Origin of the sequence: Aeromonas sp. DNRA1, from assembly GCF_963888745.1 — a bacterium.
GTDB lineage: Bacteria > Pseudomonadota > Gammaproteobacteria > Enterobacterales > Aeromonadaceae > Aeromonas > Aeromonas hydrophila.
In genome coordinates, this window is record NZ_CAWPKQ010000005.1 from 1 (window position 1) to 56,169 (window position 56,169).

At 62.2% G+C, this 56,169-nt stretch carries 53 protein-coding genes, 1 tRNA gene and 1 rRNA gene (1 of these 55 only partly in view); 37 read left to right on the forward strand and 18 right to left on the reverse strand.

Annotated elements, in window-relative coordinates; genetic code table 11:
- The 3 genes from rrf to AACQ43_RS15950 all read left to right on the forward strand — a co-directional run.
- A 5S ribosomal RNA gene (rrf, locus tag AACQ43_RS15940) occupies nt 1-93 on the forward strand; the annotation flags it as partial.
- A gap of 97 nt (nt 94-190) precedes the next feature.
- Nucleotides 191-267: transfer RNA gene (locus AACQ43_RS15945), tRNA-Asp, on the forward strand.
- A gap of 212 nt (nt 268-479) precedes the next feature.
- Nucleotides 480-1,642, forward strand: a protein-coding gene (locus tag AACQ43_RS15950; RefSeq protein ID WP_168967859.1) for an IS3 family transposase whose coding sequence is annotated in 2 segments (ribosomal slippage) — nt 480-735 and nt 735-1,642 — 1,164 coding nt in all. Because the reading frame shifts where the segments join, the coding sequence is not laid out codon by codon here.
- Between the two features lie 1,147 nt (nt 1,643-2,789).
- Here the strand turns inward: AACQ43_RS15950 and AACQ43_RS15955 are convergent.
- The 5 genes from AACQ43_RS15955 to AACQ43_RS15975 all read right to left on the reverse strand — a co-directional run bounded on the left by AACQ43_RS15955 (nt 2,790) and on the right by AACQ43_RS15975 (nt 7,915).
- Complete coding sequence (locus AACQ43_RS15955; RefSeq protein ID WP_005308002.1) at nt 2,790-3,776, reverse strand: helix-turn-helix transcriptional regulator; 987 nt, start codon at nt 3,774-3,776, stop codon at nt 2,790-2,792.
- Between the two features lie 303 nt (nt 3,777-4,079).
- Nucleotides 4,080-4,466: a SirB2 family protein gene (locus tag AACQ43_RS15960; protein WP_041217004.1), complete on the reverse strand. Its 387-nt coding sequence runs from the start codon at nt 4,464-4,466 to the stop codon at nt 4,080-4,082.
- Nucleotides 4,463-6,325 (reverse strand): monovalent cation:proton antiporter-2 (CPA2) family protein, encoded by a 1,863-nt coding sequence (locus AACQ43_RS15965; RefSeq protein ID WP_168967860.1) that lies wholly within the window; start codon nt 6,323-6,325, stop codon nt 4,463-4,465. Before AACQ43_RS15965 ends, AACQ43_RS15960 begins: the two co-directional genes overlap by 4 nt.
- Before the next feature lie 70 nt (nt 6,326-6,395).
- Entirely contained in the window at nt 6,396-6,995 is a 600-nt protein-coding gene (gene kefF / locus AACQ43_RS15970; RefSeq protein WP_168967861.1) for a glutathione-regulated potassium-efflux system oxidoreductase KefF, read from the reverse strand.
- Between the two features lie 77 nt (nt 6,996-7,072).
- Entirely contained in the window at nt 7,073-7,915 is an 843-nt protein-coding gene (locus tag AACQ43_RS15975; RefSeq protein WP_016349119.1) for a LysR family transcriptional regulator, read from the reverse strand.
- A gap of 143 nt (nt 7,916-8,058) precedes the next feature.
- Between AACQ43_RS15975 and AACQ43_RS15980 the strand changes: the two genes are divergently transcribed.
- From AACQ43_RS15980 to AACQ43_RS16005, 6 genes are all read left to right on the forward strand, one after another.
- Complete coding sequence (locus tag AACQ43_RS15980) at nt 8,059-8,781, forward strand: SDR family oxidoreductase (RefSeq protein ID WP_168967862.1); 723 nt, start codon at nt 8,059-8,061, stop codon at nt 8,779-8,781.
- An 87-nt stretch (nt 8,782-8,868) separates the two neighbouring features.
- A complete protein-coding gene (locus AACQ43_RS15985; protein ID WP_073348676.1) occupies nt 8,869-9,192 on the forward strand; it encodes a hypothetical protein in 324 nt (107 codons plus the stop codon).
- 49 nt (nt 9,193-9,241) lie between these two features.
- Entirely contained in the window at nt 9,242-9,673 is a 432-nt protein-coding gene (locus tag AACQ43_RS15990; RefSeq protein WP_011704327.1) for a DUF411 domain-containing protein, read from the forward strand.
- Between the two features lie 224 nt (nt 9,674-9,897).
- Entirely contained in the window at nt 9,898-12,051 is a 2,154-nt protein-coding gene (locus AACQ43_RS15995; protein ID WP_168967863.1) for a S9 family peptidase, read from the forward strand.
- Nucleotides 12,052-12,467: 416 nt separating this feature from the next.
- A complete protein-coding gene (locus AACQ43_RS16000) occupies nt 12,468-13,439 on the forward strand; it encodes a TAXI family TRAP transporter solute-binding subunit (protein ID WP_029301753.1) in 972 nt (323 codons plus the stop codon).
- 102 nt (nt 13,440-13,541) lie between these two features.
- Nucleotides 13,542-16,094, forward strand: a complete 2,553-nt coding sequence (locus tag AACQ43_RS16005; RefSeq protein WP_168967864.1) for a TRAP transporter permease — start codon at nt 13,542-13,544, stop codon at nt 16,092-16,094.
- A gap of 63 nt (nt 16,095-16,157) precedes the next feature.
- On the opposite strand, the gene AACQ43_RS16010 is transcribed toward AACQ43_RS16005, so the two are convergent.
- Together AACQ43_RS16010 and AACQ43_RS16015 are read right to left on the reverse strand one after the other, a co-directional pair.
- The gene (locus tag AACQ43_RS16010; protein WP_257620107.1) at nt 16,158-16,280 is read right to left on the reverse strand and encodes a hypothetical protein; all 123 of its coding nucleotides are present in this window, start codon (nt 16,278-16,280) and stop codon (nt 16,158-16,160) included.
- Nucleotides 16,281-16,289: 9 nt separating this feature from the next.
- Nucleotides 16,290-16,430, reverse strand: a complete 141-nt coding sequence (locus tag AACQ43_RS16015) for a hypothetical protein (RefSeq protein WP_016349126.1) — start codon at nt 16,428-16,430, stop codon at nt 16,290-16,292.
- A 186-nt stretch (nt 16,431-16,616) separates the two neighbouring features.
- Between AACQ43_RS16015 and AACQ43_RS16020 the strand changes: the two genes are divergently transcribed.
- A complete protein-coding gene (locus AACQ43_RS16020; RefSeq protein WP_011704333.1) occupies nt 16,617-17,243 on the forward strand; it encodes a lysoplasmalogenase in 627 nt (208 codons plus the stop codon).
- A 90-nt stretch (nt 17,244-17,333) separates the two neighbouring features.
- Here the strand turns inward: AACQ43_RS16020 and AACQ43_RS16025 are convergent, their stop codons facing one another.
- Together AACQ43_RS16025 and AACQ43_RS16030 are read right to left on the reverse strand one after the other, a co-directional pair.
- Nucleotides 17,334-18,887: a DHA2 family efflux MFS transporter permease subunit gene (locus tag AACQ43_RS16025; RefSeq protein ID WP_168967865.1), complete on the reverse strand. Its 1,554-nt coding sequence runs from the start codon at nt 18,885-18,887 to the stop codon at nt 17,334-17,336.
- Entirely contained in the window at nt 18,887-19,939 is a 1,053-nt protein-coding gene (locus AACQ43_RS16030) for an HlyD family secretion protein (protein ID WP_168967866.1), read from the reverse strand. Before AACQ43_RS16030 ends, AACQ43_RS16025 begins: the two co-directional genes overlap by 1 nt.
- A 96-nt stretch (nt 19,940-20,035) precedes the next feature.
- Between AACQ43_RS16030 and AACQ43_RS16035 the strand changes: the two genes are divergently transcribed.
- Together AACQ43_RS16035 and AACQ43_RS16040 are read left to right on the forward strand one after the other, a co-directional pair.
- Nucleotides 20,036-20,938: a LysR family transcriptional regulator gene (locus tag AACQ43_RS16035; RefSeq protein ID WP_024946229.1), complete on the forward strand. Its 903-nt coding sequence runs from the start codon at nt 20,036-20,038 to the stop codon at nt 20,936-20,938.
- Between the two features lie 57 nt (nt 20,939-20,995).
- Nucleotides 20,996-21,310, forward strand: a complete 315-nt coding sequence (locus AACQ43_RS16040) for a putative signal transducing protein (protein WP_011704337.1) — start codon at nt 20,996-20,998, stop codon at nt 21,308-21,310.
- A 14-nt stretch (nt 21,311-21,324) separates the two neighbouring features.
- Here AACQ43_RS16040 and AACQ43_RS16045 read toward each other — a convergent pair whose 3' ends face one another.
- Entirely contained in the window at nt 21,325-22,608 is a 1,284-nt protein-coding gene (locus AACQ43_RS16045; RefSeq protein ID WP_168967867.1) for a dicarboxylate/amino acid:cation symporter, read from the reverse strand.
- Between the two features lie 208 nt (nt 22,609-22,816).
- Between AACQ43_RS16045 and AACQ43_RS16050 the strand changes: the two genes are divergently transcribed.
- Complete coding sequence (locus AACQ43_RS16050) at nt 22,817-23,062, forward strand: YecH family metal-binding protein (RefSeq protein WP_168967868.1); 246 nt, start codon at nt 22,817-22,819, stop codon at nt 23,060-23,062.
- 103 nt (nt 23,063-23,165) lie between these two features.
- The gene (locus tag AACQ43_RS16055) at nt 23,166-23,765 is read left to right on the forward strand and encodes a YhgN family NAAT transporter (RefSeq protein WP_010635400.1); all 600 of its coding nucleotides are present in this window, start codon (nt 23,166-23,168) and stop codon (nt 23,763-23,765) included.
- Between the two features lie 104 nt (nt 23,766-23,869).
- Here the strand turns inward: AACQ43_RS16055 and AACQ43_RS16060 are convergent, their stop codons facing one another.
- Nucleotides 23,870-24,838, reverse strand: a complete 969-nt coding sequence (locus tag AACQ43_RS16060; RefSeq protein WP_168967869.1) for a LysR family transcriptional regulator — start codon at nt 24,836-24,838, stop codon at nt 23,870-23,872.
- 272 nt (nt 24,839-25,110) lie between these two features.
- Here AACQ43_RS16060 and tatA point away from each other — a divergent pair, with 272 nt between their 5' ends.
- The 3 genes from tatA to AACQ43_RS16075 all read left to right on the forward strand — a co-directional run bounded on the left by tatA (nt 25,111) and on the right by AACQ43_RS16075 (nt 27,239).
- Nucleotides 25,111-25,272, forward strand: a complete 162-nt coding sequence (tatA, locus tag AACQ43_RS16065; RefSeq protein WP_005308036.1) for a twin-arginine translocase TatA/TatE family subunit — start codon at nt 25,111-25,113, stop codon at nt 25,270-25,272.
- A gap of 14 nt (nt 25,273-25,286) precedes the next feature.
- Nucleotides 25,287-25,589: a DUF406 family protein gene (locus AACQ43_RS16070; RefSeq protein WP_076361706.1), complete on the forward strand. Its 303-nt coding sequence runs from the start codon at nt 25,287-25,289 to the stop codon at nt 25,587-25,589.
- A gap of 225 nt (nt 25,590-25,814) precedes the next feature.
- Nucleotides 25,815-27,239, forward strand: a complete 1,425-nt coding sequence (locus AACQ43_RS16075; protein ID WP_168967870.1) for a lytic transglycosylase F — start codon at nt 25,815-25,817, stop codon at nt 27,237-27,239.
- Between the two features lie 7 nt (nt 27,240-27,246).
- Here AACQ43_RS16075 and AACQ43_RS16080 read toward each other — a convergent pair whose 3' ends face one another.
- Nucleotides 27,247-27,393, reverse strand: a complete 147-nt coding sequence (locus tag AACQ43_RS16080; protein ID WP_168967871.1) for a hypothetical protein — start codon at nt 27,391-27,393, stop codon at nt 27,247-27,249.
- Between the two features lie 77 nt (nt 27,394-27,470).
- Here AACQ43_RS16080 and AACQ43_RS16085 point away from each other — a divergent pair, with 77 nt between their 5' ends.
- Nucleotides 27,471-28,724: a phospholipase D family protein gene (locus AACQ43_RS16085; RefSeq protein WP_168967872.1), complete on the forward strand. Its 1,254-nt coding sequence runs from the start codon at nt 27,471-27,473 to the stop codon at nt 28,722-28,724.
- A 479-nt stretch (nt 28,725-29,203) separates the two neighbouring features.
- Here AACQ43_RS16085 and AACQ43_RS16090 read toward each other — a convergent pair whose 3' ends face one another.
- Nucleotides 29,204-30,322 (reverse strand): fatty acid desaturase, encoded by a 1,119-nt coding sequence (locus tag AACQ43_RS16090; RefSeq protein WP_039212848.1) that lies wholly within the window; start codon nt 30,320-30,322, stop codon nt 29,204-29,206.
- A 149-nt stretch (nt 30,323-30,471) separates the two neighbouring features.
- On the opposite strand from AACQ43_RS16090, the gene fabR reads away from it, so the two are divergent.
- The gene (gene fabR, locus AACQ43_RS16095) at nt 30,472-31,092 is read left to right on the forward strand and encodes an HTH-type transcriptional repressor FabR (RefSeq protein ID WP_005308043.1); all 621 of its coding nucleotides are present in this window, start codon (nt 30,472-30,474) and stop codon (nt 31,090-31,092) included.
- 20 nt (nt 31,093-31,112) lie between these two features.
- Nucleotides 31,113-31,478 carry a YijD family membrane protein gene (locus AACQ43_RS16100; protein WP_118882083.1) on the forward strand — a complete coding sequence of 122 codons (366 nt, stop codon included), beginning with the start codon at nt 31,113-31,115 and terminating at the stop codon, nt 31,476-31,478.
- Between the two features lie 38 nt (nt 31,479-31,516).
- Here AACQ43_RS16100 and AACQ43_RS16105 read toward each other — a convergent pair whose 3' ends face one another.
- Together AACQ43_RS16105 and rsmD are read right to left on the reverse strand one after the other, a co-directional pair.
- On the reverse strand, nt 31,517-31,828 hold the full coding sequence (locus AACQ43_RS16105; RefSeq protein WP_016349137.1) for a DUF1145 domain-containing protein: 312 nt from the start codon (nt 31,826-31,828) through the stop codon (nt 31,517-31,519).
- Between the two features lie 109 nt (nt 31,829-31,937).
- Nucleotides 31,938-32,567, reverse strand: a complete 630-nt coding sequence (gene rsmD, locus AACQ43_RS16110; RefSeq protein ID WP_029301762.1) for a 16S rRNA (guanine(966)-N(2))-methyltransferase RsmD — start codon at nt 32,565-32,567, stop codon at nt 31,938-31,940.
- 110 nt (nt 32,568-32,677) lie between these two features.
- On the opposite strand from rsmD, the gene ftsY reads away from it, so the two are divergent.
- The 10 genes from ftsY (at nt 32,678) to hutH (ending at nt 44,806) form a co-directional block, all read left to right on the forward strand.
- Nucleotides 32,678-34,582: a signal recognition particle-docking protein FtsY gene (gene ftsY, locus AACQ43_RS16115; protein WP_168967873.1), complete on the forward strand. Its 1,905-nt coding sequence runs from the start codon at nt 32,678-32,680 to the stop codon at nt 34,580-34,582.
- A gap of 90 nt (nt 34,583-34,672) precedes the next feature.
- The gene (ftsE, locus tag AACQ43_RS16120; protein ID WP_011704349.1) at nt 34,673-35,341 is read left to right on the forward strand and encodes a cell division ATP-binding protein FtsE; all 669 of its coding nucleotides are present in this window, start codon (nt 34,673-34,675) and stop codon (nt 35,339-35,341) included.
- The gene (gene ftsX, locus AACQ43_RS16125) at nt 35,341-36,294 is read left to right on the forward strand and encodes a permease-like cell division protein FtsX (protein WP_011704350.1); all 954 of its coding nucleotides are present in this window, start codon (nt 35,341-35,343) and stop codon (nt 36,292-36,294) included. The genes ftsE and ftsX overlap by 1 nt, the downstream gene beginning before the upstream one ends.
- A 452-nt stretch (nt 36,295-36,746) precedes the next feature.
- Complete coding sequence (rpoH, locus tag AACQ43_RS16130) at nt 36,747-37,601, forward strand: RNA polymerase sigma factor RpoH (protein ID WP_168967874.1); 855 nt, start codon at nt 36,747-36,749, stop codon at nt 37,599-37,601.
- 200 nt (nt 37,602-37,801) lie between these two features.
- The gene (gene can, locus AACQ43_RS16135; RefSeq protein WP_168967875.1) at nt 37,802-38,461 is read left to right on the forward strand and encodes a carbonate dehydratase; all 660 of its coding nucleotides are present in this window, start codon (nt 37,802-37,804) and stop codon (nt 38,459-38,461) included.
- Nucleotides 38,462-38,472: 11 nt separating this feature from the next.
- Nucleotides 38,473-39,177, forward strand: a complete 705-nt coding sequence (gene hutC / locus AACQ43_RS16140) for a histidine utilization repressor (RefSeq protein ID WP_011704352.1) — start codon at nt 38,473-38,475, stop codon at nt 39,175-39,177.
- Between the two features lie 155 nt (nt 39,178-39,332).
- Entirely contained in the window at nt 39,333-40,568 is a 1,236-nt protein-coding gene (gene hutI / locus AACQ43_RS16145; protein ID WP_168967876.1) for an imidazolonepropionase, read from the forward strand.
- Nucleotides 40,561-41,505, forward strand: coding sequence for a formimidoylglutamase (gene hutG, locus AACQ43_RS16150; protein ID WP_168967877.1), 945 nt, complete (start codon nt 40,561-40,563; stop codon nt 41,503-41,505). Before hutI ends, hutG begins: the two co-directional genes overlap by 8 nt.
- A 54-nt stretch (nt 41,506-41,559) precedes the next feature.
- Nucleotides 41,560-43,269, forward strand: coding sequence for a urocanate hydratase (gene hutU, locus AACQ43_RS16155; RefSeq protein WP_076361698.1), 1,710 nt, complete (start codon nt 41,560-41,562; stop codon nt 43,267-43,269).
- A 4-nt stretch (nt 43,270-43,273) separates the two neighbouring features.
- Nucleotides 43,274-44,806 (forward strand): histidine ammonia-lyase, encoded by a 1,533-nt coding sequence (gene hutH / locus AACQ43_RS16160; RefSeq protein ID WP_168967878.1) that lies wholly within the window; start codon nt 43,274-43,276, stop codon nt 44,804-44,806.
- 70 nt (nt 44,807-44,876) lie between these two features.
- Here the strand turns inward: hutH and AACQ43_RS16165 are convergent, their stop codons facing one another.
- Together AACQ43_RS16165 and AACQ43_RS16170 are read right to left on the reverse strand one after the other, a co-directional pair.
- Entirely contained in the window at nt 44,877-45,974 is a 1,098-nt protein-coding gene (locus AACQ43_RS16165; RefSeq protein WP_017408799.1) for a calcium:proton antiporter, read from the reverse strand.
- A 178-nt stretch (nt 45,975-46,152) separates the two neighbouring features.
- Entirely contained in the window at nt 46,153-47,682 is a 1,530-nt protein-coding gene (locus AACQ43_RS16170; protein ID WP_168967879.1) for an EAL domain-containing protein, read from the reverse strand.
- A gap of 546 nt (nt 47,683-48,228) precedes the next feature.
- On the opposite strand from AACQ43_RS16170, the gene AACQ43_RS16175 reads away from it, so the two are divergent.
- The gene (locus AACQ43_RS16175) at nt 48,229-50,157 is read left to right on the forward strand and encodes an RNase E specificity factor CsrD (RefSeq protein WP_168967880.1); all 1,929 of its coding nucleotides are present in this window, start codon (nt 48,229-48,231) and stop codon (nt 50,155-50,157) included.
- A gap of 74 nt (nt 50,158-50,231) precedes the next feature.
- Here the strand turns inward: AACQ43_RS16175 and AACQ43_RS16180 are convergent, their stop codons facing one another.
- Entirely contained in the window at nt 50,232-51,179 is a 948-nt protein-coding gene (locus AACQ43_RS16180; RefSeq protein WP_168967881.1) for a 1-aminocyclopropane-1-carboxylate deaminase/D-cysteine desulfhydrase, read from the reverse strand.
- 69 nt (nt 51,180-51,248) lie between these two features.
- Between AACQ43_RS16180 and mshI the strand changes: the two genes are divergently transcribed.
- The 6 genes from mshI to mshM form a co-directional block, all read left to right on the forward strand.
- Nucleotides 51,249-52,112 carry an MSHA fimbrial biogenesis protein MshI gene (gene mshI / locus AACQ43_RS16185; RefSeq protein ID WP_017408803.1) on the forward strand — a complete coding sequence of 288 codons (864 nt, stop codon included), beginning with the start codon at nt 51,249-51,251 and terminating at the stop codon, nt 52,110-52,112.
- 100 nt (nt 52,113-52,212) lie between these two features.
- A complete protein-coding gene (mshI1, locus tag AACQ43_RS16190) occupies nt 52,213-52,806 on the forward strand; it encodes an MSHA fimbrial biogenesis protein MshI1 (RefSeq protein ID WP_168967882.1) in 594 nt (197 codons plus the stop codon).
- Nucleotides 52,806-53,453 carry an MSHA fimbrial biogenesis protein MshJ gene (mshJ, locus tag AACQ43_RS16195; RefSeq protein ID WP_168967883.1) on the forward strand — a complete coding sequence of 216 codons (648 nt, stop codon included), beginning with the start codon at nt 52,806-52,808 and terminating at the stop codon, nt 53,451-53,453. The genes mshI1 and mshJ overlap by 1 nt, the downstream gene beginning before the upstream one ends.
- Nucleotides 53,446-53,772, forward strand: a complete 327-nt coding sequence (gene mshK, locus AACQ43_RS16200; protein ID WP_016349155.1) for an MSHA fimbrial biogenesis protein MshK — start codon at nt 53,446-53,448, stop codon at nt 53,770-53,772. Before mshJ ends, mshK begins: the two co-directional genes overlap by 8 nt.
- A 70-nt stretch (nt 53,773-53,842) precedes the next feature.
- Nucleotides 53,843-55,516 (forward strand): pilus (MSHA type) biogenesis protein MshL, encoded by a 1,674-nt coding sequence (gene mshL / locus AACQ43_RS16205; protein WP_146062004.1) that lies wholly within the window; start codon nt 53,843-53,845, stop codon nt 55,514-55,516.
- Between the two features lie 77 nt (nt 55,517-55,593).
- Nucleotides 55,594-56,169, forward strand: the 5' portion of a protein-coding gene (gene mshM, locus AACQ43_RS16210) for an MSHA fimbrial biogenesis protein MshM (RefSeq protein ID WP_168967884.1). The gene runs 315 nt beyond the window's last position; the window shows 576 of its 891 coding nt (coding positions 1-576); its start codon is at nt 55,594-55,596; its stop codon lies beyond the right edge, outside the window.

The following is a 56,169-nucleotide window of genomic DNA, read 5'->3' on the forward strand; positions in this document are numbered from 1 at the left end:
AACCACCTGATCCCATGCCGAACTCAGAAGTGAAACGCGGTAGCGCCGATGGTAGTGTGGCATTCGCCATGCGAGAGTAGGACACTGCCAGGCACCCAATTAAACAGTTATGCACACATTGCATAATTGGCCGAGAGGATGACACCTCGTTGAAACGGCAGACAATTTAGCAAAAAGCTAACCAGACAGCGGAGCGGTAGTTCAGTCGGTTAGAATACCGGCCTGTCACGCCGGGGGTCGCGGGTTCGAGTCCCGTCCGCTCCGCCACTACTCAAGAAGCCCAGTCTAACGACTGGGCTTTTTTTCGTTTCCGGCACAGTACTCATGTCCCCGAATTTCCTCTTTTTTTCCTCACGTGACTCAGTAAAACACGCAAAGCCAGACGGTAGTCATGTCGGGGTGGGTCCATTCTGTAGTGGTCTAATCATCCCGGACACCGTTTTAGGTGGTACAGTCACCACCATTACCAGAGGTGTTCAATGACAAGATTACGCCGCTCATTCACTGCCGAGTTCAAACTGGAAGCCGTATCCCTGGTGCTCGACCAAGGCTATTCAGTCCCCGAAGCCAGCCGTTCACTGGATCTCGGCGAAACCGTGCTGCGTCGATGGGTTCAGCAACTGCAATCCGAACGCGGTGGTACTACCCCAATCAGCAAAGCGCTGACTCCGGAGCAGCAGAAAATCCAGGAGCTGGAAGCCCGTATCAACCGGCTCGAACGTGAAAAGGACATTCTAAAAAAGGCTACTGCTCTCTTGATGGCGGACGAACTCGAACGTACGCGCTGATAGACCGATTAAGGGAGCAAGCCCCCACCCCCCTGGTCTGTTGCGCTTTCGGTATACCAACCGCCTGTTTTTACGACTATCTGGCTCGCAGGCACACAATTAACCGTGAACGGGTGCAGCAGAGAAGTGAGTTACGGTGTTTGTTCAAAGAGAGTAGAGGCTCAGCTGGCAGCCGGGCCTTGATGTCAATGATGCGGGCACTGGGGCATCAGATTGGTCGGTTCAAGGTGCGTCGCCTGATGAAGGAGGCCGGGCTGGTCTCCAAACAACCGGGAGCTCATCGTTATCAGGTCGCGCGGTCTGAACGACCGGATATTCCCAATCATCTGGCGCGTGAATTTGCTGCCCCGCAACCCAATCAGGTGTGGTGCGGCGACATCACTTACGTATGGGCAGGTGGCCGCTGGCATTACCTGGCGGCGGTGCTCGACCTCCACACCCGACGGGTCGTGGGCTGGGCGATGTCCGGCAGGCCTGATGCTGACTTGGCCGTGAAAGCGCTCGACATGGCGTATCAGCAACGGGGCTGCCCGTCTGGCGTGCTGTTTCACTCCGACCAGGGCAGCCAATACGGCAGCCGGGTATTTCGGCAACGGCTGTGGCGCTATCGCATGACCCAGAGCATGAGTCGGCGTGGCAACTGCTGGGATAACGCGCCGATGGAGCGGCTGTTCAGGAGCCTCAAGACGGAATGGCTTCCGACCACGGGGTACATGAGCCTGCGGGAAGCCAAGCGGGATATCAGCTATTACCTGATGGATTACTACAACTGGCGGCGCCCGCATCAACACAATGATGGGATACCGCCAGCAGAGGCCGAAAATCGGCTTAACTGTGTGTCCGGATTTAGTTGACCACTACATTCCACCCGGTGTTTCTGGTGGGCAGGAATGTTGCTGTGCGCACCATGAGCCAGCTGTAAACATGATTTGCGCTGGGAGCCTTCCTTGATTGAAGTACCATTTAAGAGGGGCTGAGCGAATGGAGGGGAGCTTTGTGGGTGATTACTTGCTGGCTGCACTACTAACTCAAAGCCGCGTTCGCGAAGCGGGGTTGAGAGGCGTTGGTATCTTGGCTGACATGAATATGGGAGCCGAGATCGAGGGGCATACTCTAGCGAGTAGAGTCCCTGGTGATTGAACTCTCTGATACAAAAAACACATAAAGAAAAGGGGACGGCAGCTGCCGTCCCCTCAAGTCATCTAGTCCAGTCCATGAACTGCAACGCTCCCTGCAATCCCTGACTTTATCCTGATCCTTCGGAATATCCCCTTCCCAATCCGTTGAGGTGTCCTGTGGCCATCCTAGCCTGGCAATCGCTCCTGATTGCTGCACTCTCTCCATCCTGGAGGTGTCCGTTACCACATCCCGTGGTGTTCCTTGCATCATCCTGACAGACAACCATCCGGGTTATCTCACTTCATCCTGAAGCTGTCCTGCTCGCCTCCGCGAGGTCCATATTCTTCCTGAAGAGCAATCATCCTGTTTGCTCTGCCTCATCCCGAGGTGTCCACAACCACGTCCAGTGGTGTCCTGCATTCCGTTTGATAACCATCCTGGTTACCGGCCTCATCCTGAGGTGTTCCCTGCCCACATCCTGTGGTTTATTCCCTGCTTATGCGCTGTTTCCGCATCCTGCCGAACCAGCTCCGTCCTTGTGAGACCCATATTAAGGGAACCAGGGGGCGGAACAAGGTAGGATCCGGCGTTGTTGGCGTGCGGATAGCGGTTCAATGACCACTATCATGAAGATAAATTCATATAAATCATGATATTAGTTTGTTTCATGGGAAAGTATGTGGATTCAAAGATGGCTTCGCGTACGGTTCGACACAGTGGCCTCTTACAGCTGCCATGGCGGATCTCTTACACGCAAAAACAGGGCGAAAACGATGGTACAAACAGGCTCAATTCGGTGGGTAAGACTTAAAAATTAGTTGAATAAATATGCTCAAAAAGAATACAAAAAGCCGGGCTTTGCCCGGCTTTTTTCTGAGGTGGTCAGCTGACGCGGCTACCCGGTGTCGGATATGCCTTGCGCAAGGATTCAGGCGCCAACACTTCCAGATTCCCGCTCATATTGTTGAGCCAGGTACGGAATTCGGGGGTGTCCTGTACCTCGGTTTCCACCACCACGCTGCGCTTGTCGTAGCGAGTCATGCGCGGGTTGTGGCCGGGGATTTGCCCGTCGACCAGGGTCGGACAGTTGGCATCGATGCGACCGACGAAGCGGATTGGCCCGCTGACATCCTGATACCCCTGATCGCGGATCAGTTTCTGGATGTTGAAATCCTTCGGCTGGGTCGCGCTGAAGTTGGTCAGCTCCACGTTCTTGATGTGATCGAACGGGATGCCGTAGACCTTGGGATCCAGCTCGGACAGGGTGCAGAGCAGGGTCGGCCCTTCCGCCTGGTTCAGAATACCGAGCGGATTGATGCGGTCGTAGCAGAGCCATACGGTGCGCTCCTTGATGACACGCTGGATCTCGGCACTGAACTTGCGCCCGCGCCACAATGCATCGCGGATCAGGGTGCTGCGGCGGATTTCCGGGTTGCCGGCAAACGGACGCGGTGACTGGTGCACGCTCTCGAGCCAGCGTTCAGCCAGTTCGCTCTGGCTGTCGCGGATCACCTGGCTGGCCTTGTCGACCAAGGGGTTCAGTTCGGTCAGGACGCTGGCCGGCAACAGCTGGCTGGCCTGATCGCTCCAGGTTTTCAGCGCCACTGCCAAGGAGAGCGGCATGATGTTGGCAAAATCGTTGAGGCCATGGCGCTCGAAGCACCAGCCGTGTGGTTTGCTGCGTTCATCCGAGGTGAGATCGAACAACCCCATGCCGGACATCTCTTCCAGGTCCCGTTGCACGGTACGCAGACTGACGTGGATGCCTTCTTCTTCCAGTTTTACCTGGAGTTGGCTGGCGGTCAGCTTGTAAGGGCGGTGCGGGATGCAACGCGCCAAGGTCAGTTGTCGTAACAGCTTCTTACTCATGGTGCATGCCTTCACTGGTTTAGCGTTGAGTGTATCCTAGCCATGCCTTGCGACAGTCTATGTCGCAAGTTTTGCTGCGACAACTGTCGCCATTTTCATACAAACCAAGCTAACCACATGATCCTAAACATAATTGCCATCATTTAGGGCAGCAATCGAGGCTAAAAAATGATGAAAATTCACCAAATGAAAGTGCTGTCTTACGGATCTGGGGTAGAGGAAAAAACAGAAATGACGGGGAAATACAGAATATGATGTGGAGGGGATGGCTCCCCTCCGTCAGGCAGGTACTTTTTGGCTGGATCAGGCCAGCCAGGACAAGGCGGATTTGGTGATGGCCGCGCCCACCATATAGCCGAATACCGCCAGGGCTGCGAGGCCGGCCACCAGCTTCTGGCCGCGCGCAGGGCGCTTGAGTGCCATGACGCCGAGGCCGATGTAAACCACCAGAGCGATCAGCTTGGCCATCAGCCAGGGTTGTTGGCCCGGGCTCATCTGCAGGGTCACCGCCAGCAGCACCCCGAACAGCAGCAGGAAGGTGTCGTTGACATGGGGCAGGATCTTCAGCCACTTCTGCTGCAGGCGGGCGCTGCCGCCGAGGGCCAGCAGCCAGCGATAGAGGAACAGCAGCACGCTGACCAGCGCCAGCGTCATGTGCAGGTGTTTGAGCATGGGGTAATAGGCAATCATATTGCTTCCTTGTCGTTGTCGGTGTCGGGCAGACCGCTGTTCCAGTTGTGAGCGTGAATGCGCTCCTGTCCTTCCTGATCGTCTTGCAGCAGATCGGAGAGGATGTCCCGGTATTGCAGGCTCTTGTTGATATAGGTGTGTTCGTCGTCCAGGTAGTTGACCTGTTCCCGCAGCAGCCAGTTGTCGTGCTGCTTGAAGGTCTGGCCGGCCCGCCAGGCCTGGTTGGCCCGAAAGCCGAGCTGGGTCAGGGCTTCCACCCCCAGATCCACGGCAGAACCCAGGGTTTCCCGGTACACGCTGCCCACGCCCTGGCGCAGGATCTCGTGAGCGTGGGGACGATCCTGGGCTCGCGCCAGTATCTTAAGGTGCGGGAAGTGTTTCTTCACCATTTCAATCACTTCGAGTGACGTGGCCGGATCGTTGATGGAAAGGACCAGCAGCTTGGCCTTGTGGGCGCCGGCGGCGTGCAGCAGGTCAAGCCGGCTGGCATCGCCATAGAACACCTGATAACCATACTTGCGCAGCATCTCGATCTGGCTGGCATCCTGCTCGAGGATGGTGGTGCCGATGCCGTGGCCGTGCAGCAGACGCCCCACGATCTGACCGAAACGGCCGAAGCCGGCGATGATGACCGGGTGCTCCACCAGCTCCGGCTGCTCGTGCTGCGGCAATTCACTCTGGTTGCGATAGTCGAACCAGGGCTGGATCACCCGATCGTTGAGGATCAGCAGCAGCGGTGTCAGCGCCATGGAGAGCGCCACCACCAGCGTCAGCAGGGCGATGGTATCCCCCGGCAGCACTTTGTTCTGGGCGGCGAACGAGAACAGCACGAAGGCGAACTCCCCACCCTGGGCAAGCGCCAGCCCGAAGGTCCAGCGCTGACTCGGCGAGATGCGAATGGCAAAACCGAGCGCCATCAACACCAGCCACTTGAGCACCATCAGGCCGACCACCAGGGCCGGGATCAACAGCGGGTGCTCGGCAAACAGCCCGAAGTTGATGCCGGCGCCCACTGACATGAAGAAGAGGCCGAGCAGCAGCCCCTTGAACGGCTCTATGTCTGCCTCCAGCTCGTGGCGATACTCGCTGTCCGCCAGCACCACGCCGGCGAGGAAGGAGCCAAGGGCGGGGGAGAGGCCGACCGATTCCATCAACACGGCGATGGCGATCACCAGCAGCAGGGCTGCGGCGACGAAGATCTCCCGCATGTGGGACTGGGCGATGGCGCGAAACACCGGTCGCATCAGGTAATGACCACCCAGCACTATGCCGGAGATGGCGGCCACCACCAGCAGGCCGTGTTGCCAGCCGGCCAGCTCCGAGCTGCCGCTGCTGGCCACCGGCGCGATGGCCAGCAGCGGCAGGATCGCCAGGATGGGGATGACGGCAATGTCCTGGAACAGCAGCACGGCGAAGGCGGAGCGGCCGCTCTCGCTCTGCATCAGTTTGCGCTCCTGCAGGCTCTGCAGCACGATGGCGGTGGAGGAGAGCGCCAGGATGAGGCCGATGGCCAGCCCCTGCTGCCACGGCAGGCCGATGAGGTGGGCCACACCGGTCAGGGCCGCCGTGGTCAGCAGCACCTGCAGCCCGCCAGTGCCGAGAATGGGCCCCTTCAGCTGCCACAGCAGCGCCGGCCTGAGCTCCAGCCCGACCAGAAACAGCATCAACACCACCCCGAACTCGGCGAAGTGCATCACATCCTTCTGTTCACCCACCAGCCCCAGCAGGAAGGGACCTATGATGATGCCCGCCAGCAGGTAACCGAGCACGGAGCCCAGCCCCCAGCGCTTGGCCAGCGGCACCGCGATCACCGCGGCGGAGAGGTAGATGAAGGCATCGAACAGCAAACCATGTCCCATCAGCGGATCCTCCGCACTGTGGTGGAGGCCGATGTCGGCAGGCCGGGCCGCTGCCCGGATCGAGAGTGGGTCATGAGAGTACCTCCAGCAGATCGCGCAGATAGGGGCTGCCGGCAAGCTGGGCCGGGGTCAGCTGTTCGTCGCGCAGGGCGCACAGCAACTGGCGATAGTCCTGGCCACAGCGGCGCAGCGCCTCCTGATCCCGGATCTTGTGAAAGGAGTGCAGCACGAATGGCGGCAGCCAGCTCATGCCGCACAACTGGGCCGTCTGCCGGAACGGCAGCAGAAAGTCGAGCAGCGGGCGCTGGTTGTAGCCCTCACTGCAATAAGATTCGGGGGCGCCGCCGGTGGTGATGGCCGACAGCCACTGCTTGCCGTTGAGGGCGTGGGCTTCCGGGCCGTAGGCGTAGCCATACTCCAGCACCAGATCCATCCACTCCTTCATGATGGCGGGGCAGGAGTACCAGTAGAAGGGGTGCTGGAACACGATGATGTCGTGTTCAGACAGCAGGGCCTGCTCCTGCTTCACGTTGATGAACATGTTGGGGTAGTGCTGGTAGAGGTCGTGCAGGGTGACGCCCTCCAGGCCGTCAATGGCCTGCAGCAGCTGTTTGTTGGCCCGGGAGCTCTGCAGCGCCGGGTGTGAAAAGATAACCAGAATGCGTTTCATGGGTTCCTGATCTGAAGAGGGGCCAAATACCGATGCAAGAGACCGGCGAAAAAAAGATGCATTGAGCAGCGACGTTATCAAGAAGCGCCATGGCTCGCCAGTTCCGGGATCAGCTCGCGCAGCGCCGGATTGAGGGTCTGGTGGGCGGGATAGCAGAGGCCGATGCGCCGGAACATCCGTGGCCCGCGCACGGGCACGGTACACAGACCCGCTTCGTCCTCCACCAGTCCGTCCGGCAGAAAGCTGATGCCGACCCCGGCCAGCACCAGCGCCATCACCAGCCCCTTGCTCTCGGCTTTGGCCACCAGATTGAGGGTCAGTCGGTCACAGGCCAGCAGACCTATGGTCTGCTGATGGGCTTCGCAGGGAGGGCACTCAATAAAATCATAATGTTGCAGCTCGGCCAACTCGAGTTGCTGGCGGCTGGCGAGGGGATGGTCGCTTCGCACGCACAAGACATAATCCTCCTCCCACAGCGGCAGGAAGATCTCGTCTTCGCGGCGCAGGGCATCCAGGGTCAGCCGACAGTCGGCAGGCGTTCCGTAATCGGAGAGGGTGAGATCCAGCTCGGGCAGTACAGCCTGCACCTGCTGCAGCAATCCCGCCACCCGCCGCCGGCTCAGGTCCGGCATGATGGCCATGTTGAGCCGCGCACGCGTCGCCTTCTGGCGAAACAGCGCCGGCAGCCGGCGCGCCTCTTCCACCAGCTTGACCGCGTGGGGATAGAGGTAATGGGCCTGATCCCTGGCCGCCACCCCCTTCTTGCCCCGAATGAACAGGCTGTCACCCAGGGTCTCTTCCAGCTGGCGAAGCCCCGCCGAGAGGGAGGGCTGGCTGACATGGCAGCGTTCGGCCGCCGCCGTGATGTTCTTCTCTTCATAGATGGCGATGAAGAAGCGCAGCAGTCTCAAGTCCAGCATAAGCCCAACCATAGTTTTTTCAGATGATAACCAGCGGAAAACAATATTTATCACTGATGGATGGAGTGACTATAGTGATCCCGTTCCGTGCTGGCCAGCCGCTTGTTTGCTCAAACCGACTCTTGAATCAGAAGGAAAACATCATGCCCAAGCCTCTCGTCGTAATCACCGGTGCCTCCGCCGGGATCGGTGCCGCCATCGCCCGCGCCTTCTCCACCGCCGGCCATCCGCTGCTGCTGCTGGCCCGCCGGGTCGAGCCCATGCAGGCGCTGGCGCTGCCCGATACCCTCTGCATCGGGGTCGATGTGACCGACACCGCCGCCATGAAGGTCGCCATCCAGCAGGCCGAGGCACAATTCGGCCCTGTCGGCTGCATGGTCAACAACGCTGGCGTCATGCTGCTGGGACAGGCCGACGTGCAGGACCCGGCCGAGTGGCAGCAGATGCTCAACATCAACGTGATGGGGGTGTTGAACGGTGTTCACGCCGTGCTGGCCGGCATGAAGGCGCGCCGCAGCGGCACCATCATCAACATCAGCTCCATCGCCGGTCGTAAGACCTTCCCGAACCATGCTGCCTACTGCGCCACCAAGTTCGCGGTGCACGCCCTGACCGAGAACATCCGGGAAGAGGTAGCCGATGTCGGCGTGCGGATGGTGACCATAGCCCCGGGCGCGGTGGAAACCGAGCTGCTCAGCCACACCACGGACGAGAGCATCAAGGCCGGTTATCACGACTGGAAGGATCAGATGGGGGGCGTCATTGCGCCTGAGGTGATCGCCGACGCCGTGCTCTATGCCTGGAGCCAGCCGGCCAATGTCTGCGTGCGCGAGATCGTGCTGGCGGCCACCCGTCAGCAACCTTGATGGCGGCTGACTGGCAGAGGGGGAGGGCTTGACCCTCCCCCTGGGCCAAGGGTTACCATAGGCCACCTTTCGTCAATGAGTCGTCTCATGGTTCTGACCCGTCGCCAACTCGCTCGCGCCCGCCGCTGGCTCCCCCTGTGGAGTCTGCTGATGGTGCTGATGTCGTTTGGCAGCCGGGCGGCGACCGATCTTTGTACCCTGACGCCTCATTGCAGCCAGAGCGAACGTACCCTGGAGAAGGCCATGCCCTGCGGCAGCTTCACCTCGGCGCTCGCCATGACGGTGCTCACTGGCGACAGCCTGACGGTTGCCATGCTGGAACCCGATACCCCGGATTTCATCTCCCCCTCCCAGTTCATGCCGGATGCTCCAACCGACCGGCTGGAGCGTCCGCCCCGTCATCTCGGTTGAGTCGAGTCCCCCTGTTTTTTTGGGCATTTTTTCTTATCCGAGGTGAGTTATGTACAAGTCCCTGTTATTGGCCGTGCTGGCCGGTACCGTCAGTTTTTCCGCTCTGGCAACCGAGCAGATGACCGTCTACAAGTCCCAGTATTGCGGCTGCTGCAAGACCTGGATCAAGCACATGGAAGAGAACGGCTTTGAGGTCAAGGTCGTCGAAACCGAGCAGCTTGAACCGGTCAAGCAGCAGTACGGTATCACTCCGCAGCTGGCTTCCTGCCACACCGGAGTGGTGAACGGCTATGTGGTGGAGGGGCATGTACCCGCCGCCGACGTGCAGAAGTTGCTCAAGGAAAAACCGGCGATCCGCGGCCTGACCATTCCGGGCATGCCCCAGAGTGCGCCGGGCATGGATATTCCGGGTCAGCCCTATCAGGTGCTGAGCATCAGCAACGAGGGCGCGACCAAGGTCTGGTCGAGCTACCCCGGCTGATGACAACTGGCCGTGAGCAGACACACTTCCATCATGTGAGGCACACCTGAGCGAGCCCGTGTCGCTCACGGTCAGGTATGGGGGCCGCCATCGCGAGATGGCGGCCCTTTTACATCAGGGCGCGGGAGAACTTGCAACTGAAGGCGACAAGGGGCAGATTGATCCCCTGTCCAAGGAGCCAAGGCTCAGGTCCGCCAACCCTTTTACAGCGCAAAGGATGCGACATGTTCACCTTTTCCCGAGGGCTTCTGCTGCTGGCTTGTCTGGCCGCCGTTCCCTGTTCATATGCCAATGATGAGTCCGCCATGCCCACAAGCGACACCCTGATCCAGCCTCCCGTGGCCGCCAAACACCCTCACGCCATCAAGAAACACGGGGATACCCGGGTCGACAACTACTACTGGCTGCGCGATGACGAGCGCCAGAAACCCGAGGTGCTGGCCTACCTCGAGGCCGAAAACGCCTACACCGATGCCATGCTCAAACCGATCAAGCCACTGCGCGACCAGCTCTATCAGGAGATGGTGGCCCGCATTCCGCAGCAGGACGAATCGGTGCCCTACGTGAAGAACGGCTATCGCTACCAGACCCGCTACGAGCCGGGCAAGGAGTACGCCATCTATTCGCGCAGCAAGCTGGGTGAGTCGGAAAGCAGCCTGCTGCTGGACGGTAACCAGCGTGCCGAAGGCCACGAGTTCTACGCCCTGGGGGCGCTCGAGGTGAGCCGCAACAACCGCTGGTTGGCGGTGGCGGAAGATTTCCTCTCCCGCCGTCAGTACCAGATCCAGTTCCTCGATCTGGAGAGCGGCAAATGGGCCACTGACACGCTGGAGAATACCTCCGGCAATCTGGTGTGGGCCAACGACAGCAAGACGGTGTTCTACGTGCGCAAGCACCCCAAGACGCTGCTGCCCTATCAGGTCTATCGCCACGAGCTGGGCACGGATCCGGCCAAGGATCAGCTGGTCTATGAGGAGAAGGACGACTCCTTCTATGTGAGCCTCTACGCCACCACCTCGGAAGATTTCATCGTCATCGCCCTCTCCAGCACCACCTCGGGCGAGGCGCGTCTCATCGATGCCAATGTGCCGACCCAGGCGCCGCGGCTGTTCCTGCCGCGCCAGGTGGATCACGAATACAGCCTGGATCACTACCGCGGCCGCTTCTATGTGCGCTCCAACAAGGACGGCAAGAACTTCGGCCTCTACGAGACCAAGGAGAGCCCGGTAGATCGCTGGAAGGCGGTGATCGCCCCCAATCCGGACGTGCTGCTGGAGAGTTATGCCCTGTTCAAGGAATGGCTGGTGCTGGAGGAGCGCAGCCAGGGGCTGACCCGGCTGCGCCAGGTCAACTGGCAGAGCGGTGAGCAGAAGGAGATCGCGTTCGACGATCCGGCCTATGTCACCTGGCTCGCCTACAACCCGGAGCCGGATACCAGCGCGCTGCGCTATGGCTACTCCTCCATGACCACTCCCTCGTCCACCTACGAGCTCGACCTGAACAGCGGCAAGCGCACCCTGCTCAAGCAGCAGCCGGTGGCGGGCTTCAAGGCCGACCAATATGCCAGCGAGCGGCTCTGGATCACCGCCCGTGACGGCGTGGCCGTTCCGGTGTCGCTGGTCTATCGCAAGGACAAGTTCAAGCAAGCGGGGGCCGGTGCGCATACCAATCCGCTGCTGGTCTACGGCTACGGCTCCTACGGTGCCAGCATGGACCCGGATTTCAGCAGCGCCCGGCTGAGCCTGCTGGACCGCGGCTTCGTGTACGCCATCGCCCACATCCGTGGCGGCGAGGAGCTGGGGCGTCACTGGTATGAAGATGGCAAGCTGCTGAAAAAGCAGAACACCTTCAACGACTTCATCGACGTGACCGAGGCGCTGGTGGCGCAGGGCTACGGCGCCAAGGATCAGGTCTACGCCATGGGCGGCAGCGCCGGTGGCCTGCTGATGGGGGCCATCATCAATCAGGCGCCCCAGCTCTATCGCGGCGTGGTGGCCCAGGTGCCGTTCGTCGACGTGGTCACCACCATGCTGGACGAGTCCATTCCTCTCACCACCGGGGAGTACGACGAGTGGGGCAACCCGAACCAGAAGCGCTACTACGACTACATGAAGGCCTACAGCCCCTACGATCAGGTCAAGGCGCAGGCCTATCCCAATCTGCTGGTGACCACCGGTCTGCACGACTCCCAGGTGCAGTACTGGGAGCCGGCCAAGTGGGTGGCCAAGCTGCGCGAGCTGAAGACGGATGATAACAAGTTGTTGCTGAGCACCGACATGGACGCCGGCCACGGCGGCAAGTCGGGTCGCTTCAAGGCCTACGAGGATATCGCGCTGGAGTTCGCGTTTATTCTGGATCTGGCCAAGCCACAAGCATAAGTCACCACAGTTGCAGCCCTTGCCAGTCAAGGGCTGCAAAAGAATCTCCCTCCTCCCGCTCTGTCTACCGACCGGTAGCACATCCAATTAATCTCTGATCAGCAAATTAATGATCGGCTTCAAATTTCTCGTCATCCATATCCATCGTTTTGTATTTTTGTTTGATTTATGTTGGCGCCGTGTGCTTAATCGAAGCCGTTATGACTCTTTAATTGGCCCCCTCGGGGCCAATTATCTTCGGTTGGCATGAAGCCGACTGTCTCACCACAGGATGCTGGTGGCTTTTTGGGGAACGTTCGCCGTTCACCCGATTCCTCATATCGAGGTCATGGACAAACCGTCGACGCAGAACGGTGGTTTGTCCGGCATTCGCCCGTGGAACGGGCGAGCTGAATCAATCAAAAAGGATGAACAACATGAAAGGATTATCCCTGGCGTGTGCCCTGTCGGCTGCTCTGGCCGGCGTCTCGTTCGGTGGCCCGGTGCAGGCGCAGGAGCGCTTCGTGACCATAGGCACCGGCGGTCAGACCGGTGTCTACTACGTGGCGGGCCAGTCCATCTGCCGCTTCCTCAATCGCGGCGCCGCCGATCACCAGATCAAGTGCAACGCCCCGGCCAGCGGTGGCGGGGTGGCCAACGTCAACGGCATCCGCAGCGGTGAATTCAACTTCGGCATCATGCAGTCCGACCATCAGTACAAGGCGATGAAGGGGCTGCCGCCATTCCAGGCCGAGGGGGCCATGGACGACATGCGCGCCGTTTTCTCCCTGCAGAGCGAAGTGTTCACCATCCTAGCCCGCAAGGACGCCAAGATCGCCGGCTTTGACGATCTCAAGGGCAAGCGGGTCAACATCGGCAACCCGGGCTCCGGTCAGCGCGATACTTTCGAAGAGATCATGGCGGTGAAGGGCTGGAAGAAGGGCGACTTCGGCCTGGTCTCCGAGCTCAAGCCGGCCGAGCAAGCCTCAGCACTCGGCGACAACAACATCGACGCCATGAGCTACTTCGTCGGTCATCCGAACGGCGCCATCCAGGAAGCCTCCACCACCACCGACGCCGTGCTGGTCCCGGTGACCGGCGCGGACATCGACAAGTTGCTGGCCGAGAAGAGCTACTACAGCAAGGCCGAGATCCCGGGCGGCATCTACAAGGGCAGCGACCAGCCGACCCCGTCCATCGGCGGCAAGGCAGTGCTCTCCACCAGTGCCAAGGCCGATCCGGAAGTGGTCTATCAGTTGGTGAAGTCGGTGTTCGACAACCTGGATCGTTTCAAGCGCCTGCATCCGGCCTTCGCCGACCTCAAAGAGGCCGACATGATCAAGGTGGGTCTCTCCGCCCCGCTGCATGAAGGGGCTGCCCGCTACTACAAAGAGCGCGGCTGGCTCTGATAGCGGGCCCAAGGGCCGCTGTCACTCTCTTCGACACCCGTCTGCCGCAGCCCGTGGCAGCGGGTGTCGTGTCGTTGTACTCGTTGGCACAAGTTAACCCCTATGCAAGATAAACAACTCTCTACCGAGGAACTGATCGCCCAGGATGTGGGGGCGCGTCTGCCGCTCGGCATCATGGGTGGGTGCATCACCACCCTGGCGCTCGCCTGGTCGCTGTTCCAGCTCTGGATCGCCTCGCCCCTGCCCTTCATGCTGGGCTTCGGCGTACTCAATGACACCGAGACCCGTGCCATTCACCTCACCTTCGCCCTGCTGCTGGCCTACTTGGTGTTCCCGGCCTTTCGCCGCTCGCCGCGCGACCGGGTGCCGCTCGGCGATCGGGCGCTCGGGCTGGTGGCCGCCGGCGCCGCTTCCTATCTGTTCGTGATGTACGAGGCGCTGGCCCTGCGGCCGGGCAACCTCACCACCGCCGATCTGGTGACCGCCTGCATCGGCATCCCGCTGCTGCTGGAAGCCGCCCGCCGTGCGCTGGGGCCGGCCCTGGCGGTGATCGCTCTGGTGTTTCTCGCCTACAGCCTGGCGGGGCCATGGATGCCGGGTCTGCTGGCCCACCGCGGGGTGAGCTTCACCGCGCTGGCCAACCACCAGTGGATCACCACCGAGGGGGTGTTCGGCATCGCCCTCGGCGTCTCCACCAGCTTCGTGTTCCTGTTCGTGCTGTTCGGTGCCCTGCTGGAGCGGGCCGGTGCAGGCCACTACTTCATCCAGCTCGCCTTCAGCCTGCTCGGCCACCTGCGCGGCGGCCCGGCCAAGGCGGCGGTGGTGGCCTCCGGCCTGACCGGCCTCATCTCCGGCTCCTCCATCGCCAACGTGGTGACCACCGGCACCTTTACCATTCCCATGATGAAGAAGGTGGGGTTCAGCGCCGAGAAGGCGGGGGCGGTGGAAGTGGCCTCCTCGGTCAACGGCCAGATCATGCCACCGGTGATGGGGGCCGCGGCTTTCCTGATGGTGGAGTACGTGGGCATTCCCTACGTCGAGATCATCAAGCACGCCTTCCTGCCGGCGACCATCTCCTACATAGCGCTGCTCTACATCGTCCATCTGGAGGCGCTCAAGCTCGGCATGCAGCCCATCGGCGACCATCAGCCCAAGCCCTGGATGCGCCGGCTGACCGGCTTTGCCTTTGGCGCCGCCCTGATCAGCGGGCTGTCGATGGCGGTCTACTACGGCCTGGGCTGGCTCAAGCCGGCGCTGGGCGACTATGCCCTGCCCGGCATCGCCCTGCTGCTGGCCGCCACCTATCTGGGGCTGCTGAAGATTGCCGCCAGCAACGAGCCGCTGGCGGCGGAGGATCCGGACAAGCCGCTGACCGAGCTGCCCAACACCCGTACCGTGCTGCTCTCCGGCCTGCACTTCCTGTTGCCGGTAGTGGTACTGGTGTGGTGCCTGATGGTGGAGCGCCTCTCGCCCGGGTTGTCAGCCTTCTGGGGCACCGTCATGCTGGTGATCATACTGCTGACCCAGCGGCCGCTGCTCAACTGGCTGCGCAGCGATGGCCGGCACGATTACGGCTCCCTGCAGGACGGCTTGATCGATCTGCGAGAGGGGCTGGTGGCCGGCGCCCGCAACATGATCGGCATCGGCATCGCCACCGCCACGGCGGGGATCATCGTCGGTGCCGTCTCCCAGACCGGGGTGGGTCTGGTGCTGGCGGATCTGGTGGAGATGCTCTCCATGGGCAACCTGCTGCTGATGCTGCTGCTGACCGCCCTGCTGAGTCTGATCCTCGGCATGGGGCTGCCCACCACCGCCAACTACATCGTCGTCTCCAGCCTGCTGGCGCCGGTGGTGGTGACGCTCGGGCAGCAGAACGGGCTGATCGTGCCGCTCATCGCGGTGCACCTGTTCGTGTTCTACTTCGGCATCATGGCCGACGTGACCCCGCCGGTGGGACTTGCCTCCTTCGCGGCGGCGGCCGTCTCCAAGGGCGATCCCATCAAGACCGGCATCACCGCCTTCTATTACAGCCTGCGTACTGCTGCGCTGCCGTTCCTGTTCATCTTCAACACCGACCTGCTACTGATCGACGTGGACTTTGCCCACGGGGTGCTGATCTTCATGGTGGCCACCGTTGCCATGCTGATCTTCGCCGCCGCCACCCAGGGTCATTTCCTGGTGAAGAGTCGCTGGTACGAAAGCGTGCTGCTGTTGCTGGTGGCCTTCACCCTGTTCCGCCCCGGTTTCTGGATGGACATGGTGCATGATCCCTATCGCGAGACACCGCCGGCCCAGCTGGCCCAGACTCTGGGCGAGGTGGAGGCGGAAAGCACTCTGCGGCTGCAGATCCAGGGTGAGGATGCGGTGGGCAAGCTGCGTCAGTCGACCGTGCTGCTGGCGGTGCCGGCAGGGGAGGATGGGGAAGCCCGCCTCGCCAGCCTGGGGCTCGCGCTCTATGAGCAGGATGGCAAGACCCTGATCGACAGCGTCACCTTCGGCAGTCCGGCGGCGGCAGCCGGCATGGAGTTTGACCAAGAGATCCTGGTGGTCAAGGCCCCCACCGAGCGCTGGCACAAGGAGCTGATGTGGCTGCCCGGCTTCCTGCTGTTTGCGTTGATCGTCTGGTTGCAACGGCGCCGGGTGGTGAGAACATAAACAGAGTCAATAAAAACGGCGCCATCATGGCGCCGTTTTCATGCTCCCCGCTGGGGGGGGGGCTTATTCTTGCGGATCCTGCTCCTGCAGCAGGCTCAAGGTCTGTTGTTCCACCTGACTCAGGCCAAGCTGCTCGCAGGCTTGCTCGAAGCTGATGCCAAGGCGGCACATCATGATATCCATCACCGGGAGGGATTATTCCTGCGGATCCTGCTCCTGCAGGAGGCTCAGGGTCTGTTGTTCCACCTGGCTCAGGCCCAGCTGTTCACAGGCTTGCTCGAAGCTGATGCCAAGATGGCACATCATGATATCGATAGCGGGCAGATAGTTTTTCATAGCGTCTTCCATGGTGATCCTCCGGACCCGTCCCTTATGCCCGAACAGGGTGGGCGGGACAATTAGACTTTAGGCGTAGACTGTTCGTTTGCTGAGCGCCTCTGCCACTGGGCGGGGGAATTTGTTACTCTGCTTGTCAGCAAGAAGATGTTGCCGTGACTGCGAGCAACACGTGAGGAGCAGGGCATGTTATTGAGTTTCTTGATCATCGCATCGGGCTGGTGGCACATTCGTGCGGCCTATGGCTCAGACTCCCGTCAGTTCTACATCAGCAAGCCGTTGACCATGCTGCTCATCATAGCGCTGGCCTTTGGCTATCAGAGCTATGACCACGACGGTTCCCACGCCTGGATCCTGCTCGGTCTCTGCCTGTCGCTGGCCGGTGACGTGCTGCTGATGTTGCCAAGCGACCGCTTCATCCAGGGGCTGGCGGCGTTTTTTGTCGCGCACCTCTGCTACATCGTCGGCTTCGCCCAGGGGCCGCTGGTGTTGAATCTGGTGGATGGCTTGCTGTTGCTGCTGGTAGCCGGCATGGTGTTCGGCCTGCTGTGGGGCAAGCTCGGGGAGATGAAGGTGCCCGTGTTCTGCTACATGCTGGTGATCATCGGCATGGCCTGGGTCGCCGCCGGCGCCTGGCACGCCTCCCTCACCGCCGGCAGTGCCGCCGCCCTGGTGGGGGCGTTGATGTTCCTCTTCTCCGACAGCATGCTGGCGCTGGACCGTTTCCGCCGCCCCTTCCCCCATGCCACCGCCTGGGTGATGACCAGCTACTTCGCCGCCCAGTTTCTGATTGCCGCCTCGCTGGCGGGGTGACTGTGGCTGAGTTGTCCCCTCGCCAAGGGGAATGTGCAGACAAAAAAACGGGCCCTCAGGCCCGTTTTGCTATTCCATTCTCACCGTTTCTCACGCCTCGAGCGGTTCGGCATCCGCTGCCCTGGGGGCAGGCTGCTTGAGCAGCAGCATCAGGCCGCTGGCGAGCAGCAGGAAGATGCCCATTACGAAGAACACCTGGTTGTAGGCCATGATGGCCGCCTCCCGACTGATGGTGTTCGACAGCATGGCCTGGGCCTGCTGGCGGGCCAGCTCGGGGCCGGAGCCCTGCGCCATCATGCTCTGGGCCAGCTGCAGCAGGTAGCTCTGCCCCTCTATGCTGCTGGCGGCCAGGGTGCTGCTGATCTGGCTGACATGGATGCGGGTGTCGTTGTCGATCAGGGTGGCGATGATGGCGATGCCGAAGGCGCCGCCCAGGTTGCGCAGCACGTTGAGCAGGGTCGAGGAGGAGGGGATCTCGTCGTGGGTCAGGCTGGCGGTCGCCACCAGGGAGAGCGGCACCATGATGAAGGGCTGGCCCAGTGCTCGCACGATGAGCGACTGGATCAGCTGGGGCCCTGCGTAATCCGCACTCATGTTCATGTTCATGAAGCAGCTGACGGCGAATACCAGAAAACCGAAGCTCACCAGATAGCGCGGATCTATCTTGTGGGTCAGTCTGGGCACCAGCGGCAGTACCAGCAACTGTGGCAGCCCCATCCACATCAGCACCTCACCGATTTCCAGCGCGTTGTAGTTGTGGATCTGGGTCATGTAGAGCGGCAGCACATAGATGGAACCCATCAGCGCCATGCCGAGCACCAGATAGGCGAAGCAGGCCAGCGCGAAGCGCGGGTTGTGCAGCAGCCGCAGGTTGACCAGCGGGTGGCGCCGCAGCAGCTGGCTGATGACGAAAAACACCAGCGCCACCACCGAGATGACGGTGAGCCGCACGATGAAGCTGGAACCGAACCAGTCCTCCCGGTTGCCCTCTTCCAGCACCACTTCCAGCAGGCCCAGTCCCACCGCCATGGTGACGATGCCGATGAGATCCACCCGCTTGATCACCTCCCAGTCCACCGGCTTCTTGTCGAGCCCGTGGGCCAGCATGGCCATCACCAGCAGTCCCGGCGGTACGTTCATGTAGAAGATGTAGTGCCAGGACATCTGCTCGGTCAGCCAGCCGCCCAGGGTCGGCCCGATGGCAGGGGCGAAGGTGGCGCACAGGCTGAACAACGCCATGCCGGTGGCCCGCTTGTGCAGCGGCAGCAGACTGACGATGAGGGAGAAGGCCATCGGGATCAGGGCCCCGCCGGTGAAGCCCTGCAGCGCCCGAAAGACGATCATGCTGGTGAGGTTCCAGCTGAATGAGCAGAGCACGGAGGCGACGATGAAGGCGCCGGTGGTCCACAGCAGGTAGCGCCGCACGCTCAGCCCCCGGCTCAGCCAGCCGCTCAGCGGGATGGCGATCATCTCCGCCACCAGATAGGAGGTGGAGATCCAGGAGCTTTCGCTCAAGGTGGCCGACAGGGCTCCCTGAATGTCCTTCAGGGAGGCGTTGGTGATCTGGATGTCAAGGATGGCCATGAAGGCGCCGATGAGGCCCCCCATGACCGCGATCCAGTTGCGACGCGGGATGGGTTCCATCAGTGGGCCGCAACCACGGGATCAGGGCTGCGGGTGTCGACGATCACCTCGGTGGAGAGGCCTGGCAGCAGCTTGCCCGCCAGCGGCCCCGGCTCCGGGATGCGGATCTTGACCGGCACCCGTTGCACGATCTTGGTGAAGTTGCCGGTGGCGTTCTCCGGCGGCAGCAGGGCGAACTTGGCGCCGGTGGCGGGGGCCAGGCTGTCGATGATCCCCTCGACCGGCTGATCCGGATAGGCATCCAGGATCACTTCCACCTTCTGGCCGGGCTGCATGTGGAGCAGCTGGGTCTCCTTGAAGTTGGCTTCGACCCACACCTGCTGCAGCGGCACCAGACTGGCCACCTGCATGCCGGACTGGACGTAGAGCCCCGCCCGCAGACTGCGCTTGCCGATGATGCCGTCAGCTGGTGCCCGCAGTTCGGTATAGGCCAGCTCCAGCTTGGCCTGTTCCAGCTGGGCGGCGCTCAATGCCAGCTTGGCCTGGTTCTGCTTGGCCTCGGCATCCAGCACCAGCAGCCGCTCGCGGGCGGCCTGCAGAGCCGCTTTGGCCTCCTGCTCCTGGGCCTGATTGACCTGCAGACCGGCCCGTACTTCGTCCAGGCTGTCCTGGGAGCTGTAGTGCCGCTGGTTGAGCTGGCTGACGCGGCGTACCTGTTGCTGGGCCCGCACCTGTTCGGCATTGGCCGAGCTGACCTTGGCTTCAGCCTGGCGAATGAGGCTCAGCTGCTGGGTGCGGGTAGCGGCGAGATTTTCCGCCGTTGCCTGATTGAGGCGCAGGTCAGCTTCGGCCTCGGCCACCTTGGTTTTGTACTCCCGGTCGTCGAGGCGGGCGATGAGCTGGCCGGCCTTCACCGGCTGGTTGTCGGTCACCAGTACTTCGCTGATGTAGCCGGACAGCTTGGAACCGATGCCGGTCACCTCGCTCTGCAGGTAGGCGTTGTCGGTGCTCTCGAAGTAGCGGCCGTGCAGATACCAGTAACCGGCAAACAGCAGGCCGAGCAGGGCCAGGATCATGGCTGCCAGCATGGGGATCTTCTTGTGTTGACTCATGTGGGGGATTCCTGAACTTAAGAGAGGCAGGCTAACACTGGCCAACTGTTTCGATTAGTATCCATTTATGAGATATACAGTTTCACTGGTGCAACAATGGATCTGAACGCTGCATTGATTCTAGTGCGGATCGTCGACAAGGGTTCCTTCACGGCGGCCGCCCAGGAGCTGGGCATGACCAAGGCGACGGTGAGCCGGCGCATCGCCGAGCTGGAGCAGCGCCTCGGCGTGCGGCTGCTCTACCGTTCGACCCGTCAGCTCACCCTCACCGAGGCCGGCGAGCAGTACTATCTGCGCTGCAGCAAGGCGGTGGACGAGCTGGCTCAGGCCGAGCTGATGGTGAGCGCCAGCCAGCAGGAGGTGACCGGCACCCTCAAGCTGGCGGTGCCCATCGAAGCGGGGCAGCTGGTGGTGGGCAGGCTGGTGGCGGAGTTTCTGCAGGCCTATCCCGGCCTGCAGGTGGAGCTGGAGCTGACCAATCGCATCGTGGATCCCATCAACGAGGGGCTGGATGCGATCGTGCGGATCGGCGACATGAGCGATTCGAACCTGGCGGCGCGGCGGCTGTGGAGCAACGCCCGCCTGATCTGTGCCAGCCCGGCGTACCTGGCGCGCAGCCCCGCCATCACCCATCCCGAGGATCTGGTGCATCATGAGCGGGTGGCGGTCACCAGCGGCTTTCTGGCGTCGCACTGGTGCTTCGAGCGGGATGACAGAGAGGTGCTGGTTGACCCTCCCTCCCGCTTTCGGGTTAATAATATAACCTGTGCCAGAGAGGCGGCGAAGGCCGGGCTGGGGCTCGCTTCCCTGCCCGCCATGCTCTGCCACGAGGAGCTGGCGAGTGGGACCCTGGTATCCGTGCTGCCCGAGTGGCAGCAGCCCAGGGTGCCGATTTACCTGCTGTTTCCGGAGCGGCGGTTGATGCCGCGAAAATTGCGGGTGTTCATCGACTTCATCGTGGCCAAGGGGGCCGACTACGGCATCGATACCCTGCTGTAGCAGGTCAGAGGCGGTGCCGTGGTCACGGCATCGTGGTTGGATCTTAAGGGGGAAGACATGGATCACTGGATCAATCTGTATCGGGCTTCCCATTCGCTGGAGGCCCATGCCCTGAAAGGGGCGCTGGAAGTTGAGGGGGTGCCGGTGCGGCTCAATGGCGAGGCGCTGTCAGGCGCCCTGGGCGAACTGCCGGTGGACCTGCTGCAGGTGACCCTGATGGTGCGTGAACAGGATCGCAGCAAGGCGGGGCGGGTCATCGAACGCTATCAGCAGCGCCAGGGCAACGGCTGGCTGTGTGGTCAATGCGGGGAGGAGAACGGCGCCAACTTCGATGTCTGCTGGCGCTGCCACCACGATCCCCACGAAAATTAATCGCTCGCCCTGCCTCAGCGCAGGGTGAAGTCGATGTCCTCGCCCGCGCTGGCGTCGTGATAGGTCGCTAGATCCAGCTCCCGCTCGCTGCGGGCAATCAACACGGATACCAGAATATCGCCGGAGACGTTGACCGTGGTGCGCGCCATGTCGAGGATCCGGTCGATCCCGGCGATCAGCGCCACCCCTTCCAGCGGCAGTCCCACAGCAGTCAGCGTCAGTGTCAGCAGCATCAGGCCGGTACCCGGCGTGCCCGCCGTGCCGATGCTGGCCAGAGTCGCGATGCTGATGATGGTCAGGTAATCCACCATGTGCAGATCCACCCCGAAGGCCTGGGCCACGAAAAGAGCCGTTACCCCCTGATAGAGCGCGGTGCCGTCCATGTTGATGGTGGCGCCGATGGGCAGTACCTTGGCGGTGATGGCGGGAGAGACCCCGAGCCGGCGCTCGGCGCAGGCCAGGCTGATAGGCAGGGTGCTGTTGCTGGAGCTGCTGGTGAAGGCCACCGCCTGGGCGTCGACGATGCTCTTGAAGTAGTGCAGCGGATTGAGGCGGGCCAGCAGGATCAGCAGGCTGCTGTAGACGCCGAGCACGTGCAGCAGGCAGCCGAGGTAGACGGCGCCGATCACCTTGAGCAGCGGCAGCAGCAGGCTCATGCCGTACTTGCTGGTCATCCAGGCCATCAGGGCGCAGACGCCGTAAGGGGCCAGTGCCATCACCATCTGGGTCAGCTTGAACATCCCCTCCGCCAGCGAGGTGAAGAACAGGATGGCGGGGCGACCGCGCCGACCGGTGGCGTTGAGGGCGAGGGCTAGGGCCACCGCGAACACGATCACTTGCAGGATCTTGCCGTCCACCATGGCCTGCACCGGGTTGCGCGGCACCAGGTGGCTCAGCACGCTGGCCAGGGTGGGGGATTCCGCCATGCCGACCCGCTCATAGGGCCCCATGTTGGCGCCCATGCCGGGCTCCAGCAGCCAGCCCATCATCAGGCCGATACAGATGGCGACCGCTGTGGAGCAGAGGTAGAGGCCGATGGCCTTGCCGGCGATCCGATCGAGGGTCTTGCCTTTGAGCAGCGAGGTGAGGCCGGCGATGACCGAGCAGAAGATGAGAGGCACCATCAGCATCTGGATGGTGTTGACGAACAATACGCCGATGGGCTTGAGCAGTAACGCCTGCTCGCTGAAACCGGCGCCGAGCCCGATCCCCGTCAGCATGCCGAGCAGGGTCTTCAACCATAGCGGGCGGCGGGTCCAGATCCGCCAGGGCTTGAAAGCCAGTCCATGGAACAGCATGACGCCAATGTCCTTATATTCGGTCTGCGGTGGCAAAAAGGGGCGTTAGTGTAGCCATCCCCTGCTCAGGTTGCCACATTATCGACAAAGCCGCGGCCATCACCAGTACGGACGCAGGGAAATCGGCAATTTGTTGGCCTATATCAAGGTCGTCGGCAGTGGGGCAGGATTTAATAGGCATCAAATATGTCTATTAAAGAGGTTTGCAATGACTCAATCGGTACATGGTCACGAAGTGATGGAGATGATGCTGGCGCAAGGCGGCCAGTTTACCCGGGCCAGCCTCAAGCAGGCCATTGACGAGCGCTTCGGTGCCGATGCCCGTTTCCATACCTGCAGCGCCAGCGAGATGGATGCCGAGGCCCTGATCGACTTCCTGGCCAAGCGCGGCAAGTGCATCGAATCGGAGCAGGGTTTCCAGACTCATGTCGACAAGATCTGCAACCACGGCTGATCCCCGCCGGCGAGCGCCCGCCGCGCTCGCCGAATCCCGCCGCCTTTGTTATATTTCGCCCTCTTTCCCCCTCCTTTTGTTGAAGGCTTAGCCTGGGCGTTGTATGGACACTTTCTCCGCTGCCGTCATGTTGTTTCTGATCATGGATCCGCTGGGCAACCTACCGGTCTTCCTGTCGATCCTGCGTCATATCGATCCCAAGCGACGCCGCAAGGTGATGATGCGGGAGCTGCTGTTTTCACTGGTGATCATGATGGCCTTCCTGTTCGTCGGCCAGCAGATCCTCAATTTCCTCAACCTGCGGCAGGAGGCGGTCAGCATCGCCGGCGGCATTATCCTGTTCCTTATCGCCATCAAGATGATCTTCCCGAGTGAGGGCGGGGTAACCGGGCTGGCTGCGGGTGAGGAGCCCTTCCTGGTGCCCATGGCCATCCCCATGATTGCCGGCCCCTCGATCCTGGCGTCCTTGCTGCTGCTGGCCAACCAGGAGCCGACCCGGATGGCGGACTGGTCGCTGGCGCTGTTGATGGCCTGGGGCGCCAGCGCGGTGATCCTGATGTTCTACGAGGTATTCAACAAGCTGCTGGGTGAGCGAGGACTCACCGCGGTGGAGCGTCTGATGGGCATGCTGCTGGTGATGATCTCGGTGCAGATGCTGCTCGACGGGGTGCATCACTACCTGGCGGTAACCGGTCAGAACTGACTGGCCGGCATGCCAACAGAAAAGCCACGGGGCTCGACGAGCCCCGTTTTTTTGCCTGTGATCCGGCGTGGTGACAGTTAGGGTCTTTCGGCCCGGTACTGATATCAGGACGATTTGGCAGCAGTGGGCTCCAGCTTGCCCATGATGAGGGCCAGCAGGGTTTCCCGCAGCCAGCGGTGGCCAGGATCTTCCTCATGGCGCTGATGCCAGATCAGCAGGTGGGAGATGCTGTCGAGGGCGATGGGCAGCGGCAGCGGCACCAGCGGATAGACCTGGGTGGCGTGGCGGGCGTAGAGCCGGGAGAGGGTCACTATCATGTCCGAATGCATGCCCATCCGCAGCGCCGCCTCGAAGGAGGGCACGGTCGCTTCGATGCGGCGATAGAGATCCTGCTCCGCCAGCTTGTGATCCAGCATCCAGCGATCGCGCCCTTCGCAATAGGTCTGCACGTGGGGATAGGCCAGGTAGCGGGCGAGATCCCACTCGGGTTCGTGCAGGGCAGGGTGGTCGTGCTGCACCAGGCAGGTCAGATCGTCGATGGCGAGCAGCCGCTGGCAGATGGCGTTGGGCAGGGTGTCGAGCCGAAAGTCCGAGTTGATGCAGTTCTCCCGCACCGTGAAGGCGATGTCCACCTGGCCCTGGCTCATCTCGGTCAGGCTGTTCTCGGTCCACTCCTCGTAGCGCAGCCGGATGCCGGGAGCCTGCCGTTTCAGCTCGCTCAGGTAGAGCGGGGCGAACAGGGTGAAGGCGCTGTCCATACTGGCGATGACGAACTCCCGCTCGGTGGTGGTCGGGTCAAAATCCGGTGGCTGGATCAGGTTGTCGAGCGACAGCAGGATGGGCTGCAGTTGCTGCTGCAGGCTGAGAGCGCGGGCGGTGGGTTCCAGCCCGTAGGCCGAGCGCACGAACAGGGGGTCGTCAAAGGTTTCCCGCAGCCGGCCGAGCGCCTTGCTGACGGCAGACTGGCTCAGGTGCAGCCGACGGGCCGCCCGGCTGCCGTTCCGCTCTTCCAGCAATACTTGCAGGATAATCAATAGATTGAGGTCGATGCGCCCCAGCTGTTCCAGCAACATGATATGAATCCTCTTCAATTCTTAGATGAATTTATACCATTTGTTTTCATATCTAGGCGAACTTATGCTCGAAACGTCTCTCGCCTTCAATGGCGGCTGGTACAGGATGTAGTGGTTGAGGGGACAAGTAGCATCAAGCAATACGGCGACCCAGGGTCGCCGTATTTTTTGGTGATTTATTTGCAAACTTGCGCCTGTCTTGATTTTGCCCAACAATCTTTGCGCCTTCTTTTGATACAAACAATCGGTATCTATCAGTCAGGAGTATCCCTATGGGACTCGGTGGAATTCATATCTGGCATTTGTTGATCCTGCTCGTCGTCGTGGTCGTGGTGTTTGGCAGCAAACGCCTGGCTGGCGCCGGGGAAGATCTGGGCACCGCCATCAGGGATTTTCGTAAAGCCTTGCGTGACGATGAATCACAGCCGAAATAAGTGGGAGTTGAATGATGTCCGTAGAAGAGAAAGTGGAATTGAACGAGACCTGTGACAGCTGCGGCTGTTTCGCCGAAATTGGTACCATCATTGGCGAAGGTGACGATGTGATGGAACTGGTGATCGAGGCCGCAGCAGAAGCCGACGCTCGTGCCAAGCTGGCTGCCTACGAGGCGCTGGCCAAGCAGGTTACTGCCGAAGCCAAAAGCAGCAGCGAACTGAGTCAAGGCCCCAACGGCGTGATCCTGAAAGCCCGCCTGCAATTCACCTGCACCGCCGAAAAACTCATTTTCGAGATGCGTGCCCGCTCTATCTGAGCCTGCTGATGACACGGCAGGCTTGCCTGCCGTGTTGACCCTTCTGCTGTGGGTCCGCGTTCTATAGTTAGTTATCCCACAGACGGTTTTGCCCGACGCGAGTCGGCCAACAGAAGGCGATCTCATCATGGTTCAGCGTTGGCTCTTCGCCATTTTCCCCACCTTTGTTCGCCACCCGTTTGACGGAGGCCTGCTAGCTGCGAAGCAACCGCAGGCGCTTGCATCATGAGGCTGCGTTGGTTCTGGGGCTTGCTCGCTCTGTGTGCACTGCCGCTGCTGGCGGCGGATCTCAAGCCGCAACGGCTGCCTCAGCCCGGGGATCTCGCCAGCATATTGCAAAAAAAAGAGCTCAGGGCCCTGGTGGTCTATGAGCGGGGTTTCTTCTTCTTCGACAAGGGAGCCCAGCACGGCATCCTGGTCAACCAGCTGCAGGGGTTTGAGCGCTGGCTGAATCAGACCTATCTGGCCAAGGAGAAGATCAAGCTCAAGATCATCTACATCCCGGTGCGCCAGGACAAGCTGCTGGACTATCTCACCGAAGGGCGGGGGGATCTGGTGGCCGCCAACATGACGGTGACGCCGACCCGGCGCGAACAGGTGACCTTCTCCAACCCGGTGATCGCCCCCATCGAAGAGTGGGTGGTGAGCCAGCACAGCCTGCCGACCTTCAACCGCATTACCCAGCTCTCCGGCCGGCGAGTCTGGGTGCGGGCCAGTTCCAGCTATTACGAGAGCCTGCGTCAGCTCAACTGGCTGTTTCGCGAGCTGGGGCTGCCGCCCATCTATATCGAGACGGTGCCTGAATATCTGCAGGACGGGGATCTGCTGGAGATGGTGGCGGCCGGCATCATACCGCTCACCGTGACCGACAGCTTCAAGGGGCGGATCTGGCTCGGCATGATCAGCGGGCTGCGGGCCCACAAGTTGATCCCGCTGCGGGACAATGGCCGCAGTGCCTGGGCCCTGCGCAACAACAGTCCCGAACTGCTCAAGGCGGTCAACGACTATCTGGCCGATGCCGGCAAGCGTACCCTTTACAGCGACATGGCTCTACGGCGTCTGCTGGCGCGCAACGACCAGATGAGCAACATACTGGCGCCGGATCCGCTGGGCAGGCTGTCGACCATCCGCAAGGTGCTGGAGCAGCAGGCCGACAAGCACCGACTGGACTGGCTGATGCTGGCGGCGCTGGCCTACAAGGAGTCGGGGCTCAATGCCAATATCCGTTCCGAACGGGGGGCGGTGGGGATTATGCAGCTGTTGCCGAGCACCGGTGGCGAGGTGGGCATTCGCGGAGCCCGGCTTGCCAGCCTGGAGGGCAATGTGGAGGCGGCTTGCCGCTATATGCGGTTGATCCTCGACACCTATTTCAATGATCCCAAGCTGGATGTGCTCAACCGCCATCTGTTTGCGCTGGCGGCCTACAATGCCGGCCCTAACCGGGTGCAGGCGCTCAGGGCCAAGGCCGAGGCCGCCGGGCTGGATCCCAATGTCTGGTTCGGCAACGTGGAGCAGCTGGTGGCCAATGAGGTGGGGCAGGGGCCCATCAACTATGTGAGCACCATCTACAAGTACTATGTGGCCTACCGTTTCAGCCTGCCCCAGCTGGAAGGCAAGGCGGCTGCCATCGAGGCGGTGGCCCAGCCCTGACGTCCTGCTAGTGCGGTTGGTTGGGCGGGGCGAAGGGCTGCCAGGCCTGGTCCCGATGCTGCAGATACCAGGGGGCCAGCTGGCCGCTCGGCGAGGGATCCGGCTCACTGGCCTGCGGTCTGTGACTGATGGCGGGGCGATCCGTGAGTTCCATGGTAAATTCCTTCATCCTGTTGCTACGAGGCCCTTAGCCAGCGTTATGCCATTTCCTCATGACAGGCGGATGACGCCATGATCCCCGCTGAATTCGCCCTGATAGACCAGCCCGAGCTGGCACTCAAACTGCGCTGCCAGCTGATCCGCGGCGCTAGAAGCCGGATCCAGGCCCAGTACTACAGCTGGGAGGAGGACAGCAGCGGCAAGCTGTTGCTGGCGGAGCTGCTGCATGCCGCCCGGCGCGGAGTGCGGGTGCAGCTGCTCATCGATGACCTCTATGCAGGCGACAACCGTTTCCTGGAGATGGTGGCCCACCAGCCGGGCATCGAGGTGCGCCTGTTCAATCCCTTCTGGCTGCGCGGCTGGCGACCGCTGACCCTGCTGCTGGAAGGGCTGCTCAGCTTTCGCCGCATCAATCACCGCATGCACAACAAGCTGTTGCTGGTGGATGGCAGCCAGGCGGTGATCGGCGGTCGCAACATCGGGGATCGTTACTTCGGGCTCGGTGGGGCGCCCCAGTTCGTCGATCTGGATCTCGCCTGCCGCGGCCCGCTTTGCCAGCAGGCCGAGCAGGGTTTCGATCAATTCTGGCGCAGCCGCTGGAGCCACCCGATCCGCCGTCTGTTGAGGCGCCCGTTGCAACGGGCCGAGGTACAGGTGGTGAACGACTTTCTGCTGACCATGAACGAGCCGCAGGTGGCGGCCGTCTACGACCTGCCTGCCAGCCTGTTCGATCCCGAACCCGTTCCCCTGCGCTGGCATGCCGGAGAGGCAGAAGTGTGGTTTGATCGACCCGGCAAGGGGCTGGTGTCTCGACCCACCACCGCACGCCTGCTTTGGCGCAAGCTGGCCGACACCCAAGGCACGCTGAGTCTGGTCACCCCTTATCTCATCCTGACCAGGGGGTTGCGCCGCCGGCTCAGACAGCAGCGGCAGGCGGGGGTGAACATTGACATCCTGACCAACTCCCTGGCCAGCACGGATGTGCCGCTGGTGTACGGCGCCTATCGCCGTCACCGTCCCTGGCTGATACGGCAGGGCATCGCGCTGTCGGAGCTGGAGGGGGAGTCGCTCAGTCTGCACGCCAAGCTGATCTTGGTGGGGGAGGAAGAGGCGCTGCTCGGCAGCTTCAATCTGGATCCGCGCTCTCTGCTGCTCAATACCGAGCTGGTGCTGCATCTGGCCTGTCCTGCGCTGTGCGCCGAGTTGCAGCAGTGGCTGGCGACCTGGCAGCAACGCTCTTCCCACTCGGTGGCGGCCCCGCCCTCCACCCTGCGCCGCCTGCTGGCCAGGGCCAGTGACTGGTTGCCGCTGCAGCGCTGGTTGTGAGCGGGCCGAGCGTGTGCGAGATCTCGCAAAGCCTTGTGCGCCTTCGAGGATAACGTTTGCCATCCTATGGCGATGAACTGGTTTATCGTATTGTTTTTAATCGGATTGTTTTCTGACTGAAGTTCCATGAAGGGTTGCTGCTTGCATACATGGGCGCATAAAACGGTTTTTTATTTTATTTATCTGCGTAATATTTCAACTGCAAGGACAACACGGTGGCTTGCCGCCGTGCGGAAGAGGGTCGTGAAGGGAACTGGCCGACTGGATTGCTCCAGCAGGCACCTGCTTCAGATGGGTAGCGGAAACTCAGGAAACAGGGGCAGCACCCGACGGGACCGGATTCCAATATGGAACATGCTATTTGCGAGGGGGTGACATGCGAGTGTCACCCCATTTTTTATGGCTTGCTGGCTGCGCCGCGCCCAGAAAAAGACCGCCGATTGGCGGTCTTTTTCTTTGTTCTGCCCGACATTCCAGGGTCAGGCGATGCCTGCCAGCAGTCGGCTCCAGTTGCGTTTGGCGGCGATGAAGGCATCGTGCAGGTTGCGATACTCCAGCTGCAGCTTCAGTTGGTCGTAGCGGGCCAGCGCCTTGCGCTTGCGCTGCTCCAGCAGACGTTTGCGGCTGGCGTAGTAGTGCTGCAACTGCTGGTTAAGCTTGTCGTACTCCTCCTGCAGCAGTGCCTGCCACAGCTCCCGGTCATCCTGCTTGCGCAGCTTGGCCTGGGCCCGTTTCAGCTGCATCTCCAGCCTGGCCTGCTCGATCCGCTCTTCCGGACAGGCGCGCAGATCCCGGGTCAGCCCGCACCAGGAGGCGCTGCGGATCAGCCATTTGGTGGGATCGAATTGCCACCAATGGATGCCGTTGCGGTAGTCGTTCTCGAACAGGTGGTGGAAGTTGTGGTAACCCTCGCCGAAGGTGAAGAAGGCCAGGATGCCGTTGTCCCGTGCGCTGTTGCGGTCGGTGAAGGGCTGGCTGCCCCAGATGTGGGCCAGCGAGTTGATGAAGAAGGTGGTGTGATGAGTCATCACCATGCGCAGCACCCCGGCCAGCAGCAACATGCCGAGCAGATCGCCATGGATGAGCCCCAGCAGCAGCGGGATGCCGATGTTGGTAGCCAAGGTCAGCGCCAGATAGTGCTTGTGCTGGAAAACGACGATGGGATTGTTCTGCAGATCCCGCACGTTGCTGTAGTCGTGATAGGTGTCGCCCTGGTATTCACGCAGCATCCAGCCGATGTGGGAGTACCAGAAACCACGTCCCGCACTGTAGGGATCCTGCTGGTTGTCATCCACGTGGCGATGGTGGCGGCGATGGTCGGAAGACCAGTGCAGGGCCGAGTTTTGCAGGGCGAGGGCACCGCCGATGGCGAAGATCCACTGCAGGATCGGGTGTGCCTTGTAGGCCTTGTGGGACCAGAGCCGGTGGTAGCCGGCGGTGATGGAGATGCCGCAATAGCAGAACAGCAGCAGGAAGCTGCCCCACTGCCAGAGGTCATAGCCATGGGTCATGCCGTACCAGGGCACGGCGATCAGTGCGGTCAGCCCGGAGAGGGCAAACAGCAGGGTGTTGGTCATGATGATCGGGGGGCGTTCCATCTCACTCGGTTCCTTTCAGCGAACAGCTGTGCGCCATTCTCCATGCAGCCAGAATTCGGGTCAATGGTAAAAAAGTAGGAGACAAACCTGATCCTGGCGCAGCCTTCGGGTTATCATTTGGCCTCGATAACCTGAAGGTGACTGTTTTCGTGGGTATTCGCGCGCAACAAAAAGAAAAAACCCGGCGTACTCTGATCGAGGCGGCGTTCAGCCAACTGTGCGCCAACCGCAGTTTTTCCAACCTCAGCCTGCGGGAAGTGGCGCGGGAGGCCGGCATCGCGCCCACCTCCTTCTATCGTCACTTTCGCGACATGGAGGAGCTGGGCCTGACCCTGGTGGATGAAGGCGGCCTGACCCTGCGTCAGCTGATGCGTCAGGCGCGCCAGCGCATCGCCGGGGGCGGCAGCGTCATCAGCACCTCGGTGCAGACCTTCATGGAGTTCGTCGAGAACAATCCGAACATCTTCCGGCTGCTGCTGCGCGAGCGCTCCGGCACCTCGGCGGCATTCCGGCAGGCGGTGGCGCGGGAGATCCAGCACTTCATCGCCGAGCTGACCGATTACCTCGAGGCCACCACGGGGGCGCCGCGGGAAGAGGCCTACATCCAGGCCGAAGCCATGGTGACCATCGTCTTCAGCGCCGGTGCCGATGCCCTCGACATGACCAGCGAGGAGTGCCGGGCACTGTCCGATCGCACCATCCGTCAGCTGCGCATGATCGCCATGGGCGCCGAGGTCCAGAACCAGAAGCGCCGTGAACCTCTCTCTTAAGTCAAAGGATGGACAGCTCCATGCATGATCAGAACCCGATCCCGAAGAAACCCCTGCTGCTGGCCCTGCTGATCGGCATCTGTGGTGATGCCTCTCTGACGGTCTTGTCGGAGTCGGCCGTGCCCTTCTCCTTCTTCCCGATGATCGCCCTGGTGCTGGCTGCCTATCAGCTCTACCAGCACTACCGTCATGTCTCGCTGGAGGGCAACACACCCGTTTGCATGCTGCTCTGCTTCTTCATCGGCGTGTTCGGCCACTCGGCACTGGTTAAGGTGCAGTACCCCGAGCTTGGCAGCAACTTCTTCTCGCTCATCATGATGTTGCTGCTGCTGGCCGTGCTCTCCATCAAGCTCGGCATCAGCGTGGGGAAAAAAGAGAAGGAGTGACCAGCACTCCTTCCAGAACCACCATGACAGAGCCGGGATTACCCGGCTTTGTTGTCTGTGCCGCGCTGTTTGGCATCGACGATGGCCTGCAGCCTGGCGCGGATCTCCACCATGCCGAACACCCCGAACACCAGCACCTGGGTGAACTCGAGCCGGCTCACCGCGAAGTAGGGCTTGCAGGCCGCCTTGACCATGCTGGCCTGCACCCAGTGCATCAGGGCCACGATCACGCCGCACACCGGCAGAAAGCCGTTGAGCTTGCCCGGCAGCGGGGCGATCAGGCTGACCAGCACGCCGAACCAGAAGAACAGGATCAGGCCCATCGCCAACAGATTAAACACCCGCTTCATCGTTTACCTCCCGCAGATAGAGTTGATAGCAGACCTGATTTGATCGGCCTGCTTGTCCTTGAGCCGTTGTCCAGATTGACGGGGAGGGGCACCGCGCCCATCTCCCCCTTTAAACTGCAGCGTCATGCTTGGTGTCTCGCAGATAGAGCTGATAGCAGACCTGGCCTGCCTGTTTGTCCTTGAGTAGTTGCCAGCTGGCCGGCAGCGGCAGATCGGCCATCTCCTTCTCCCGCTCCAGATAGATGAGGGCATCCGGTGCCAGCCAGCCGCGTTGCTCCAGCAGCTCGCACACCTGAGGCAGCAGCTCACGGCGAAAGGGGGGATCGAGAAACACCAGATCGAACGGCGTGGCAGGTCCCTGCAGCCAGCTGACGGCATCGGACTGGATCACCTGGCCCTGGTTGCTGCCGAGGGTGGTCAAGTTCTTCTTGATCTGGTCGGCGGCACCCTTGTCCATCTCGATCAGGGTGACCTGCTCGGCATAGCGCGACAGCGCCTCCAGCCCCAGGCCGCCGCTGCCGGCAAACAGATCCAGACAGCGCGTACCACGGACATGCGGAGCCAGCCAGTTGAAGATGGTCTCCTTGACGCGATCCGTGGTGGGTCTGAGTCCCTCCACATCCCTGACCGGCAGTTTGCGGCCTCGCCACTGGCCGCTGATGATTCTTACAAAGCCCGATTTCCCCTGCGGGGCAGGGCTCTTGCTCGGGCCGTTACGGCTGGATTTCACTCTGGGCATCGCGTTTCGTCGTCAGAAAATAAAGTGGTAGTATAAGGCGGTTCATTTTTATGCCGACCCGCCGAGGGACGGCTATCTTAGCAGTCAGCCTTTGATGTGAGTATTTTTAGATGGCAAAAGGTTTGTTTTCCTGGCTGGGTTTCGGCCGCAAGAAAGAAGAGGCTGAGGCTGTCCAACCACAGACACCGCAAGCCACACCGATTACCGCTGAGCCCGAGGTGGCTGCTGCCCCTGCTCCCGTTTCCGATCCTACGCCTGCCGTGGCGGCTGAAGTGCCCGCCAGCGCACAGAATTCCGTTTTGCACGACGATTGCTGCCCGCCAACCGAGCTGGACGACCATGGTCCGCTGGTGGTGGAGGAGTGTGCCTCCGATCTGGAGCCGGTGATCGTCAATGAAGCCCTGCTGGCCGAAGAGGAGCGTGCCGCTGCCGAAGCGCAGGCTCAAGAGGCTGCCCGTGTTGCTGCCGAGCTCAAGGCAGCCGAAGAAGCTCGTCTTGCTGCTGAGGCCCGCGCCGTAGAAAAGGCGCGTATTGCCGCCGAGGCCCGTGCCGCAGAAGAGGCTCGCATTGCCGCCGAGGCCCGTGCCGCAGAAGAGGCCCGTATTGCTGCCGAGGCTCGCGCTGCAGAAGAGACCCGTATTACCGCCGAAGCTCGCGCCGCAGAAGAAGCTCGTGTTGCTGCCGAGGCTCGCCTTGCCGCCGAGGTCCGCGCTGCAGAAGAGGCTCGCATTGCTGCTGAAGCCCGTGCCGCGGAAGAGGCTCGCATTGCCGCCGAGGCTCGCGCTGCAGAAGAGGCTCGTGTTGCTGCCGAAGCCCGTGCTGTAGAAGAGGCCCGCATTGCTGCCGAAGCCCGCGCTGCGGAAGAGGCGCGTATTGCTGCTGAAGCCCGCGCTGCGGAAGAGGCTCGCATTGTTGCTGAAGCCCGCGCCGCAGAAGAAGCTCGCATTGCTGCCGAAGCGCAGGCTGCCGAGGAGGCCCGTCTCGCCAAAGAGGCCCAGCGAGCGGAAGATCTGCGCCTGGTCGCCGAGATGGAGGCTGAGGCCGCTGCCCTGGCCGCCAAGGTGGACGACGACACCCAGGAGAAGCCGCAGCGGGAGGGCTTCTTTGCCCGCCTCAAGCGCAGTCTGGTGCGCACCAAGGAGAATATCGGTTCCGGTTTCTTCGGCCTGTTCCGTGGCAAGAAGATCGACGACGAGCTGTTCGAGGAGCTGGAGACCCAACTGCTGACAGCCGATCTCGGCGTCGATACTACCAGCCGCATTATCGAAGGGTTGGTGCAGCATGCGGATCGCAAGCAGCTCAAGGATGCCGAGGCGCTCTACGGCCTGCTCAAGCAGGACATGGGCGAGATGCTAGCCAAGGTCGAGCAGCCGCTGGTGATCGACACCAGCAAGAAGCCCTACGTCATCCTGATGGTGGGCGTGAACGGCGTCGGCAAGACAACCACCATCGGCAAGCTGGCCAAGCAGTTCCAGGCCGAGGGCAAGAGCGTGATGCTGGCCGCCGGCGATACCTTCCGTGCCGCCGCCGTCGAGCAACTGCAGGTGTGGGGCCAGCGCAACAATATCCCGGTGATCGCCCAGCACACCGGCGCCGACTCCGCCTCCGTCATCTATGACGCCATCGAGGCTGCCCGCTCCCGCGGCGCTGACGTATTGATCGCCGACACTGCCGGCCGCCTGCAGAACAAGAGCAACCTGATGGAAGAGCTCAAGAAGGTGGTGCGGGTGATGAAGAAGCTGGACGATGCGGCGCCCCACGAGATCATGCTGACTCTGGACGCCGGCACCGGCCAGAACGCCCTGAGCCAGGCCAAGCTGTTCAGCGAGGCGGTGGGCCTGACCGGCATCACCCTTACCAAGCTGGACGGCACCGCCAAGGGCGGCGTCATCTTCGCGGTGGCTGACAAGTTCCAGATCCCGATCCGCTACATCGGGGTGGGCGAGGGGATCGACGATCTGCGTCCGTTCGTCGCCAACGACTTCATCGAGGCGCTTTTCAGTCGCGAGGAGTGATCTCCTTCGCGATGAGCAAGCTCGGGCGCCGCGAGTCGTGCGCCCCCAACCCCGACCCTGGTCGGGGTTGGTCACTGTCAGGGAACCGTTATGATCCGTTTTGACAAGGTCAGCAAGGTCTACAGCGGCGGCCATCAGGCGCTGCAGAAGGTCAGTTTTCACCTGCGCAAGGGGGAGATGGCCTTCCTGACCGGGCACTCGGGTGCAGGCAAGAGTACTCTCCTCAAACTCATCAGCGTGATGGAACGGCCCACCGACGGCCGTGTTTTCTTTCATGGCGACGACGTCAGCCATATCAAGCGGGGGGAGATCCCCTACGTGCGCCGCCAGATCGGCATGATCTTCCAGGATCACCGGCTGCTGATGGACCGCACCGTGTTCGACAACGTGGCGTTGCCGCTGGTGATCGACGGCTACAGCCATGCAGACATCAACAAACGGGTGGCGGCGGCGCTCGACAAGGTGGGGCTGCTCGGCAAGGAACGCTACCAGCCGCGCATGCTCTCCGGCGGCGAACAGCAGCGGGTCGGCATCGCCCGGGCCATCGTCAACAAGCCGCCACTGCTGCTGGCGGATGAACCGACCGGCAACCTGGATCCCCAGCTCTCCATGGACATCATGCGGCTGTTCGAGGAGTTCAACCGCTTCGGTGTCTCCGTGCTGATTGCCACCCACGATCTGGGGCTGATCGCCCGCATGCGCTATCGCACCCTGACCCTCAAGGCGGGTCGCATGTATTCGGCAGGGGAGGAGCTCTGATGGCTATCGTTCGTCATAAACAGCCACCGCTACGGCGCTTCATGATGTACTGGGTCGACCATGCCCGGCAGGCTTTTTCCAGCCTGGGGGAGCTGTGGCGCAACCCGCTTGCATCGCTGATGACGCTGGCGGTGCTGGGGGTCAGTCTGGCGCTGCCCTCCTGTTTCCACGTGCTGTTGAAAAACGCCGAGGTGGTAGAGGGCAGTTGGCAGACCAGCTCTCAGATCTCCCTCTATCTGCGCAAGGATCTGCCCGAGCAGAACATCCTCGACATGAAACAGCGGATCCTGCTCTACCCGGAGGTGGAGTCGGTCACCTACATGAGCCGGGATGAGGCGCTCAAGGAGTTTCGCGAGATCTCCGGGTTTGGCGATGCGCTCGACTACCTCGACAGCAATCCGCTGCCGCCGGTACTGAGCGTGATCCCGGATCCGCGTTGGCAGAACCCGGAAGGGGCGGCCGAGCTGCTCAACAAGCTCAACAACGAAGACGGGGTCGAGCAGGGCAAGCTGGATCTGCAGTGGCTGACCCGGCTGCAGGGGATCATGAACCTGCTGCGCCACACCATCACCGGCATCGCGGTGCTGCTGCTCTCCGCCGTGCTGCTGATCGTCGGCAACACGCTCAGGCTGAATATTCTCAACCAGCGCTCCGAGATCGAAGTGCTCAAGCTGGTGGGGGCGACCGATGCCTTCATCCATCGTCCTTTCCTTTATACCGGCATCTGGTTCGGGGTCATCGGTGGCATGCTGGCCTGGTGGTTGACCGAAGTGATGGTGATCTGGAGCGAAGGGGTGGTGAAGGAGCTGGCTGGCCTCTACAACAGCAACTTCCGGCTGGTGGGGATGGGGGCGGTGGACGGGATCAACCTGATCCTGCTGGGCGCCTTGCTGGGGCTGATCGCCTCCTGGTTTTCGGTCCATCGTCACATTCGCGACATCGAACCGTCCTGATTAATTTATCAGCGTTTTAAAGCGCTGGATTTTGCGACCTGGATCAAGTAAAAGAGTGGCCGTTTCTGGCACGGCCGCCGTTCTGGGAGTAATCTGAACATTGCCGATCTTCGGGATCTTCTCTGGATCCTGTGAACCTTCTGATTTATAAGCAGTCTACAAATGCTGAAGAATTTATACGGGTGTGGCCCCTATGCCTTGCTCGTCTGACTTGGCAAGCATGTGAAGGTTGCGAGCTCCGCAACAATGGACTTAGCATGCTACTTTTCGGGGGTCCTTTATTGTGACCCCCTTTTTTTGACTGTTCATTCATGATTCATCCTGCCGGCCTAAGATAACCCCGGTTCAAACATGCTCAGCATGTTTGATGCAGGCCGCAGAATGGCGTCCGGTCAGTAGACAGGCCCTCTCAGGGTGTTAGACTGATTCGATTGAAAAGTAAGAGGTAGAACATGGGAACTTCATTGCAGCGCACTATGGCTCTGATTCCGCAAGGTAGTCTGGAAGGCTATATCCAGGCAGTAAACTCGATTCCGGTGCTGAGCGCAGAGGAAGAGCGTGAACTGGCTGAGCGTTTGCAGCAGGGTGGCGATCTCGAGGCTGCCCGTCAGCTCGTTATGTCGCACCTGCGCTTTGTCGTTCATGTCGCCAAGAGTTATGCCGGCTACGGTCTGCCCCAGGCCGACCTGGTGCAGGAAGGCAATATCGGCCTGATGAAGGCGGTCAAGCGCTTCGACCCGAGTGTCGGCGTGCGCCTGGTCTCTTTTGCAGTGCACTGGATCAAGGCCGAAATTCACGAATACGTTCTGCGCAACTGGCGCATGGTCAAGGTGGCGACCACCAAGGCCCAGCGCAAGCTGTTCTTCAATCTGCGCAAATCCAAGAAACGTCTGGGCTGGCTGAACCACGAAGAGGTGCAGGCCGTGGCTGCCGACCTCGGGGTTTCCGCCGCCGACGTTACCGAGATGGAAGCGCGCATGAGCAACTACGATCAGGCCTTCGATCTGGTCGGTGATGACGAAGAAGAGGGCGGTTTCGCGCCAGTTCACTATCTGGAGGACAAATCCTCCGATCTGGCCGCCACCATCGAGAACGACAACTGGGACGATCATGCGGCCCGTCGCCTGAGCTCGGCCCTGGCTACCCTGGACGAGCGCAGCCAGCACATCATCCGTGCCCGCTGGCTCGACGATGAGAGCAAGACCACCCTGCAGGAGCTGGCCGATACCTACGGCGTCTCCGCCGAGCGGGTGCGTCAGCTTGAGAAAAACGCCCTCAAGAAGCTGAAGGATGCGATGGAAGCATAAGCCTGTGCGCCGAGCGGGTCCGTCAACTTGAGAAAAATGCTCTCAAGAAGCTGAAAGATGCCACGGAAGCCTGATGCTTCCTCTCATAAAAACAGGGCCTGATGGCCCTGTTTTTGTTTGACGGGGATCTGGTCGGCCTTGCCTTGGTTACCCTTGTGTATGGTATGTTGCCGCCACTGCCACAGTAGGGAGAGCAGATAGTGAAACTCTTGAACGACTTGTTTACCAACAACCGCGAGTGGGCGGAACGGATCAAGGCCGAGGATCCCGAATTCTTTGCTACCCTCTCCGCCCAGCAGGCCCCCGAATACCTCTGGATCGGCTGCTCCGACAGCCGGGTACCCGCCAACCAGCTGATGGGGCTGCTGCCGGGGGATGTGTTCGTCCACCGCAACGTCGCCAACCTGGTAGTACACACCGACTTCAACTGCCTCTCGGTGCTGCAATACGCGGTCGAGGTGCTCAAGGTGAAGCACATCATCGTCTGCGGCCACTACGGCTGCGGCGGCGTCAAGGCGGCGATGCAGAACCAGGAGCTGGGGCTCATCGACAACTGGCTGCGCAACATCAAGGATGTCTACTTCAAGTATCGTGAGCAGCTGGATGCCATCGAGGATGAGCACGAGCGCTTCGACTACCTGTGTGAGCTGAACGTGGCCGAGCAGGTGGCCAACGTCTGTCACACCACCATCATCCAAAACGCCTGGCGCAAGGGGCAGGAGCTGGCGGTACACGGCTGGATCTACGGCATCAAGGACGGTCTGCTGCACGATCTCGATCTCTGCATCAGCGGGCCGGAGCAGATCCCGGACGTCTATCGCGCCTGGCCGGACATGCGTCCGACCCACCGCCGTCGCTGAGGAGCATCCTGTTGGCACCGGCCCTCTATCTGCAGATCAAGCAGCACATTCTGGACGGGATCCGCGAACGCCACTATCAGGCTGGCGACCGGATCCCGACCGAGGCCGCCCTGTGCGAGCAGTTCGCCGTGAGCCGGATGACGGTCAACAAGGCGCTGCGCGAACTGGTGGCCGAGGGGTGGCTGGTGCGTACCGCCGGCTCCGGCAGCTTCGTGGCGGACAGGCGCACCGAGTCGCCGTTGCTGGCCATTCGCAACATTGCCGACGAGATCGCCGAGCGGGGCAGCGAATACAGCGGCCGGGTGATCCGGTTGCAGCGCCAGGCCGCCGATGAGAAGGTGGCGGTGCAGCTGGGCCTGCGGGTCGGCGCCCCCATCTTCCACAGTCTCATCGTCCATCAGGCTGATGGCGAGCCGCTGCAGCTGGAAGAGCGCTTCGTCGATGCCGAGCGGTTGCCACAGTACGGTGAGCAGGACTTTGCCAGCCAGACCCCCAACCGTTATCTGATGGAGGTCTGCCCCCTCTCCGAGATGGAGCACGTGGTGGAGGCGGTGCTGCCAAGTGCCGGCGAGGCCGGCTTGTTGCAGGTGCGGGTCGACACCCCCTGCCTGCTGCTGCATCGGCGTACCTGGTCCGACGGTTATCTGGTCTCCTATGCCCGTTTGCTGTCGCCTGGCTCCCGCTACAAGTTGAGCTCCAAGACCAGTCTCAGCTAATTGTATATACATATTATTTTTGACAAAGCCCGCCTCTGGCGGGCTTTTTTGTGTTTAAGCTCTAATGAATACGCTGTTATCAAGATGTGAACTTGATCCTTTCTTTCCCGTCAGAGATCGGATATAAATTAATGTATATACATTTAGAGGTCGGTATGAACAAGGAATTGTTGAACTGCGAGCGGGTCTGGCTCAACGTGACACCCGCCACCCTGCGCTCCGATCTGGCCGACTACGGTCTGCTGGAACCCCATGCCCTCGGCGTTCACGAGGGGCGGATCCACGCCCTGGTGCCGATGCAGGATCTCAAGGGCCCCTATCCCGCCCATTGGCAGGACATGAAGGGCAAGCTGGTCACCCCCGGCCTCATCGATTGCCACACCCACCTCATCTTCGCCGGCAGCCGCGCCGAAGAGTTCGAACTGCGCCAGAAGGGGGTGCCCTATGCGGAGATCGCCCGCAAGGGCGGCGGCATCATCAGCACGGTGCGCGCCACCCGCGCCGCCAGTGAGGATCAGCTGTTTGAGCTGGCGCTGCCGAGGGTGAAATCCCTGATCCGGGAAGGGGTCACCATGGTGGAGATCAAGTCCGGCTACGGCCTCACCCTGACGGATGAGCTCAAGATGCTGCGGGTCGCCCGCCGACTGGGGGAGGCGCTGCCGATCCGGGTCAAGACAACCCTGCTGGCGGCCCATGCAGTGCCGCCGGAGTATCGCGACGATCCCGACTCCTGGGTCGAGACCATCTGTCAGGAGATCATCCCGGCCGCCGCCGAGGCGGGCCTGGCCGATGCGGTGGACGTCTTCTGTGAACACATCGGCTTCTCGCTGGCCCAGACCGAGCAGGTCTATCTGGCGGCGGATCAATACGGTCTGGCGGTGAAAGGGCACATGGATCAGCTCTCCAACCTCGGTGGCAGCACGCTGGCCGCCAACTTCGGCGCCCTCTCGGTGGATCACCTGGAGTACCTGGATCCGGAGGGGATCCAGGCGCTGGCCCATCGCGGCGTGGTGGCCACCCTGCTGCCCACCGCCTTCTACTTCCTCAAGGAGACCAAGCTGCCGCCGGTCGCTGCGCTGCGCAAGGCGGGGGTGCCGATGGCGGTCTCCTCCGACATCAACCCGGGCACGGCCCCCATCGTCTCGCTGCGGATGGCCATGAACATGGCCTGCACCCTGTTCGGCCTGACCCCGGTGGAGGCCATGGCCGGAGTGACCCGCCATGCCGCCCGCGCGCTTGGCGAGCAGGAGCAGCTGGGGCAGCTCAGGGTCGGCATGCTGGCGGACTTTCTGGTCTGGAACTGCGGCCATCCGGCCGAGCTCAGCTACCTCATTGGCGTCGATCAGCTGGTGAGCCGGGTGGTCAACGGCGAGGAGACGCTCCATGGATAAGTTCAACCCGGTTGACATGTCGGTCTGGCAGGGGCGCCAGGATCCGGAAGATGGCGAGCTGGCCCTGCGCTGGCACGACAAGGTACAACCCTGGCCACAAGCCGGCAGCACCGCTGCGGGCGTAGCCCTGGTCGGCTTTGCCTGTGACGAGGGGGTGCGCCGCAACAAGGGGCGGGTAGGGGCCGCCGGTGCGCCGCTGGCGGTGCGCAAGCTGCTGGCCAACAGCGCCTGGCATCTGGGTCGACCCGTCTATGACTGTGGTGACGTGAACTGCGAGGATGGCGATCTCGACGCCGCCCATGGCCGCCTGGCCGAACGGGTGGCCCGCTTGCTGGACGAGGGGCACTTCCCGCTGGTGCTGGGGGGCGGCCATGAGGTGGCCTTCGGCAGCTGGAGCGGCCTCAACCTGCATCTGGCTGGCCGTGGCCGGGTCGGCATCATCAACTTCGATGCCCACTTCGACCTGCGCATGAAGCTGGAGCAGGCGAGCTCCGGCACCCCCTTCTTCCAGATTGCCGAGCAGTGCGCCGCCCAGGGTACGCCGTTTACCTACGCCTGCCTCGGGGTGGCCGAGACCGCCAATACCCAGGCGCTGTTCGCGCGCGCCGAGGCGCTGGGGGTGTGGCACGTGCTGGACGAGGTGATGACGCCGGCCGAGCTGCCGGTCTTGTTAAGCGGGCTGGATGCCTTTATCGCCCGCTGCGATCACCTCTATCTGACCATCGATCTCGACGTGCTGCCGGCAGCCGTGATGCCGGGAGTGAGTGCCCCCGCCGCCCGTGGCGTGGAGCTGGCAGTCATCGAACCGCTTATCGCCCATATCCGGGCCAGCGGCAAGCTCAGGCTCGCCGATCTGGCCGAATACAACCCGAGTCTGGATCAGGACAACCGCAGTGCCCGCGTGGCTGCGCGGCTGATCCATCAGTTAACCAAGTAGCGGCCTGCCACTGGCCGGCCGCCACCCTGCTGCATCGATAAACAAGGAGTGTATATGTCTGAGCAACACCAGGATCCCCGCCACGATCCCAATCGCGTGATCCGCGCCCCGCGCGGCACCAAGCTGACCGCCAAGAGCTGGCTCACCGAAGCGCCGCTGCGGATGCTGATGAACAACCTGGATCCCGAGGTGGCCGAGCATCCCCAGTCGTTGGTGGTGTATGGCGGCATCGGCCGCGCCGCCCGCAACTGGGCCTGCTTCGACAAGATCGTCGAGGTGCTGACCCGGCTCGAGGAAAACGAGACTCTGCTGGTGCAGTCCGGCAAGCCGGTCGGGGTGTTCCAGACCCACAAGGACGCACCGCGAGTGCTGATCGCCAACTCCAACCTGGTGCCGCACTGGGCCAACTGGGAGCACTTCAACGAGCTCGATAAAAAGGGCCTGATGATGTACGGCCAGATGACCGCCGGATCCTGGATCTACATAGGCACTCAGGGGATCGTGCAGGGCACCTACGAGACCTTCTTCGCGGTGGCCAACCAGCACTTCAACGGCGAGCCCAAGGGGCGCTGGATCCTGACCGGCGGGCTCGGCGGCATGGGTGGCGCCCAGCCGCTGGCCGCCACCATGGCCGGCTTCTCGATGATCGCGGTGGAGTGCGACGAGACCCGCATCGATTTTCGTCTGCGTACCCGTTATGTGGACAAGAAGGCCCACAGCCTGGATGAGGCGCTGGCCATGATCGAAGAGGCCAGGCAGAGCGGCAGCGCCGTCTCCGTCGGTCTGCTCGGCAACGCCGCCGACGTGTTCGCCGAGCTGGTGGCCCGTGGCATTACCCCGGACGTGGTGACCGACCAGACTTCTGCCCACGACCCGGTGCATGGCTACCTGCCCCAGGGCTGGAGCGTGGCCCAGTGGCGCGCGCTGCAAAAATCCGCTCCCCAGGAGGTGAACGTCGCCGCCCGCCACTCCATGGCTCGGCAGGTCGAAGCCATGCTGACCCTGCAATCTCGCGGCGCAGCGACCCTGGATTACGGCAACAACATCCGCCAGATGGCGCTGGAGGAGGGGGTGAAAAACGCCTTCGACTTCCCCGGCTTCGTCCCGGCCTACATTCGCCCGCTGTTCTGCGAGGGGATTGGCCCGTTCCGCTGGGTGGCGCTCTCCGGCGATCCGGAAGATATCTACAAGACCGACCAGAAGGTGAAAGAGCTGATCCCCGATGATCCTCACCTGCACAACTGGCTCGACATGGCTCGCGAGCGCATCGCCTTCCAGGGCCTGCCGGCGCGGATCTGCTGGGTCGGGGTCAAGGATCGGGTGCGCCTCGGCCTGGCCTTCAACGAGATGGTCAAGAATGGCGAGCTGAAAGCCCCCATCGTCATCGGCCGCGATCACCTGGATTCCGGCTCGGTGGCGAGCCCGAACCGCGAGACCGAGTCGATGATGGATGGCTCCGATGCCGTTTCCGACTGGCCGCTGCTCAACGCCCTGCTCAACACGGCCGGCGGCGCGACCTGGGTCTCTCTGCACCACGGTGGCGGTGTGGGCATGGGCTTCTCCCAGCACTCCGGCGTGGTGATCGTCTGTGACGGCACCGATGACGCCGCCAAGCGGGTCGGTCGCGTACTGCGCAACGACCCGGCTACCGGGGTGATGCGTCACGCCGACGCCGGCTACGAGATTGCCATCAACTGCGCCCACGAGGCGAAACTGGATCTGCCGATGATTGACGGCGCCAACGGTGTCAAAGGAAAGGTGTAACACCATGTTTGAATTGACTATTACTCCGGGCGAGCTGGATCTTGCCACCCTGCGCCGCGTCAGCCGCGAGCCGGTACACGTTTCACTGGATCCCGCCGCTCTGGCGGGGATCCACGCCTCCGCCGCCGTGGTCACCAAGGTGATCGAGCAAAACCGGGTGGTGTATGGCATCAACACCGGCTTTGGCCTGTTGGCTAACACCCGCATTCCGGTGGAGCAGCTGGACGAGCTGCAGCGCTCCATCGTGCTCTCTCATGCGGCGGGGATTGGCGAGTACATGGATGACGCCACCGTGCGGCTGATGATGGTGCTCAAGCTCAACTCGCTGGCGCGCGGCTTCTCCGGCATCCGGCTGGTGGTGCTGGAGGCCCTGATGCGACTCATCAATGCCGAAGTCTACCCGGTGGTGCCGAAGAAGGGCTCCGTCGGCGCCTCCGGCGATCTGGCGCCGCTGGCCCACATGAGCTGTCTGCTGATCGGGGAGGGCAAGGCCCGCCACGCTGGCGAGCTGATCGATGCCGCCACGGCCCTGAAGATTGCCGGGCTGGAGCCCATCGCGCTGGCACCGAAAGAGGGGCTGGCCCTGCTCAACGGCACCCAGGCGAGCACCGCCTTCGCGCTGGAAGGCTTGTTCCACGCCGAGGATCTCTACGCCGGCGCTATTACCATCGGCGCCATGAGCGTGGAGGCGGCCCTTGGCAGCCGCCGCCCGTTCGATGCCCGCATCCACGCGGTGCGTGGTCAGCGTGGCCAGATTGACGCGGCCGCCTGCTATCGCCACCTGCTGGTGGATGGCAGCGAGATCGGCATGTCCCATCACAACTGCGAGAAGGTGCAGGATCCCTACTCCCTGCGCTGCCAGCCGCAGGTGATGGGTGCCTGCCTGACCCAGATCCGCCAGGCGGCCGAGGTATTGGCGAGCGAGGCCAACGCGGTCTCCGACAATCCGCTGGTGTTTGCCGAGGACGAAGATATCCTCTCCGGCGGCAACTTCCACGCAGAACCCGTGGCCTTCGCCGCCGACAACCTGGCGCTGGCCATCGCCGAGATCGGGTCGCTGTCCGAGCGGCGCATGGCGCTGCTGATCGACTCGCGGATGTCTGGTCTGCCGGCCTTCCTGGTCAACAACGGCGGGGTGAATTCGGGCTTCATGATCGCCCAGGTCACCTCGGCGGCGCTCGCCTCCGAGAACAAGACCCTGGCCCATCCGGCCTCGGTGGACAGCCTGCCGACGTCTGCCAACCAGGAGGATCACGTCTCCATGGCCACCTTCGCCGGCCGTCGACTGGCGGACATGGCCGAGAACACCCGTGGCATTCTGGCGGTGGAACTGCTGGCGGCAGCGCAAGGGCTGGATTTTCGTGCTCCCCTGCGCAGCACCGAGCTCATCGAGCTGGCCAAGGGCCGGCTGCGGGAAGAGGTCAGCTTCTATGACAAGGACAGGTACTTCGCACCGGACATCGAGGCGGCCGCCGCGCTGCTGGGCCGTGCCAGCTACAACGACCTGCTCCCTGCCGGCGTGTTGCCGAGCCTCTAAGCAGCCATCCCGCCCATAGCAAAAGACCGCCCAATCGGGCGGTCTTTTCGTTGCTGCGGTTGGTGCGCGGTTATTCGTGCTCGAACATCAGGAACAGGTACACCACGAACAGCACCAGGTGAGTGGCTCCGTGCAGCACATTGGTGCGGCCGCTGCTGAAGGTCACCTTGCACACCATCAGGGTGGTGAACAGCAGTACCATGTCGGCGGCGGAGAGGCCCAGGCGCACCTCCTGCCCCAGCATGGCGCCGATGAACAGCACCGCAGGTACGGTGAGGGCGATGGTGGCCAGCACAGAGCCGAAGTAGAGGTTCATGGCCCGCTGCAGCTGATTGTTGAAGGCGGCCTTGATGGCGCCGACCGCCTCGGGGGCCAGCACGATACAGGCGACGATGAAGCCGCCCAGCGCTGGCGGCGCCGCCAGTACCTTGACCCCGTGGTTGATGGGAATGGCGAGGGTCTTGGCCAGCAGGATCACCACCACCAGATAGGCGAGCAGCAACAGGGTGTGGTAGACGTTGCTCTGCAGCGGGCCGTGGTGCTCTTCGTAATCCTCGTGATCGCTGTCGATGAAGAAGTGGCTGTGGCTGCGGGTCTGGATCAGCAGGAAGACACCATAGAGCAGCACCGAGATGATGATGAGCATCCAGGACATGGCGCTCGACATGCTGCCGATGTTGCCCCCTTCGGTGAAGTTGGGCAGCACCAGGCAGAGCAGGGCCAGCGGGATGATGGCCACCAGATAGGATTTGACCCCGTCCAGATTGAAGCTCTGGGTGTGGTAGCGCCAGCCGCCGAACAGCAGGGTGAAGCCCACCAGGCCGTTGGTCACCAGCATCACCACGGCAAACATGGTGTCGCGGGCCATCACTGGATTGGGTTCGCCGGTCAGCATGACCGAGGAGATCATCACCACTTCCAGCGAGATGACCGACAGGGTGAGGATCAGGGTGCCAAAAGGCTCGCCAAGCTTGATGGCAAGGGCATCCGAGTGGCGTACCACCGAGAAGATGGCCCAGGTGACGATGGCAAGCAGCACCGCCGAGACAGGAAGATAAATCCCGAGCGGAGTGGCCTCTGTCAGCAGGTCGCTGCCGAGCGTCTTGAAAAAGAGCAGGGTGAGCAGGCCAACGGGCAGGGCAATCTCTTGCCGGATAAATGACTTCATAGGCAATGGTTCTCATCATCTCATCAGGGCGGCGTGAGCCGACGGGTAAGGAACAGGGTGGCGGCGCCACATGAGGTGGCGTGCCTGTTCATGATAAGGGGAGTTGTCCGCTCAAGGGAAAATCATTTTGTTGCTCATTTTGTTGCAAAATATGAGCGGTCGGCCTCGGCAGTGTGGATCAGCGCTCACCCGTGTGGTTCTGATACCAGGCCAGCAGCCAGATCTTCAACTTGGTCAGCGCCATGGGCGGGGCATAGACATAGCCCTGGATCAGGTGCACGCCGTGCTGCTGCAGATAGTCGACCTGCTCCTGGCGCTCGACCCCTTCGGCGATCATCTCCATGCCCGACTCGCGGCCGAAGGCGATGGTGGCATCCAGCACGCTGCGCTTGAGGTCGTCGGTGCCTATGGTGTCGACGAACATCTTGTCGATCTTGATCTGGCGGATGCCGAGCCGTTGCAGGTAGGCGAAGCCGCCGTAACCGGTGCCGAAGTCATCCAGCTTGAAGTGGTAGCCCTGCTGTTGCAGGGCGGTGATCTCGATGACGGCCGTCTTGATGTCGGTGATGGGCTTGCGTTCGGTCAGCTCGAAGGTGAGCTGGGCGGGAGAGGGCCAGCCGTGCTGCAACAGCAGGTTGCGCAAATGCGGGTGCTCGAGGTGGGCGGCCACTATGTTGACGCTGACCCATTGGCCGGGGGCGAGCCTGGGCAGATCCGCGATGACCCTTTCCAGCAGCTGGCTGGTCATCGGCAGGATCAGCTGCTGCTCCTCTGCATAGTCGATGAAGGCGCCGGGCGGGATCAGGCCGCCGCCACGCTGCCAGCGCAGCAGCGCCTCGAAGCCGACCACCTGCTGGCTGCGGCTGTCGACCACGGGTTGATAGAAGGGCACGAACTCGCGCCGTGCCAGCCCGGCCTGCAGTAACCCCTTGAGCGAGCGCCGATAGTTGCGTAGCCCCCAGTAGGCGGCGACCAGCAGGGTGCCCACGGCGGCGCCGAGCCAGAGCCCATCGTGGCGGGCCTGCTGCTGGGCGTAGTGTTCGAGCGCCCGGCCTGCCCACAGGGTCTGCCTGATCTCCTGATTGGGGTCGAAAAAGCTCAGGCTCTGGCTGCCCTCCTCCTGCTTGATGCTGCTGTCACCGCGGGGAAAGATCGGGCTTGATGCCCCTGGCTGTTGCTGGCCGAACTCCAGATAGAAGCAGTTGGAGCAAGGGGTCTGCAACAAGGCATGGCTCCAGCTGTTGTTCAGTACCCAGTAGACGATGTTGCCACCGGTGCGGTAGTAGGCGACCAGCTCCTGCTCGGTGTGGAAGCGGGCCTGGGTGGCGGCGATCCCGAACTGCTCCTGATTGGTGTAGGGCGGCAGTTCGGCCGGGGTGAAGGGCAGATCCAGTCCCAGACTGGAACAGCCACCACCGTTGGCGAGCAGGATCCCCTGGATGCGGATGTGGCTGTTGTAGTAACGGGGGTCCCGCAGCAGGGTCATGTCTTGACGTCCGCAATCAAACTGGAAGCGGGTCAGCTGATGGCGGATGTTGTTGTCCAGCAGACGGTGGCGTTCCGCCAACGCGGTCTCGACCTCCATCTTCTTCTCTTGCAGCAACTGATGGGCCAGCGGGCCGCCGAGCAGCTGACTGATGGGCAGGCTGGCCAGCAGGGGCAGGCAGAACAGCAGCAGGCTGAGCCAGAGGGGGGAGATGGGTCGCAAGGTGCACCTGCCTGATGTGGGGATGGGATGCATATGGGTGGCATCATCATAGTGCATTAGCTGAATCGATTTGAGCGGAACCGATCACACTTGTGGCGTGAATTTATAATGTGCTGATAAATAATGGTTTTATAAAGTGAGTTGCTGAAGATTCAATCGCTGACCTGTCATAAATGACAATTGTCCAGCTTATCTGAAGTGGCTAGAGTAGCCGTGCGGTTTGACTCACCGTGTGTTCAATACTCCTGTATCTGTTTTTTTGTCAGTAGCACAGAGTGTTAGTTTTGATATGAGTGTTTCTTTTGGTCCCCTTTGTGGGACCATTTTTCTGCCCGTCGTTCAGCCAGTGCACTGAGTTTCCTCCTGTTTCTTTCCGTCATCCGTCATTTTTTGGCCGTCACCCCGCCCGGGGCTTGGTGTTCTCGTACCGGTTTGGGTATGCTCGCCCGCTTAATTCCAGAAGCGGGATCTTCGTCCATAGGCGCGCTTCGAGGTTGGCTGATACGATGAAGCCACATGGATGTTGTCGGGCATACGGAAAGGTACATGAAACTGACCACTCAGCTTGTCTCGTTTATCACCCTGTGCGTCATTGCGGCCATGGCCATGGTGCTGCTTGGCGGGGTGTTCAGCTTTCGCGAGCTGGGCATGGAGATGCAACAGAAGAAGGTCAACTCGCTGGTCGAGATCATCGACAAGCAGCTGGAGATGGCCGACGATCATCAGGATCTCACCCGCTGGCTGCCGACCCTGCTGCGCTCTGCCCACGTGGTGGAGCTGGAGATCCGCCAGGACAAGCAGCGGATCTACTGGTTTCGCGACGTACAGCAGCCGACTGACGAGAACCTGCTGATCCCCTATCACCAGCCCATGCCCCATCAGCCTGGCATGCAGGCCGACTTCAAGCTGGAGCGGCCGTTCAAGGAGTTCGAGTACTCCATGAAGGCGATGTCCGGCATCTCCCTTGGCGTTTTCATCGTGGTGTTCGGCCTCTGGTACTCCATCCGCTGGCTGCGGTTGCAGTTGCGGGGAGCCGAGTTGCTGGCGGAACGGGCCCAGCTGATCCTCGACAACAAGCTCACCAAGCTGTCCCACGATACAGCCGACGAGTGGCCGCAGCCGGCCAGTCAGGCTCTCGACTATCTGCTGGCCGAGCTGGCGGATGCCCGCAAGGAGCGCAGCCGCTTCGACAATTTCATTCGCAGCAACGCCTTCGTGGACAAGATGACCGGCATCGGCAACCGGCTGTTCTTCGACAACCGGCTGGAGAGCGCCATCATGGAGGCGAGCGTGATGAGCGGCGGCGTGCTGCTGATCGAGCTGGCCGGGCTGGAAGAGCTGGATCCCGAGCTGAACGGCCGCCAGAGCCAGGATCTGCTGATGGAGGCAAGCGCCTCCATCGCCGCTTTCGTGCGCAAGCACAACGGTGCCCTGCAGGCCCGTTATGCTGGCCAGGTGTTTGCCGTGCTGCTGCCCAACATGTCGGAAAGCGAGATGGTGGATGCCGCCGGCCAGCTGCACAAGAGCCTGCAGCGGCTGCACTGGCCCGAGGCGGTCAATCCGGATACCGCCGTCTATCTCGGCGCAGTTTGCTATCAGGCACAAGACTCCCTGCTCAAGGTACAGGAGGAGGCGGAGCTGGCGCTCAAGAGTGCGCGGCTGCAGGGCCACACCGGCTGGTTCCTCTTCGAGAAGCAACTGGACGAGGAGCAGAGCAGCAAGGGCACGGTACGCTGGCGCACCCTGATCGGCCGGCGCATCGAAGAGCACGGCATCGACTTCTACGTGCAGCCGGTGCAGCAGGAGCGGGATCAGGTGGTATTGCAGCAGGATCTGCTGATCCGGATCCACGACGAGCAGGGGCGGGAGCTGCAGGCCGGTGTCTTCATGCCGATGGCGGAGAAGGCGGGGTTGCTGCTGCCGCTGGATCGGCTGGTGGCGGAACAGACCCTCGGCCTGCTGCGCCAGCGCTCCGAACAGAGCTGCCCCATCAGCCTGACCCTCTGCGCCCAGAGCCTGCTGCACCGGGAGTTTCAGCGCTGGCTGTTCTTCGATCTGTTCCAGCTGCCGCGCAGCACCAACGAGCGCTTGATCCTGCAACTCTCCGAGGCTCAGGTCACCCGCCACTACGAGGCGCTCAAGCGGCCATTGCGGGCACTGCGGATGCTGGGCTGCCAGCTGGCCATCGATCACGCAGGTCAGGATGTGGTGAGCACCCAGTACATCAAGGAGTTCGAGATCAACTTCCTCAAGTTGCACCCCAGCCTGGTGCGCGAGATCCATACCCGCCAGGTCAACCAGATGGCGGTGCGCAGCCTGGTGGGGGGCTGTGCCAACACCCGCACCCGGGTCATCGCCGTGGGGGTGGAGAGCGGCGATGAGTGGAAGATGCTGCGCCACCTCGGGGTGCACGCCGGGCAGGGCCCCTGGTTCGCCGAGCCACAGCCATTGGTGCTGGAGCCTGCCGGCGCCTGATGAATGCAAGAGAGGGTCGCCTGGGCGACCCTCTCTTTTTGTGGTTCAGCGCCGGAATTGCGTCCTGCATGCCGTCACAGGCGCCCCTGCTCCCTCAGCCCCGCCAGCCCCTGCATGCCACCGGTGTGGATGAAGACGATCTTGCTGCCGCGCGGGATGCGGCCAGTCGCCAGCTCGCGAAACAGCCCCCACATCGCCTTGCCGCTGTAGATGGGCTCCAGCGGCAGGCCCGTCTCGGCGCTGAAGGTCTGCACCCACTGCCAGAGCGCCGGACTGAACTTGGCATAGCCGCCGTCGTGGTGATCCAGCGCGATCCGCCAGCCGGGCGTGTCGGCGGCGGCAGGGTTGAGCCGACGCACCTCGTCGGCGATGAAGCTCCCCCCCTTGAGTACCGCGATGGCGAGGATCTGTTCTCCTTCCCGCTTGCCGGCGATGAGCCCGGCCAGGGTGCCACCGCTGGCGCAGGGCAGCACCCAGAGATCCGGCGAGAAGGGGACTTCATCGACCAGCTCGGCCACCCCGGGAATGGCCAGCGGGCTGCTGCCCCCTTCCGGCACTATCAGGGTCTCTTCATCCTCGAATTGGGCCAGCCAGGCGGGATCCTGCCGCCGCCGGTAGCGCTGGCGGTCGACAAAAACGAGATCCATGCCCCAGCCTTTTGCTGCGCTCAGAGTGCAGTTGCTGACGGCTTCCGGCTCCCCGCGTATGATGCCGGTAGTACGCAGGCCAGATTGGCACCCCGCTGCCGCTAGGGCATGGATGTGATTGGAGTAGGCGCCGCCAAACGAGAGCAGATGGCGTTTGCCCTGCTCTCTGGCATGCAGCAGGTGGTACTTGAGCTTGCGCCACTTGTTGCCCGAGAGGACGGGGTGGATCAGATCGTCCCGTTTGCACCAGAGCTGGACTCCATGGGCGCTCAGTAGCGGATGTGAGACAGCTTGCAGCGGCGAGGGCAACAGGGCGGGCGGCAGGGGCAGCAGCGCCATCGGGGGCGATTGGGGTGACAATGAGTAATCGGTCATTTATCTGGAGGCTAATGCTCTGTTTATGCTAAGGTTTAATCCGTTTTGGGCAGCCAGGTGCGGGTTTCAATGAAACAACTTTTCAGACGTTCGACCCCCAGCCGTCAGGTAGGACTCCTGCTGGCCAGCGATCGGATCATGCTGGCTTCGCTCGGCAACCCACCTATCTTCGCCACCCGCGCCATCAACGGTCCGCAAGAGTGGTCCCAGGCCATGGCCGAGCTGTTCAGCCGCCACGGCCTCGCCAAGTCTAAGGTGCGAGTCGCCCTCGCGGCCAGCCTTTACCAACAGGTCCAGATCGACAAGCCCGCCGTTCCCGATGCCGAAATGGCCGGTGCCCTGCCCTGGGCGATCAAGGATTATGTCAGCGAATCCGTGCTGCAGCTCGCCATGGATTATGTGGATCTGCCCACCCCGCCGGCGGGCCGGCCGCGCATCAACGTGATCTGCGTGCCCAAGGCGCGGGTTCAGCAGCTGGCGGATGCGGTCAACGGCATCGCCAGCCTGGACGCCATCGTCAGCGACGAGCTGGCGATGACCGCGCTGTACGAGCCGGATCAGACGGTGCGCATGCTGCTGTGGCAGCCGAAGGGGCAGGATCTGCAACTGCTGGTGTTCCATCAGGGGGGGCTCTGCTTCTCCCGCCAGCTGCGCGGTTTTGGCGCCCTCACCGGCGAGCATGAGCCTGACGCCATGCTGCTCGATTCGCTGGCGCTGGAGATCCAGCGCTCCCTCGATTACTTGGTTGGCCAGCTCAAACTACCGGAACTCGGCCAGATGCAGCTCGCCATCGCCTCGCCCTTCATCGGTACCCTGGTGCGCCACATGGAGCAGACCTTCGGCTTTGCTGTCTCTGCCATGGCCAACAAGGCGATCCTGTCCGGCGTGGAATATCTCTCGGCCTATGCCGCCGCCCTGGGAGGTGAGCAATGAGCGCGCTTGCCATGTCGACTGCCAAGGTCAACAAGTCCGAATTACTGTCTGGCATCGAATATCTCTCGGCCTATGAAACTGCTCTGGGGGAGGATGCCTGATGAAACGCCAGATCAACCTCTACGGCGCCGAGTTTCGGCCCAGACGGCAGTGGGCCAGCCTCAACCAGATGGCGCTGGTATGGGGCGGCAGCGTGCTGTTGCTGCTGTGCGTCGCCGGTGTCATCGCCTGGCAGCAACACGCTGTCGAGCGCGAGCTGGTACAGGTGCGGGCGGCGCTGGAGATCAAGCGCGGCGAAGCGCAGCGGCTGGATGCCGAGCTGGCCCGCCATCAGGCCGATGGCCTGCTGCAACAGCAGCTTGCCACCAAACAGGAGGAGCTGACCGCCAAGCAGGGCTTGATACGGCAGCTGGGCAGCCTGGCATTGCAAAAATCCCAGGGCTATGCCGGGCTGATGGCCGATCTGTCCCGTATCCGCGATCCGCAGCTCTCCTTGCAGCGGATCGAGATCGCCGACGGCTACGTCAACCTATCCGGCTTCGCCGGGCGCAGCCAGGATGTGCCGGCCTGGGTCAACCGTTTCAAGCAGACCCCGTCGCTGGCGGGCAAGCAGTTTGGTGAGCTGACGTTAAGCCGTGACAAGGAGGGCCGGCTAGCCTTCCAGCTCAGCGGCATCGAGCGGGAGAAGCCCTGATGAGCCTGAAAGAGCAGTGGCAGGCATGGGCCGACAAGATCGCCGCCCTCAGCCAGCGCGAGCGGGTACTGATCCTGCTGACCGGGGTGGTACTGGTCGGCGCCGTTGCCATTTATGGTTGGCTGGATGGTGCCGCGGTGCGGCTGGAGCAGGAGCGGCTGGCGCTGAGTACTGCCCAGCGGGATCTGGAGATCATGGATCTCGAGAATCAGGGCAAGCAGGCCAAACTGGCGCGGGATCCTGATCTGCACGTGCGTACCCAGCTGGCTCAGCTGGATGGCGAGCTGGGCAGGCTGGACGCCGAACTCAAGGCCCAGACGGTGGATCTGATCCAGGCCCACGAGATGCCGGCCGTGCTGGAGGCCCTGCTGTCGCGCTCCGCCAATCTGCACATGGTGGCACTCACGTCGCTGACGCCGGAGCCGCTGATGGCGGGAGAGCAGCGCATCAACCTGTTCAAGCACGGCATCCGGCTCAAGCTGGAGGGCGGCTATTTCGATGTGTATCAGTATCTCAAGGCGCTGGAGGGGCTGCCGCGCCACTTCTACTGGAAGCAGTTTGACTACCAGGTGCAGGAGTATCCCAAGGCGGTGGTGGAGATGGAGATCTACACCCTCAGCACCAGCAAGGAGTTTATCCGTGGCTAGATGGTTCCCCCTGTGGGCGTGTCTGTTCAGTCTGCTGGCCCAGGCGCAGCCCGAGCTGTTGCAGGACCCCACCGCGCCTTTGAGCGGCGCGACCAGCGGCGCCAGTGCAACCGGCCAGCGCGAGGCCGGTCTGCCCAGGCTGCAGAGCATCATGCTGGGCAATGGCCCGGCACTGGCGGTGCTCAACGGCAGCAGTTATCGGGTCGGCCAGCAGGTCGACGGTTATCGCGTGGTGGCCATAGGTGCAGATGCCGTGGTGCTGGAGAAGGGGGGCAAGCGCCAGTCGCTGACCCTGTTTGCCAGCAAGGTCCGGATCTGAACGCGCTCCACCCGGGATGGGCGGAGCCAGGTTTGTCGAGTTCAATTGCAAGTCAGGGTGCACTTATTACATGAAAAAACATCATCTCTGCCTGATCTCCGCCGCCGTGCTGACGGCAGGCTGTACCAGCTACCGGCACCCCGAACCCGTGCAGGCCAAGGACGCACTCAGGCATGCCATGACCGAGCAGAACAAGGGCGGGGCCCTGACCAGCGTACCCAAGTCGGTACAGAGCGAACTGCTGCAGCTCAATCGTCCACCCCAGGCCATCAGCATGCCGGAACCGCGGCTGCGTATTGCCGCCCACGACGTGGATGCGGTGGAGTTTTTCGGCTCCCTGTTCAAGGGCTCCCGCTACAGCGTGGCGGTGCACCCCGGGGTGGCGGGCCAGATCTCGGTCGAGCTCAAGGACGTGACCCTGACCGAAGTGCTGGCCGTGGTGGGCGACATGTACGGCTTCGACGTGCAGCGCAAGGGCAACGTGTTCCACGTCTATCCGGCCGGGCTGCGCACCGAGACCATTCCGGTCAACTACCTGATGATGTCCCGGCGCGGCCTCTCCCGCACCTCGGTCAGCACCGGCGGGGTGACGGCCAACGACAACAATGGCAACAGCAACAGCTTTGACAATGCCAACGGCAGTAACAACAGCACCAGTAACAGCAACCGCTCCTCCAACGGCAGCTCGAACAGCGACAGCAACGGCACCCGCATCGAGACCGACACCAACAGCGACTACTGGACCGATCTGCGCGACACCCTGCAGACCCTGATCGGCAGCGGCGACGGCCGCGCCGTCATCACCAGCCCACAGGCGGGCCTGGTGACCATTCGGGCCTATCCGAAGGAGCTCAAGGCGGTGCGCGAGTTCCTCAATCAGTCAGAGAGCCACTTGAAGCGCCAAGTGGTGCTGGAGGCGCGGATCCTGGAGGTGGCCCTCAACGAGGGTTACGAGCAGGGGGTAGACTGGAGTGGTCTCTCCGCCAGCTGGGATGGCAACAAGGGCATTACCGGCGGTGGTTCGGCAGCGCCTTCCCAACTGCCCACCACCCCCAACCAGATCTTCAGCGCCCTGGGCGGCGGGGCCGGCTTCAAGATTTCTGACGGCAACTTCAACGTGGCGGTCAACCTGCTCAAGACCCAGGGGGACGTGAACACCCTCTCCAGCCCGCGGGTGACGGCGACCAACAACCAGAAGGCGGTGATCAAGGTGGGGACCGACGAGTATTTCGTCACCAACGCCTCCACCACCATCACCACGACTTCCACGGGTACGGACAAAACTCCCAACGTGGAGCTGACCCCCTTCTTCTCCGGCATCGCGCTGGACGTGACGCCGCAGATCGACGAGGAGGGCAAGGTGCTGCTGCATATCCACCCCTCCGTCATCGACACCGAAGAGCAACAGAAGACCATCGACATGGGCACCTCGGGAGGGACCCTTCAACTGCCGTTGGCCAAGAGCTCGATCCGCGAGTCCGATACCGTGGTGCAGGCCAACAATGGCGACATCATCGTCATCGGCGGCCTGATGAAGACCGACAAGCAGGAGATCGTCAGCAAGGTGCCGTTGCTGGGGGACATTCCCTGGGTCGGCGAGGCTTTCACCAACCGCCGCGAAAGCACCAAGAAGGTGGAGCTGGTGATCCTGCTCAAGCCGACCGTGGTGGAGAAGGACACCTGGCAGAACGAACTGCAGCGCTCCTCCGAGCTGCTCGACAAATGGTATCCGCCCAAGGGCTGAGTCATGATCCTGGACCGGTTTGACCAAATGCCGGGGGCCATCACGGGCTCCCGGGCAGAGATGGCAGGTGATTGCCCATGTACCTGAACCACTTCGGTTTGCAGGAGGCTCCCTTCGGCCTCACCCCCAACACCGGTTTCTATTACGGGCTGCCCCCGCACGAGGAGGCGCTGCAGGTGCTCAACTGGGCGCTGGCGCAGGGGGAGGGCTTCATCAAGGTGACCGGCGAAGTCGGTACCGGCAAGACCCTGCTCTGCCGCAAGCTGCTGAGCGAACTGGGCTCCGAGGAGCGGCCGGTGCGGCTGGCCTGGTTGCCCAACCCCCACCTCAACCCGGCCGAGCTGCGCATCGCCCTGGCGCTGGAGCTGGGACTGGCGGTGCGGGATCAGAGCGAGCTGGACCTGACCGATCGTATCCATCGCCACCTCATCGCCTTGCACCAGCAGGGGAGCCGGGTGGTGGTGCTGATCGACGAGGCGCAGGCGCTGCCGGACGAGACGCTGGAGGCAATCCGGCTGTTCGGCAACCTGGAGACCGAATCAAGCAAGCTGCTGCAGATCGTGCTGTTCGGCCAGCCGGAGCTGGATACCAGGCTGGCCAAGCCCCATCTGCGCCAGCTGCGCCAGCGGATCGGCTTCTCCTACTGCCTGCGG

Coding starts and splice junctions, on each gene's coding strand:
- ftsX (WP_011704350.1), top strand. CDS start 35,341: ATGGCTATCGTTCGTCATAAACAGCCACCGCTACGGCGCTTCATGATG.
- tatA (WP_005308036.1), top strand. CDS start 25,111: ATGGGACTCGGTGGAATTCATATCTGGCATTTGTTGATCCTGCTCGTC.
- AACQ43_RS16085 (WP_168967872.1), top strand. CDS start 27,471: ATGATCCCCGCTGAATTCGCCCTGATAGACCAGCCCGAGCTGGCACTC.
- AACQ43_RS16180 (WP_168967881.1), bottom strand. CDS start 51,179: ATGACCGATTACTCATTGTCACCCCAATCGCCCCCGATGGCGCTGCTG.
- AACQ43_RS16040 (WP_011704337.1), top strand. CDS start 20,996: ATGGATCACTGGATCAATCTGTATCGGGCTTCCCATTCGCTGGAGGCC.
- mshI1 (WP_168967882.1), top strand. CDS start 52,213: ATGAAACGCCAGATCAACCTCTACGGCGCCGAGTTTCGGCCCAGACGG.
- AACQ43_RS16055 (WP_010635400.1), top strand. CDS start 23,166: ATGGACACTTTCTCCGCTGCCGTCATGTTGTTTCTGATCATGGATCCG.
- AACQ43_RS15965 (WP_168967860.1), bottom strand. CDS start 6,325: ATGGGACATGGTTTGCTGTTCGATGCCTTCATCTACCTCTCCGCCGCG.
- AACQ43_RS16030 (WP_168967866.1), bottom strand. CDS start 19,939: ATGAGTCAACACAAGAAGATCCCCATGCTGGCAGCCATGATCCTGGCC.
- hutH (WP_168967878.1), top strand. CDS start 43,274: ATGTTTGAATTGACTATTACTCCGGGCGAGCTGGATCTTGCCACCCTG.
- AACQ43_RS16020 (WP_011704333.1), top strand. CDS start 16,617: ATGTTATTGAGTTTCTTGATCATCGCATCGGGCTGGTGGCACATTCGT.
- AACQ43_RS16015 (WP_016349126.1), bottom strand. CDS start 16,430: ATGAAAAACTATCTGCCCGCTATCGATATCATGATGTGCCATCTTGGC.
- rsmD (WP_029301762.1), bottom strand. CDS start 32,567: ATGCCCAGAGTGAAATCCAGCCGTAACGGCCCGAGCAAGAGCCCTGCC.
- AACQ43_RS16165 (WP_017408799.1), bottom strand. CDS start 45,974: ATGAAGTCATTTATCCGGCAAGAGATTGCCCTGCCCGTTGGCCTGCTC.
- hutI (WP_168967876.1), top strand. CDS start 39,333: ATGAACAAGGAATTGTTGAACTGCGAGCGGGTCTGGCTCAACGTGACA.
- AACQ43_RS16080 (WP_168967871.1), bottom strand. CDS start 27,393: ATGGAACTCACGGATCGCCCCGCCATCAGTCACAGACCGCAGGCCAGT.
- AACQ43_RS15955 (WP_005308002.1), bottom strand. CDS start 3,776: ATGAGTAAGAAGCTGTTACGACAACTGACCTTGGCGCGTTGCATCCCG.
- AACQ43_RS16070 (WP_076361706.1), top strand. CDS start 25,287: ATGTCCGTAGAAGAGAAAGTGGAATTGAACGAGACCTGTGACAGCTGC.
- mshI (WP_017408803.1), top strand. CDS start 51,249: ATGAAACAACTTTTCAGACGTTCGACCCCCAGCCGTCAGGTAGGACTC.
- AACQ43_RS15990 (WP_011704327.1), top strand. CDS start 9,242: ATGTACAAGTCCCTGTTATTGGCCGTGCTGGCCGGTACCGTCAGTTTT.
- AACQ43_RS15995 (WP_168967863.1), top strand. CDS start 9,898: ATGTTCACCTTTTCCCGAGGGCTTCTGCTGCTGGCTTGTCTGGCCGCC.
- AACQ43_RS16100 (WP_118882083.1), top strand. CDS start 31,113: ATGCATGATCAGAACCCGATCCCGAAGAAACCCCTGCTGCTGGCCCTG.
- ftsE (WP_011704349.1), top strand. CDS start 34,673: ATGATCCGTTTTGACAAGGTCAGCAAGGTCTACAGCGGCGGCCATCAG.
- mshJ (WP_168967883.1), top strand. CDS start 52,806: ATGAGCCTGAAAGAGCAGTGGCAGGCATGGGCCGACAAGATCGCCGCC.
- AACQ43_RS16035 (WP_024946229.1), top strand. CDS start 20,036: ATGGATCTGAACGCTGCATTGATTCTAGTGCGGATCGTCGACAAGGGT.
- mshL (WP_146062004.1), top strand. CDS start 53,843: ATGAAAAAACATCATCTCTGCCTGATCTCCGCCGCCGTGCTGACGGCA.
- AACQ43_RS16175 (WP_168967880.1), top strand. CDS start 48,229: ATGAAACTGACCACTCAGCTTGTCTCGTTTATCACCCTGTGCGTCATT.
- kefF (WP_168967861.1), bottom strand. CDS start 6,995: ATGAAACGCATTCTGGTTATCTTTTCACACCCGGCGCTGCAGAGCTCC.
- rpoH (WP_168967874.1), top strand. CDS start 36,747: ATGGGAACTTCATTGCAGCGCACTATGGCTCTGATTCCGCAAGGTAGT.
- AACQ43_RS15985 (WP_073348676.1), top strand. CDS start 8,869: ATGGTTCTGACCCGTCGCCAACTCGCTCGCGCCCGCCGCTGGCTCCCC.
- AACQ43_RS15975 (WP_016349119.1), bottom strand. CDS start 7,915: ATGCTGGACTTGAGACTGCTGCGCTTCTTCATCGCCATCTATGAAGAG.
- AACQ43_RS16060 (WP_168967869.1), bottom strand. CDS start 24,838: ATGTTGCTGGAACAGCTGGGGCGCATCGACCTCAATCTATTGATTATC.
- AACQ43_RS16045 (WP_168967867.1), bottom strand. CDS start 22,608: ATGCTGTTCCATGGACTGGCTTTCAAGCCCTGGCGGATCTGGACCCGC.
- AACQ43_RS16000 (WP_029301753.1), top strand. CDS start 12,468: ATGAAAGGATTATCCCTGGCGTGTGCCCTGTCGGCTGCTCTGGCCGGC.
- AACQ43_RS16025 (WP_168967865.1), bottom strand. CDS start 18,887: ATGGAACCCATCCCGCGTCGCAACTGGATCGCGGTCATGGGGGGCCTC.
- AACQ43_RS16075 (WP_168967870.1), top strand. CDS start 25,815: ATGAGGCTGCGTTGGTTCTGGGGCTTGCTCGCTCTGTGTGCACTGCCG.
- ftsY (WP_168967873.1), top strand. CDS start 32,678: ATGGCAAAAGGTTTGTTTTCCTGGCTGGGTTTCGGCCGCAAGAAAGAA.
- AACQ43_RS16050 (WP_168967868.1), top strand. CDS start 22,817: ATGACTCAATCGGTACATGGTCACGAAGTGATGGAGATGATGCTGGCG.
- hutU (WP_076361698.1), top strand. CDS start 41,560: ATGTCTGAGCAACACCAGGATCCCCGCCACGATCCCAATCGCGTGATC.
- AACQ43_RS16105 (WP_016349137.1), bottom strand. CDS start 31,828: ATGAAGCGGGTGTTTAATCTGTTGGCGATGGGCCTGATCCTGTTCTTC.
- AACQ43_RS16090 (WP_039212848.1), bottom strand. CDS start 30,322: ATGGAACGCCCCCCGATCATCATGACCAACACCCTGCTGTTTGCCCTC.
- AACQ43_RS15980 (WP_168967862.1), top strand. CDS start 8,059: ATGCCCAAGCCTCTCGTCGTAATCACCGGTGCCTCCGCCGGGATCGGT.
- hutG (WP_168967877.1), top strand. CDS start 40,561: ATGGATAAGTTCAACCCGGTTGACATGTCGGTCTGGCAGGGGCGCCAG.
- AACQ43_RS15960 (WP_041217004.1), bottom strand. CDS start 4,466: ATGATTGCCTATTACCCCATGCTCAAACACCTGCACATGACGCTGGCG.
- AACQ43_RS16005 (WP_168967864.1), top strand. CDS start 13,542: ATGCAAGATAAACAACTCTCTACCGAGGAACTGATCGCCCAGGATGTG.